The 56313-nt window shown below is 66.8% G+C and carries 54 protein-coding genes, 1 other RNA gene and 1 pseudogene (2 of these 56 cut by a window edge); 32 read left to right on the forward strand and 24 right to left on the reverse strand.

The window, feature by feature from the left end; genetic code table 11:
* On the reverse strand, positions 1-469 hold the 5' portion of the coding sequence (locus tag BCO18175_RS05295; RefSeq protein ID WP_174914756.1) for a PhoH family protein. The gene continues 1334 nt to the left of window position 1, outside the view; only the first 469 of its 1803 coding nucleotides appear in the window; it begins with the start codon at positions 467-469; its stop codon lies beyond the left edge, outside the window.
* Between BCO18175_RS05295 and BCO18175_RS40470 the strand changes: the two are divergent.
* Positions 365-609: pseudogene (locus tag BCO18175_RS40470) on the forward strand (hypothetical protein); the annotation flags it as partial. The gene BCO18175_RS05295 and the pseudogene BCO18175_RS40470 sit on opposite strands and share 105 nt — an antisense overlap.
* 192 nt (positions 610-801) lie before the next feature.
* Here BCO18175_RS40470 and BCO18175_RS05300 read toward each other — a convergent pair.
* The 9 genes from BCO18175_RS05300 to BCO18175_RS05340 form a co-directional block, all read right to left on the reverse strand.
* Positions 802-1263 carry a peroxiredoxin gene (locus tag BCO18175_RS05300; RefSeq protein ID WP_034207483.1) on the reverse strand — a complete coding sequence of 154 codons (462 nt, stop codon included), beginning with the start codon at positions 1261-1263 and terminating at the stop codon, positions 802-804.
* A gap of 108 nt (positions 1264-1371) precedes the next feature.
* A complete protein-coding gene (locus BCO18175_RS05305; protein ID WP_174914758.1) occupies positions 1372-2268 on the reverse strand; it encodes a polysaccharide deacetylase family protein in 897 nt (298 codons plus the stop codon).
* A 13-nt stretch (positions 2269-2281) separates the two neighbouring features.
* Positions 2282-3337, reverse strand: coding sequence for a bifunctional UDP-4-keto-pentose/UDP-xylose synthase (locus tag BCO18175_RS05310; RefSeq protein ID WP_006482864.1), 1056 nt, complete (start codon positions 3335-3337; stop codon positions 2282-2284).
* On the reverse strand, positions 3334-4281 hold the full coding sequence (locus tag BCO18175_RS05315) for a formyltransferase (RefSeq protein ID WP_174979804.1): 948 nt from the start codon (positions 4279-4281) through the stop codon (positions 3334-3336). The genes BCO18175_RS05310 and BCO18175_RS05315 overlap by 4 nt, the downstream gene beginning before the upstream one ends.
* Positions 4278-5300, reverse strand: coding sequence for a glycosyltransferase (locus tag BCO18175_RS05320; RefSeq protein WP_174914764.1), 1023 nt, complete (start codon positions 5298-5300; stop codon positions 4278-4280). Before BCO18175_RS05320 ends, BCO18175_RS05315 begins: the two co-directional genes overlap by 4 nt.
* Before the next feature lie 6 nt (positions 5301-5306).
* Positions 5307-6458 (reverse strand): DegT/DnrJ/EryC1/StrS family aminotransferase, encoded by a 1152-nt coding sequence (locus BCO18175_RS05325; protein ID WP_174979805.1) that lies wholly within the window; start codon positions 6456-6458, stop codon positions 5307-5309.
* Between the two features lie 130 nt (positions 6459-6588).
* Positions 6589-6960, reverse strand: a complete 372-nt coding sequence (locus BCO18175_RS05330; protein ID WP_011352303.1) for an EamA family transporter — start codon at positions 6958-6960, stop codon at positions 6589-6591.
* Positions 6961-6973: 13 nt separating this feature from the next.
* A complete protein-coding gene (locus BCO18175_RS05335; protein ID WP_174979806.1) occupies positions 6974-8650 on the reverse strand; it encodes a glycosyltransferase family 39 protein in 1677 nt (558 codons plus the stop codon).
* A gap of 124 nt (positions 8651-8774) precedes the next feature.
* Entirely contained in the window at positions 8775-9149 is a 375-nt protein-coding gene (locus tag BCO18175_RS05340; protein ID WP_041492864.1) for an Mth938-like domain-containing protein, read from the reverse strand.
* Positions 9150-9464: 315 nt separating this feature from the next.
* On the opposite strand from BCO18175_RS05340, the gene BCO18175_RS05345 reads away from it, so the two are divergent.
* The 6 genes from BCO18175_RS05345 to BCO18175_RS05370 all read left to right on the forward strand — a co-directional run bounded on the left by BCO18175_RS05345 (position 9465) and on the right by BCO18175_RS05370 (position 15803).
* Positions 9465-10703 carry a pyridoxal phosphate-dependent aminotransferase gene (locus BCO18175_RS05345; RefSeq protein ID WP_046545879.1) on the forward strand — a complete coding sequence of 413 codons (1239 nt, stop codon included), beginning with the start codon at positions 9465-9467 and terminating at the stop codon, positions 10701-10703.
* A 53-nt stretch (positions 10704-10756) separates the two neighbouring features.
* Positions 10757-12085 (forward strand): homoserine dehydrogenase, encoded by a 1329-nt coding sequence (locus BCO18175_RS05350; protein ID WP_122945582.1) that lies wholly within the window; start codon positions 10757-10759, stop codon positions 12083-12085.
* A 12-nt stretch (positions 12086-12097) separates the two neighbouring features.
* Positions 12098-13549, forward strand: coding sequence for a threonine synthase (gene thrC / locus BCO18175_RS05355; RefSeq protein ID WP_174967472.1), 1452 nt, complete (start codon positions 12098-12100; stop codon positions 13547-13549).
* Positions 13550-13791: 242 nt separating this feature from the next.
* The gene (locus tag BCO18175_RS05360; RefSeq protein WP_174979807.1) at positions 13792-15039 is read left to right on the forward strand and encodes a molybdopterin molybdotransferase MoeA; all 1248 of its coding nucleotides are present in this window, start codon (positions 13792-13794) and stop codon (positions 15037-15039) included.
* A gap of 19 nt (positions 15040-15058) precedes the next feature.
* Complete coding sequence (gene moaD, locus BCO18175_RS05365; protein WP_089425581.1) at positions 15059-15316, forward strand: molybdopterin converting factor subunit 1; 258 nt, start codon at positions 15059-15061, stop codon at positions 15314-15316.
* A gap of 10 nt (positions 15317-15326) precedes the next feature.
* On the forward strand, positions 15327-15803 hold the full coding sequence (locus tag BCO18175_RS05370) for a molybdenum cofactor biosynthesis protein MoaE (protein ID WP_043188206.1): 477 nt from the start codon (positions 15327-15329) through the stop codon (positions 15801-15803).
* 66 nt (positions 15804-15869) lie between these two features.
* Here the strand turns inward: BCO18175_RS05370 and BCO18175_RS05375 are convergent, their stop codons facing one another.
* The gene (locus tag BCO18175_RS05375) at positions 15870-16430 is read right to left on the reverse strand and encodes a group III truncated hemoglobin (RefSeq protein WP_174979808.1); all 561 of its coding nucleotides are present in this window, start codon (positions 16428-16430) and stop codon (positions 15870-15872) included.
* 253 nt (positions 16431-16683) lie between these two features.
* Here BCO18175_RS05375 and BCO18175_RS05380 point away from each other — a divergent pair, with 253 nt between their 5' ends.
* Both BCO18175_RS05380 and clpB read left to right on the forward strand, forming a co-directional pair.
* Positions 16684-17199 (forward strand): Rrf2 family transcriptional regulator, encoded by a 516-nt coding sequence (locus tag BCO18175_RS05380; RefSeq protein ID WP_174979809.1) that lies wholly within the window; start codon positions 16684-16686, stop codon positions 17197-17199.
* Positions 17200-17356: 157 nt separating this feature from the next.
* Positions 17357-19954 (forward strand): ATP-dependent chaperone ClpB, encoded by a 2598-nt coding sequence (gene clpB / locus BCO18175_RS05385; RefSeq protein ID WP_174979810.1) that lies wholly within the window; start codon positions 17357-17359, stop codon positions 19952-19954.
* A gap of 103 nt (positions 19955-20057) precedes the next feature.
* Here clpB and BCO18175_RS05390 read toward each other — a convergent pair whose 3' ends face one another.
* Together BCO18175_RS05390 and BCO18175_RS05395 are read right to left on the reverse strand one after the other, a co-directional pair.
* Positions 20058-20495, reverse strand: coding sequence for a YidB family protein (locus BCO18175_RS05390; protein WP_089484088.1), 438 nt, complete (start codon positions 20493-20495; stop codon positions 20058-20060).
* Positions 20496-20583: 88 nt separating this feature from the next.
* Positions 20584-21189 carry a ComEA family DNA-binding protein gene (locus tag BCO18175_RS05395; RefSeq protein ID WP_174979811.1) on the reverse strand — a complete coding sequence of 202 codons (606 nt, stop codon included), beginning with the start codon at positions 21187-21189 and terminating at the stop codon, positions 20584-20586.
* Positions 21190-21475: 286 nt separating this feature from the next.
* Between BCO18175_RS05395 and BCO18175_RS05400 the strand changes: the two genes are divergently transcribed.
* Positions 21476-21937 carry a MerR family transcriptional regulator gene (locus BCO18175_RS05400; RefSeq protein ID WP_174967480.1) on the forward strand — a complete coding sequence of 154 codons (462 nt, stop codon included), beginning with the start codon at positions 21476-21478 and terminating at the stop codon, positions 21935-21937.
* Complete coding sequence (locus BCO18175_RS05405) at positions 21921-22355, forward strand: carboxymuconolactone decarboxylase family protein (RefSeq protein ID WP_071334593.1); 435 nt, start codon at positions 21921-21923, stop codon at positions 22353-22355. The genes BCO18175_RS05400 and BCO18175_RS05405 overlap by 17 nt, the downstream gene beginning before the upstream one ends.
* Positions 22356-22374: 19 nt before the next feature.
* Here the strand turns inward: BCO18175_RS05405 and BCO18175_RS05410 are convergent, their stop codons facing one another.
* The gene (locus BCO18175_RS05410; RefSeq protein ID WP_174979812.1) at positions 22375-24291 is read right to left on the reverse strand and encodes a sigma-54-dependent Fis family transcriptional regulator; all 1917 of its coding nucleotides are present in this window, start codon (positions 24289-24291) and stop codon (positions 22375-22377) included.
* 536 nt (positions 24292-24827) lie between these two features.
* On the opposite strand from BCO18175_RS05410, the gene BCO18175_RS05415 reads away from it, so the two are divergent.
* From BCO18175_RS05415 to lipA, 6 genes are all read left to right on the forward strand, one after another.
* The gene (locus tag BCO18175_RS05415; RefSeq protein WP_174979813.1) at positions 24828-25886 is read left to right on the forward strand and encodes an ATP-NAD kinase family protein; all 1059 of its coding nucleotides are present in this window, start codon (positions 24828-24830) and stop codon (positions 25884-25886) included.
* Positions 25887-25945: 59 nt separating this feature from the next.
* Positions 25946-26722, forward strand: a complete 777-nt coding sequence (locus BCO18175_RS05420) for an SDR family NAD(P)-dependent oxidoreductase (protein ID WP_174914797.1) — start codon at positions 25946-25948, stop codon at positions 26720-26722.
* 77 nt (positions 26723-26799) lie between these two features.
* Positions 26800-27783, forward strand: coding sequence for a thiamine pyrophosphate-dependent dehydrogenase E1 component subunit alpha (locus BCO18175_RS05425; RefSeq protein ID WP_174979814.1), 984 nt, complete (start codon positions 26800-26802; stop codon positions 27781-27783).
* Positions 27784-27837: 54 nt separating this feature from the next.
* Positions 27838-28842 carry an alpha-ketoacid dehydrogenase subunit beta gene (locus BCO18175_RS05430; protein ID WP_174979815.1) on the forward strand — a complete coding sequence of 335 codons (1005 nt, stop codon included), beginning with the start codon at positions 27838-27840 and terminating at the stop codon, positions 28840-28842.
* A 4-nt stretch (positions 28843-28846) separates the two neighbouring features.
* Positions 28847-29962, forward strand: coding sequence for an acetoin dehydrogenase dihydrolipoyllysine-residue acetyltransferase subunit (locus BCO18175_RS05435; protein WP_174979816.1), 1116 nt, complete (start codon positions 28847-28849; stop codon positions 29960-29962).
* 2 nt (positions 29963-29964) lie between these two features.
* On the forward strand, positions 29965-30930 hold the full coding sequence (gene lipA, locus BCO18175_RS05440) for a lipoyl synthase (protein ID WP_174979817.1): 966 nt from the start codon (positions 29965-29967) through the stop codon (positions 30928-30930).
* Positions 30931-30941: 11 nt separating this feature from the next.
* Here the strand turns inward: lipA and BCO18175_RS05445 are convergent, their stop codons facing one another.
* The 8 genes from BCO18175_RS05445 to trxA all read right to left on the reverse strand — a co-directional run bounded on the left by BCO18175_RS05445 (position 30942) and on the right by trxA (position 39539).
* Positions 30942-32297, reverse strand: a complete 1356-nt coding sequence (locus BCO18175_RS05445; protein WP_174979818.1) for an MATE family efflux transporter — start codon at positions 32295-32297, stop codon at positions 30942-30944.
* A 2-nt stretch (positions 32298-32299) separates the two neighbouring features.
* Entirely contained in the window at positions 32300-34132 is a 1833-nt protein-coding gene (locus BCO18175_RS05450) for an ArnT family glycosyltransferase (protein WP_174979819.1), read from the reverse strand.
* 144 nt (positions 34133-34276) lie between these two features.
* Positions 34277-34537: a type B 50S ribosomal protein L31 gene (locus BCO18175_RS05455; protein ID WP_006753671.1), complete on the reverse strand. Its 261-nt coding sequence runs from the start codon at positions 34535-34537 to the stop codon at positions 34277-34279.
* A 157-nt stretch (positions 34538-34694) separates the two neighbouring features.
* Positions 34695-35528, reverse strand: a complete 834-nt coding sequence (locus tag BCO18175_RS05460; protein WP_174979820.1) for a zinc-dependent peptidase — start codon at positions 35526-35528, stop codon at positions 34695-34697.
* 38 nt (positions 35529-35566) lie between these two features.
* On the reverse strand, positions 35567-37123 hold the full coding sequence (locus tag BCO18175_RS05465) for an MFS transporter (RefSeq protein ID WP_174979821.1): 1557 nt from the start codon (positions 37121-37123) through the stop codon (positions 35567-35569).
* Positions 37120-37620: a MerR family transcriptional regulator gene (locus BCO18175_RS05470; RefSeq protein WP_174979822.1), complete on the reverse strand. Its 501-nt coding sequence runs from the start codon at positions 37618-37620 to the stop codon at positions 37120-37122. The genes BCO18175_RS05465 and BCO18175_RS05470 overlap by 4 nt, the downstream gene beginning before the upstream one ends.
* 136 nt (positions 37621-37756) lie before the next feature.
* A complete protein-coding gene (gene rho, locus BCO18175_RS05475; protein WP_006478662.1) occupies positions 37757-39019 on the reverse strand; it encodes a transcription termination factor Rho in 1263 nt (420 codons plus the stop codon).
* A gap of 193 nt (positions 39020-39212) precedes the next feature.
* Positions 39213-39539: a thioredoxin TrxA gene (trxA, locus tag BCO18175_RS05480; protein WP_006402348.1), complete on the reverse strand. Its 327-nt coding sequence runs from the start codon at positions 39537-39539 to the stop codon at positions 39213-39215.
* Positions 39540-39944: 405 nt separating this feature from the next.
* Between trxA and ffs the strand changes: the two genes are divergently transcribed.
* From ffs to BCO18175_RS05530, 10 genes are all read left to right on the forward strand, one after another.
* Positions 39945-40043: signal recognition particle sRNA small type (gene ffs, locus BCO18175_RS05485), an RNA gene on the forward strand.
* Positions 40044-40170: 127 nt separating this feature from the next.
* Positions 40171-42531: a DNA polymerase III subunit gamma/tau gene (locus BCO18175_RS05490; RefSeq protein WP_174979823.1), complete on the forward strand. Its 2361-nt coding sequence runs from the start codon at positions 40171-40173 to the stop codon at positions 42529-42531.
* A gap of 92 nt (positions 42532-42623) precedes the next feature.
* Positions 42624-42950, forward strand: a complete 327-nt coding sequence (locus tag BCO18175_RS05495; RefSeq protein ID WP_006482124.1) for a YbaB/EbfC family nucleoid-associated protein — start codon at positions 42624-42626, stop codon at positions 42948-42950.
* A 31-nt stretch (positions 42951-42981) separates the two neighbouring features.
* Positions 42982-43578, forward strand: a complete 597-nt coding sequence (gene recR, locus BCO18175_RS05500) for a recombination mediator RecR (protein WP_006478665.1) — start codon at positions 42982-42984, stop codon at positions 43576-43578.
* 48 nt (positions 43579-43626) lie between these two features.
* Positions 43627-44832, forward strand: a complete 1206-nt coding sequence (locus tag BCO18175_RS05505; protein ID WP_174979824.1) for a CaiB/BaiF CoA transferase family protein — start codon at positions 43627-43629, stop codon at positions 44830-44832.
* Positions 44833-45054: 222 nt separating this feature from the next.
* Positions 45055-45816, forward strand: coding sequence for a 5'/3'-nucleotidase SurE (gene surE, locus BCO18175_RS05510; RefSeq protein WP_174967492.1), 762 nt, complete (start codon positions 45055-45057; stop codon positions 45814-45816).
* Positions 45813-46745 (forward strand): protein-L-isoaspartate(D-aspartate) O-methyltransferase, encoded by a 933-nt coding sequence (locus tag BCO18175_RS05515; RefSeq protein WP_174979825.1) that lies wholly within the window; start codon positions 45813-45815, stop codon positions 46743-46745. Before surE ends, BCO18175_RS05515 begins: the two co-directional genes overlap by 4 nt.
* Before the next feature lie 5 nt (positions 46746-46750).
* On the forward strand, positions 46751-47635 hold the full coding sequence (locus tag BCO18175_RS05520; RefSeq protein ID WP_174979826.1) for a peptidoglycan DD-metalloendopeptidase family protein: 885 nt from the start codon (positions 46751-46753) through the stop codon (positions 47633-47635).
* A gap of 11 nt (positions 47636-47646) precedes the next feature.
* Positions 47647-48735: an RNA polymerase sigma factor RpoS gene (rpoS, locus tag BCO18175_RS05525; protein ID WP_174979827.1), complete on the forward strand. Its 1089-nt coding sequence runs from the start codon at positions 47647-47649 to the stop codon at positions 48733-48735.
* 3 nt (positions 48736-48738) lie between these two features.
* Positions 48739-49515, forward strand: coding sequence for a 3'-5' exonuclease (locus BCO18175_RS05530; RefSeq protein ID WP_174914827.1), 777 nt, complete (start codon positions 48739-48741; stop codon positions 49513-49515).
* Between the two features lie 30 nt (positions 49516-49545).
* Here BCO18175_RS05530 and BCO18175_RS05535 read toward each other — a convergent pair whose 3' ends face one another.
* Positions 49546-50400 (reverse strand): endonuclease/exonuclease/phosphatase family protein, encoded by an 855-nt coding sequence (locus BCO18175_RS05535; RefSeq protein WP_174979828.1) that lies wholly within the window; start codon positions 50398-50400, stop codon positions 49546-49548.
* A gap of 221 nt (positions 50401-50621) precedes the next feature.
* Here BCO18175_RS05535 and rlmD point away from each other — a divergent pair, with 221 nt between their 5' ends.
* The gene (gene rlmD / locus BCO18175_RS05540; RefSeq protein WP_174979829.1) at positions 50622-52019 is read left to right on the forward strand and encodes a 23S rRNA (uracil(1939)-C(5))-methyltransferase RlmD; all 1398 of its coding nucleotides are present in this window, start codon (positions 50622-50624) and stop codon (positions 52017-52019) included.
* A gap of 63 nt (positions 52020-52082) precedes the next feature.
* Here the strand turns inward: rlmD and BCO18175_RS05545 are convergent, their stop codons facing one another.
* Positions 52083-52781 carry a Bax inhibitor-1/YccA family protein gene (locus BCO18175_RS05545; protein WP_006761414.1) on the reverse strand — a complete coding sequence of 233 codons (699 nt, stop codon included), beginning with the start codon at positions 52779-52781 and terminating at the stop codon, positions 52083-52085.
* A 249-nt stretch (positions 52782-53030) separates the two neighbouring features.
* On the opposite strand from BCO18175_RS05545, the gene ndk reads away from it, so the two are divergent.
* The 4 genes from ndk to ispG all read left to right on the forward strand — a co-directional run.
* Positions 53031-53456: a nucleoside-diphosphate kinase gene (gene ndk, locus BCO18175_RS05550; protein ID WP_047900843.1), complete on the forward strand. Its 426-nt coding sequence runs from the start codon at positions 53031-53033 to the stop codon at positions 53454-53456.
* 55 nt (positions 53457-53511) lie between these two features.
* Positions 53512-54651 (forward strand): 23S rRNA (adenine(2503)-C(2))-methyltransferase RlmN, encoded by a 1140-nt coding sequence (gene rlmN / locus BCO18175_RS05555; RefSeq protein WP_174967496.1) that lies wholly within the window; start codon positions 53512-53514, stop codon positions 54649-54651.
* Between the two features lie 164 nt (positions 54652-54815).
* Positions 54816-55841 carry a helix-turn-helix domain-containing protein gene (locus tag BCO18175_RS05560; protein WP_174979830.1) on the forward strand — a complete coding sequence of 342 codons (1026 nt, stop codon included), beginning with the start codon at positions 54816-54818 and terminating at the stop codon, positions 55839-55841.
* A 112-nt stretch (positions 55842-55953) separates the two neighbouring features.
* Positions 55954-56313 carry the beginning of a flavodoxin-dependent (E)-4-hydroxy-3-methylbut-2-enyl-diphosphate synthase gene (gene ispG / locus BCO18175_RS05565; RefSeq protein WP_122946696.1) on the forward strand. Its footprint extends 945 nt past the window's final position, so 360 of the gene's 1305 nt are visible here — the first part of the coding sequence; the start codon lies at positions 55954-55956; its stop codon lies beyond the right edge, outside the window.

Raw genomic sequence — 56313 nt, forward strand, 5'->3', positions numbered from 1 at the left:
AGAGGCTGCTCGGATCGTGCATCAGCACGTTGGTGTCGAGCACGAACAGTTTCTGCAGTTCGGCTTCGGCGGGCTTGCGGCTGCGCGACTTCGTCGCGGCGCCGGTATCGCGCGCGGGTGCGGCGGCCGGTTTGTCGGCAGCCGGTTTGTCGTTGCGCGCGACGACCGGTGCCGCGGGTTCGGCGGCCGCCGGCAGCGGTTGCAGCAGTGCAGCCGTCTGTTTCGTCTTGCGGCCGCGTGCGGGTGGGCTTGCGGCATCTTGCGTCGAAGACGCGACGGCGCGCAGCGGCGCGGCCGTGTTCGCGGCTTCGGTCATCGGTTGGGCCACGCTCGCCGGACCAAAGTCACCGGCTGTGGATGCGTCCCCTTCGGCGGATTTCTTCGCGGCTTTCGCGGGCCGCGCTTTCGCCTTGTATTCGTCGGGCGGCAGCAGGCTGCCGAGCTTGCTGGGGGGAGTAGGCAAAGGCATGGTGTCCCTCGGGAGGAATCGTGTCGCATGGCGTGCGCCGCTGATCGCATCCTGCGTGACGTAGACGCATGCAGTTTGCGCGCGGTGGCGCACAGGAAGTTCGTCTAGCCGGTTCGCCTAAGTGTCGATCAGCTCCTTGACGCGGTGAGGGCCGGACCGAGGGCCGGCGCGCAATCCATAAAAAAAGCCGCTGCCTCGTCGATAGAGGCATGCGGCTCGGCTGATACCGTCGTAATGCGCGTCAGGTGCCGGCAAGCATCGCAACGAGCACCGGCGCAGCTACGAGAAATATGGGGCGAACTGGCATTCATTGCGGCCCAATATAACGCGCCTCAAAGCGCTTGTACAGCCTTTAGCACGTCGTCCACGTGACCCGGTACCTTGATGCCGCGCCATGCCTGGCGAAGCACGCCGTCGGCGTCGATCAGGAACGTCGAGCGCTCGATTCCGCGCACTTCCTTGCCATACATTTTCTTCATCTTGATGACATCGAACAGCGCGCACAGCGCTTCGTCGGCATCGGAAATCAGCGGGAACGGCAGTTCGAGCTTTGCCTTGAAATTGTCATGCGAGCGCAGGCTGTCGCGTGACACGCCGATGACTTCCGCACCGGCTTTCTTGAACTTCGGATAGAGATCGCGGAACTGCAGCCCTTCGGTCGTGCAGCCCGGCGTGTTGTCCTTCGGATAGAAGTACAGCACGAGTTTCTTGCCCTTCAGGTCGGACAGCGAAATGTCGCCGCCCGTGGCCGGTGCGGTGAAATCGGGAACTTGACGGTCAACTTCGACGGACACGTGTTTCTCCTGTTGTTATGGAAAGGCGCCGCTGCGGCGGCGCGGTTCGGCGGGGCGTCGCGGCAGCGTGCCGCAAGGGCGGAGCGGGCGACGCCGGCGCGCGCGAACTCAGTCGGGCTGGACGATTAGTTCGCCGGAGCGGCCGGGAATTTCGCCCCACGTGACAGGGTACGATGGCAGCGAGTCGCGGTCCAGCGTCGCGTGGTAGTCACCCATCGTCGCGAATGTGTGACCTTGCGCGCGCCAGCCGGCGAGCAGTTGCTCGAACACGGGCGCAAGCTTCTGGCCTTCCAGTTCCGCATGCAGCGTGAACACCTGATCGTGCGGATTGGTTTCGGTGAACTTGAGGATGTGCGCGGCGACGTTGTGCGTGTCGACGCCGTCGATGCCGAGCACTTCGTCGAGCGTCGGCAACGTGGTGGGCATCTGCACGTGCGACAGCGTGCGGCCGTTGACGACGGGCAGGTACGGCGAATGGCCGCGGCCGTCGGATGCGTAGCGCATCCCCCATGCGTCGATCTGCTCGAATGCGGAGTCGTTCATCTGCCAGCCGGCCGCGCCGTGCGTGACGGGCGGCGCGCCGAAGATCTCGATGAAGCGCGCGTGACTCTTCTGCATTTCACGCGCGGTCCAGTCGCGATCGCGCACGCGGACGTTGTCCTGCCAGTAAACGTGATCCCACGTGTGGATCCCGCATTCGAAGCCGGCCTCGTGAATCGCGCGCATGTCGGCGATCGCGCGGCGGCCGATGTCGGGGCCCGGCAGCAGCACGCCGTACATCAGCTGCTTCACGCCGTAGTGCTCGACCACCGACGTGCGCGACACTTTCTTCAGGAAGCCGGGGCGGAACACGCGCCGCAGCGCCCAGCCCGTGTGATCGGGCCCGAGGCTGAAGAGGAAGGTCGCGCGCGCACTGAAGCGGTCGAAGATGCGCGCGAGGTTCGGCACGCCTTCGCGCGTGCCGCGCAGCGTGTCGACGTCGATCTTGAGGACGATGCGAGCCAAGCGAACGTCCCGATCAGCCTTGCTGTTCGACGAGCGCGCGCGCGTCGGCGACGTGGCCGCGATACGCTTCGAAGATGTTGCGCAGCGCGTCGTCGAACGTCGCTTGCGGCGCCCAGCCGAGTTCCTGCATCGTGTTGTCGATCTTCGGCACGCGGTTCTGCACGTCCTGGTAGCCGTTGCCGTAGTAGGCGCCGGACGTCGTTTCGACGAGCTTCACCTGCTTGGCCGAATCGGCGTACTCGGGGAATTCCGCCGCGAGTTCGAGCATCTTGTGCGCGAGTTCGCGAACCGAGAAGTTGTTCTTCGGATTCCCGATGTTGTAGATCTTGCCCGACGCGACGCCGTCCTTGTTCTCGATGATCTTCATCAGCGCGCTGATGCCGTCGCCGATGTCGGTGAACGCACGCTTCTGCGAGCCGCCGTCGACGAGGCTGATGTTCTCGCCGCGCACGATGTGGCCGAGGAACTGCGTGACCACGCGCGAGCTGCCTTCCTTCGGCGTGTAGATCGAGTCGAGGCCCGGGCCGATCCAGTTGAACGGGCGGAACAGCGTGAAGTTCAGGCCTTCCATCCCGTAGCCCCAGATCACGCGGTCCATCAGCTGCTTCGAGCACGCGTAGATCCAGCGCGGCTTGTTGATCGGGCCGTAGGTGAGGGCCGATGCATCCGGGTCGAACTGCTCGTCCGAGCACATGCCGTAGACCTCGGAGGTCGACGGGAACACGAGGTGCTTGCCGTACTTGACGGCCGAACGCACGATCGGCAGGTTCGCCTCGAAGTCGAGTTCGAACACGCGCAGCGGCTGCTGGACGTAGGTGGCGGGCGTCGCGATCGCGACGAGCGGCAGGATCACGTCGCACTTCTTCACGTGATACTCGACCCACTCCTTGTTGATCGTGATGTCGCCTTCGAAGAAATGCATCCGCTCGTGGTTGACGAGGTCGCCAAGCCGGTCGGTCTGCATGTCCATGCCGAACACTTCCCAATCGGTGGTTTCAAGAATGCGCTTCGACAGGTGATGGCCGATGAAGCCGTTCACACCCAGGATCAGGACTTTTTTTGCTTTCATGAATGACGGGAAGAATGAATGAACTGCGCGAATTCCGTGGGCGTCACGACGGTTTCGCTGCCGTCCCGCTGCTGCCACAGCTCGAGAATGGATAGGGCGCGGCTGTCGCCGCAGACGCCGAATAGCACATTATCGCTTACGTGCAGGCCGGGCGGCAAATCTGCCGCGGCGGCCGCTGCCGCGCTGCCGGGTGCCGCGAGGCGCGCGCGCGCGATCACGAAACGCGTGCCGTCGACGTCCGTGAACGCGCCCGGATACGGGGGCGCGACCGCGCGCACCAGGTTGTAGACCTGCGCGGCCGGCTTCGACCAGTCGACGCGGCCGTCCTCGGGCTTGCGCCCGCCGTAGTAGCTGCCGGTCGCGAGGTCGTTCGGCAGGTGCGGCGCCTCGCCCGCGAGCAGCGCGGGCAGCACCCGCCAGAGCGTCTGCTCGGCGGCCACCGTGACCTTGTCGAACACCTGCGTGGCGGTGTCGTCGGGCAGGATCGGCACCGCGGTCTGGCCGATGATCGCGCCCGCGTCGGGCTTCGCGGCCATCTCGTGCAGCGTCGCGCCGGTTTCGGTTTCGCCGTTCAGCACCGCCCAGTTGGTCGGTACCCGACCCCGGTATTTCGGCAGCAGCGAACCGTGCATGTTGTACGCGCCCTTCGGCGCGATCGCGAGCAGGTCCACCGGCAGCATGTGGCGGTAGTAGAACGAGAAGATGAAGTCCGGCTGCGCGTCGGATACCGCGCGGCGCAGCGCCGGATCGGCGGGATCGGCCGGCGTGAGCACCGGAATGCCGTGCTCGGCCGCGACGGATGCGACGCTGCCGAACCAGATGTTCTCGTTCGGGTTGTCCTCGTGCGTGACGACGAGCGCGACGTCGACGCCGCGTGCGAGCAGCACCTGCAGGCACCGCACGCCGACGTTGTGATACGCGAAGACGACTGCGCGCGGTTTCATTGCGCGGCTCCCGAGCGGTTCGCGCCGGCCGGCACCGCCGGTACGCCGTCGTGCTGCTCGAGCACGGCCTGGATCAGGTAGCGCGGCCGTGCACGCACCTGCTGGTAGATGCGGCCGACGTATTCGCCGAGCAGGCCGAGCGCGAAGATGATCACGCCGAGCAGGAAGAACGTGATGGCGAACAGCGTGAACACGCCTTGCACTTCCGCGCCGACGATGAAGCGTCGCACGAGCAGCAGCACGAACAGCGCGGCGGAGCCGAGCGACAGGATCACGCCGATGAACGACAGCCACTGCAGCGGCACGACCGAGAAGCCCGTCACGAGGTCGAAGTTCAGCCGGATCAGGCTGTACAGCGAGTACTTCGACTCGCCGGCGAAGCGCTCTTCGTGCGCAACCTCGATCTCGGTCGGCTTCTGCGCGAACGTGTATGCGAGTGCGGGGATGAACGTGTTGACTTCGCCGCACACGTTGATCGTGTCGATGATGCGGCGGCTGTACGCGCGCAGCATGCAGCCCTGGTCGGTCATCTTGATGCGGGTGATGCGCTCGCGCAGGCGGTTCATCATCTGCGACGCCTTGCGCCGCCACAGGCTGTCCTGGCGCTGCTTGCGGATCGAGCCGACGTAATCGTAGCCCTCGCGCATCTTTGCGATCAGCTTGCCGATTTCCTCGGGCGGGTTCTGCAGGTCGGCGTCGAGCGTGATGACGATCTCGCCGCGCGATTGCGCGAAGCCGGCGAGGATCGCCATGTGCTGGCCGTAGTTGCCGTTGAGCAGCACGATGCGCGTCGTGTCGGGACGTACGTGGAACTGATCGGCGAGCATCGCGGCCGAGCGGTCGCGGCTGCCGTCGTTGATCAGGATCACTTCGTATGACGTGTCGAGTGCGTCGAGCGCCGGATACAGCCGCGCGAACAGCGCGGCGAGGCCGTCTTCCTCGTTGTACACGGGGATGATGATCGATACTTCCGGCTGCCCGGCGACCGGATGCCCGGCGCGTGCTTCAAGGTGACTCATGTACGCTTATTTTCCGTATTGTTCGCAAATCTGGTTGATGGCGTCGACCACGCGACGCACGTCGTCTTCCGTCATCTGCGTGAAGAGCGGCAGCGTGACGGTCGACGCGCCGTACCGTTCGGCGTGGGGGAACATGCCCTCCTTGAAGCCGCGCGCACGGTACAGCGTGAAAAGATGGATCGCCGGGTAGTGGATGCCCGTGCCGATGCCGCGTTCCTTCATCTGCGCCATGAACTCGGCGCGCGAGATCGTCAGCCGCTCGAGCGGCAGCGTGATCAGGAACATGTGCCAGTTGCCGTTCTCGAATTCGGCGATCGGCAGGCCGACGCCGAGTTTCACGGCTGCGCTGCCGTCGAACGCGGCGAAGTAGGCGCGCGCAAGCGCGCGGCGCTGCGCGGTGAAGCGTTCGAGGTGCGGCAGCTGGCCGAGGCCGACGCGCGCGGCGACGTCGGTCAGGTTGTACTTGCCGCCGAGCACGTCGCAGTCCATCCCGTCGAAGCCCGTGCGCGTGATGCCCTGCAGCCGGTACTTCTGCGCGAGCGCCGCTTCTTCCTCGTTGTTCAGCACGAGTGCGCCGCCTTCGATCGTCGTCAGGTTCTTGTTTGCGTGGAAGCTGAACGACACGATGTCGCCGATCGCGCCGATGCGCTTGCCGTTCCACGTCGAGCCGAATGCTTGCGCCGCATCCTCGATCACGCGCAGCTTGTGTGCGCGCGCGATCGCGTACAGGCGGTCCATGTCGACCGGCAGGCCGGACAGGAACACCGGGATGATCGCCTTCGTGCGCGGCGTGATCGCCTGCTCGAGCTTGTCGAGGTCGATGTTGCGCGTGACGGGATCGATGTCGGCGAACACGGGCGTCGCGCCGGTCTCGAGGATCACGTTGCTGGTCGAGACCCACGACGCCGGCGTCGTGATCACCTCGTCGCCGGCACCGACGCCCGCGATGCGCAGGCCGATCTCGAGCGTGCAGGTGCCCGAGTTGAACGCACGGACCGGACGGCCGCCACAGTACTCGGACAGCGCCGCTTCGAATTTCTGGCTCTGCGGGCCGGTGGTGATCCAGCCCGAGCGCAGCACGTCGACGACGCCCTGGATGGTTTCCTCATCGATCTCGGGGCGGGTGAACGGCAGAAACGGAGCAGTAGTCTGGCTCATGTACGCTTTGGCCTGTAATGGCGTGTAATAAAAGGGTCGGGCGATCCCGGCCGAAACCGGCATTAAACACCGGTTGGCGGAATCGCACCGTGATTTTTTGTAGGCGGACGCTTAACGCGGCGGGGCGTGCTCAGCTTCGCGCGAGCACCAGCACGCCGATCAGGATGATGCCGATGCCGACGAGCCGCTGGACCGACAGCACTTCACCGAACAGGTACCAGGCCGCGAACGCGTTGACGACGTAGCCGAGCGACAGCATCGGATACGCGATCGACACGTCGACCCGCGACAGCCCGACGATCCAGACCACGACGCTCAGTACGTAGCAGCCGAGGCCGCCGATGATCGGCAATTGGGTCGCGATCTTCAGGCCGACCGGGATGATGTTCGCACGGCTGAATTCGAAGTGCCCAACAGCGTTGACGCCGGCTTTCAGCAGAAGTTGCGCACAGGCGTTGAGCATCACGCCGGTGATGATGCAGACGAACGAAACGGGATTCATGCGGTGGGCGTCCTTACGATTGCGGTTTCTCGACGATCACGCGGCGGCTGTCGCGCGCAATCACGCGCATCGGCACGCCTTGCTTGACCAGGGTGTCGTACTGGCCGGGCGGCATGATCGCGAGCGCATGGGTTTCCTGCTTCCAGCGCGTGATCCACTCGTCGACGGTCGGAATCCACTTGTTCGGCTCCATCGAGATCCCGAATGCGAGCTCGTCCTGGCGCTGGACCATGATCGTCGTGTGGCCCATATAGAACGGGAACGTGTGATCGAGCATCTCGATCGAGTAGAACGGCGTGTCGGCCGGCAGTTTCGCCAGTTCGGCGCGCACCGCCGGCGCGAGCAGCGCGCCCGAGCTGTAGCGGCCGAACTCGTCGTGCCCGGTGCCGCCGATCGTGCCGAACGCGAGCCAGGCGGCGCCGAATGCGGCAAGCGCGGCAGCCACGCCCGCGCGGCGGTTCAGCCACGCGGCCGCGAGCGTCAGCGCGCCTGCGACCGCGAGGCCTGCGTACAGCCACATCTGGAACGCGCGGTACTGCGCGTTCGGCGTGCGGGCATCGCCCTGGTACGCGAGGAAGATGATCCCGAACGCCGCGACGACGACGAACACGAGGTAGCCGAGCAGGTGGCGGCGGAACCGGTCGGCGCTCATCAGCGGCAGGTACGCGCCGATGATCAGCGCGAGCGCCGGCGCGACCGGCAGCACGTACGAGATCAGCTTCGAATGCGACGCGCTGAAGAACAGGAAGATGAATGCGCTCCAGATCAGCAGCACGAGCATCGGCGAGAAGCCGTTCGGCTGGCGCGGCATCCGCAGCGCATGGCGGATGCTCTGCCACGCGACCGACAGCCACGGCAGGAAGCCGACCAGCAGCACGGGCACGAAGTAGTAAAGCGGGCCCGGGCGGTTCTGTTCCGGGGTCAGGTACCGGCGGAACTGCTGGACGATGAAGAAGAAGTTGAAGAACTCGGGGTTGCGCTGCTGGACGAGCACGAACCACGGCGTGACGATCGCGAAGAAGATCACGAGGCCGCTCACCAGGTACAGGCGCTTCCACAGCGCCCAGTCGCGCGCGATCAGCGTGTAGAGCACGAGCACGGCGCCGGGCAGGATCAGGCCGACGAGGCCCTTCGACAGCACCGCGAACGCCATTGCGGCCCAGCACGCCCACATCCAGCCGCGTGCCGCGGCCGGGCGCAGCCCGGGCCGCTGCGCGAGCAGCAGCGAGCACAGCGACAGCGACATCCAGAACGCGAGCCCCATGTCGAGCGCGTTGAAGTGGCCCATCAGGTTCCAGTACGGCGACGACGCGAGCACGACGGCGGCGAGGAAGCCCGACAGCGGGTTGAACAGGCGCGCGCCGGTGTAGCCGACCAGCAGGATGCCTGCGAAGCTCGCGATGGCCGTGTAGAGGCGCGCCTGCCATTCGCCGATGCCGAACCACGCGAACGTGAGCGCGTTCAGCCAGGTTTGCAGCGGCGGCTTCTCGAAGTACTTGTAGCCGTTGTAGCGCGGCGTGATCCAGTCGCCGGTGACGAACATCTCGCGCGCCATTTCCGCGTAGCGGCCTTCGTCGCTCGGGATCAGGTGGCGCAGCCCGAGCGGCGCGAACCAGACGATCGCGAGTGCGACGACGAGGAGGACGAGCGTGATGCGATTGAGCGGTAGCCTCGACGGCGTATCGTTCATGGATTTTCAGCCTGTTGGTTATTGTGACGGGCCGCCGGCGGGTTGCGCCGGGGGCGGGCGGCCTGGCCGGGCCGATCCGGGGGATCGACCCGCTGCGCCGGCCCGAGTTTTACCGCATCGGGGATTAACGTTCAATTAAGAGCGCGGCGGCGACTTTGCGGCCTTCGGCCATCAGGATGTTGTAGGTGCGGCAGGCGGCCTGGAAATCCATCGTCTCGACGCCGATCCGCTTGGCCGTCAGCGCCGCGACGAGCCGCGGGTGCGGGAAGCGCAACCGCGCGCCGCTGCCGAAGATCACGAGTTCTGGGGTCGGGTCGAGCAGCATCGCGAAATGCTCGGGCGCGAGCGCGTCGAACGACGACACGGGCCACGCCTGGACCGGCGCGCCGGGCAGTACGATGACGCTCGTTTCGTGGCGTTCGAGATTGACGTCGACATAATCGGGGCCGTAGCCGGTGACGGTGTTGAGCGCGCCGCTCGCGTCCTGGTGCAGTTTCAAATCGGTATTCCGCGGTTCCGTAGGGGAATGTGTTGCAGGGCCACACGGGCCCGGATGGCCGGTTTCGCTTGCCTGAGCACGCGGGACGCCTGACGGCGCGGGCCCGGCGCGGCTATGGTGCATTGCGAAAGTCGGCCAAAATCCGCTAAATTATAACTTTTTGGTCGCCCCCGGGCGCCACTTGCGTCGCGCGTCGCCACAAGCCGCGCCCGACCGCCCGCTTTTTCCCAGTCTAGACAGCGCGCACAGACCGGCCGCTTTCCAGTTTTGATCCCGTCCCCCCGGCCGCAAGGCCAACCCAGGAACCGTGTCGTCGTGAAACCGATTCAGAAGTCGAACAAGCTGCTCAACGTCTGCTACGACATCCGTGGCCCGGTGCTCGAGCACGCGAAGCGCCTCGAGGAAGAAGGCCACCGCATCATCAAGCTGAACATCGGCAACCTCGCGCCGTTCGGTTTCGACGCGCCGGACGAGATCATCCAGGACATGATCCGCAACCTGCCGACGTCGTCCGGGTATTCGGATTCGAAGGGCGTGTTCTCGGCGCGCAAGGCCGTGATGCACTACACGCAGGAAAAGGGCGTCGTGGGCGTCGGCCTCGACGACATCTACATCGGCAACGGCGCGTCCGAGCTGATCGTGATGGCGACCCAGGCGCTGCTGAACGACGGCGACGAAGTGCTGCTGCCCGCGCCCGACTATCCGCTGTGGACGGCGGCGGTCAGCCTGTCGGGCGGCACGCCGGTGCATTACATCTGCGACGAGCAGAACGCGTGGATGCCCGATCTCGACGATATCCGCCGTAAGATCACGCCGAACACGAAGGCGATCGTCGTGATCAACCCGAACAACCCGACGGGCGCGCTTTATTCAGACGAATTGCTGCTCGAACTGCTCGAGATCGCGCGCCAGCACGGACTGATCGTGTTCGCCGACGAGGTGTACGACAAGATCGTCTACGACGGCCTCGAGCACACGGCGCTGGGTTCGCTGTCGGAGGACGTGATCACCGTCACGTTCAACAGCCTGTCGAAGAGCTATCGCTCGTGCGGCTACCGTGCGGGCTGGATGGCCGTGTCGGGCCTCGGCGGCGACAACCGCCGGCACGCGAAGGATTACCTCGAGGGGCTCGGCATCCTGTCGTCGATGCGCCTGTGCGCGAACGTGCCCGGGCAGTTCGCGATCCAGACGGCGCTCGGCGGCTACCAGAGCATCAACGAGCTGATCGTGCCGAGCGGGCGCCTGTACAAGCAGCGCGAGCTCGCGTACGACATGCTCACGTCGATCCCGGGCGTGACCTGCGTGAAGCCGCAGGCCGCGCTGTACATGTTCCCGCGCCTCGACCCCAAGCTTTATCCGATCCAGAACGACCAGCAGTTCATTCTCGACCTGCTGCTCGAGGAGCGCGTATTGCTCGTACAGGGCACGGGCTTCAACTGGACGACGCCGGACCACTTCCGCGTGGTCTTCCTGCCGAACCTCGACGACCTGACCGATTCGATCAACCGGATCGCACGCTTCCTCGACGGCTACCGCAAGCGCCATTCGGCCTGAGCGGCACGGCCACACGGAACTCACTACTTCTTACTCATTCGATCACACGCAGCATGGAACCGATCAAAGTTGGCCTGTTGGGCTTCGGCACGGTGGGCAGCGGCACCTTCACGGTGCTGGGCCGCAACCAGGAAGAAATCAAGCGACGCGCGGGGCGCGGCATCGAGGTGACGCGCATTGCGGTGCGCAACCCGGCCAAGGCGCTGGCTGCGCTCGGCGGCGACGCCGGCGCCGCGCAGATCACCGACGATTTCAACGCAGTCGTCGATGATCCGTCGATCTCGATCATCGCCGAGATGATCGGCGGCACGGGCGTCGCACGCGAGCTCGTGCTGCGCGCGATCGCGAACGGCAAGCACGTCGTGACCGCCAACAAGGCGCTGCTCGCGGTGCACGGCACCGAGATCTTCGAGGCCGCGCGTGCGAAGGGCGTGATGGTCGCGTTCGAGGCGGCCGTCGCCGGCGGCATCCCGATCATCAAGGCGCTGCGCGAAGGCCTGACCGCAAACCGCATCCAGTACATCGCGGGCATCATCAACGGCACGACCAACTACATCCTGTCGGAAATGCGCGATCGCGGGCTCGACTTCGCGACCGCGCTGAAGGCCGCGCAGGAGCTTGGCTACGCGGAAGCCGATCCGACCTTCGACATCGAAGGCGTCGACGCCGCGCACAAGGCGACGATCATGAGCGCGATCGCATTCGGCGTGCCGGTGCAGTTCGACCGTGCGTACGTCGAGGGCATCAGCAAGCTCGACGCGACCGACATCCGCTATGCGGAAGAGCTCGGCTACCGGATCAAGCTGCTCGGCATCACGCGCCGCGCCGAAAACGGCATCGAGCTGCGCGTGCACCCGACGCTGATCCCGGAGAAGCGCCTGCTCGCGAACGTCGAGGGCGCGATGAACGCGGTCGTCGTGCACGGCGACGCGGTCGGCACGACGCTGTACTACGGCAAGGGCGCGGGCGCGGAGCCGACCGCATCGGCCGTGGTCGCGGATCTCGTCGACGTCACGCGCCTGCACACGGCGGACCCCGAGCATCGCGTGCCGCATCTCGCGTTCCAGCCGGACAGCCTCTCGAACACGCCGATCCTGCCGATCGAAGAAGTGACGAGCGGCTACTACCTGCGCCTGCGCGTTGCCGATCAAACCGGCGTGCTGGCCGACATCACGCGCATCCTCGCCGCATCGGGCATCTCGATCGACGCGCTGCTGCAGAAGGAATCGGAGCAGGTCGACGACGCGAACGGCGAAACCGACATCATCCTGATCACGCACGTCACGGTCGAGAAGAACGTGAATGCGGCGATCGCGCAGATCGAGAGCCTCGCGACGGTGGTATCGAAGGTGACGAAGCTGCGCATGGAAGCGCTGAACTGAGCTGAGGACGACATGAACTACATCTCCACGCGCGGCGCCGGCATCGGCGAGCGCCACACGTTCTCCGACATCCTGCTCGGCGGTCTCGCGAAGGACGGCGGGCTCTACCTGCCGGCCGAGTATCCGAAGGTGTCCGCCGACGAGCTCGCACGCTGGCGCACGCTGTCGTACGCGGATCTCGCGTTCGAGATCCTGTCGAAGTTCTGCGACGACGTACCGGCCGACGACCTGCGCGCGATCACGCGCCGCACGTACACGGCCGACGTGTACAGCAACACGCGCCATGGCGAGAACGCGTCCGACATCACGCCGCTGAAGACGCTCGGCACCGAGAACGGCGCGCCGATCTCGCTGCTCGAACTGTCGAACGGCCCGACGCTCGCGTTCAAGGACATGGCGATGCAGCTGCTCGGCAACCTGTTCGAGTACACGCTCGCGAAGCACGGGCAGACGCTCAACATTCTCGGTGCGACGTCCGGCGACACCGGCAGCGCGGCCGAATACGCGATGCGCGGCAAGGCCGGCGTGCGCGTGTTCATGCTGTCGCCGCACAAGAAGATGAGCGCGTTCCAGACGGCCCAGATGTTCAGCCTGCAGGATCCGAACATCTTCAACCTCGCGGTCGAAGGCGTGTTCGACGACTGCCAGGACATCGTGAAGGCCGTTTCGAACGATCACGCGTTCAAGGCGCAGCAGAAGATCGGCACGGTCAACTCGATCAACTGGGCGCGCGTCGTCGCGCAGGTCGTGTACTACTTCAAGGGTTACTTCGCGGCGACCCGATCCAATGACGAGCGCGTGTCGTTCACGGTGCCGTCGGGCAACTTCGGCAACGTCTGCGCAGGCCACATCGCGCGGATGATGGGGCTGCCGATCGCGAAGCTCGTGGTCGCGACCAACGAGAACGACGTGCTCGACGAGTTCTTCCGCACGGGCGCGTATCGCGTGCGCAGCGCCGAGAACACCTATCACACGAGCAGCCCGAGCATGGACATCTCGAAGGCGTCGAATTTCGAGCGCTTCGTGTTCGACTTGCTCGGCCGCGATCCGGCGCGCGTGATGCAGCTGTTCCGCGACGTAGAGGAGAAGGGTGGCTTCGATCTCGCGGCGAGCGGCGATTTCGCGCGCGTCGCCGAGTTCGGTTTCGTGTCGGGCCGCAGCAGCCACACGGACCGCATCGCGACGATCCGCGACGTGTTCTCGCGCTACGACACGATGATCGATACGCACACGGCCGACGGTGTGAAGGTCGCGCGCGAGCATCTCGACGCGGGCGTGCCGATGGTCGTGCTCGAGACGGCGCAGCCGATCAAGTTCGGCGAGACGATTCGCGAGGCACTCGATCGCGAAGCCGAACGTCCGGCCGCATTCGACGGGCTCGAGGCGCTGCCGCAGCGTTTCGAGGTCGTGAACGCCGACGCACAGCAGGTGAAGGACTTCATCGCCGCCCATACGGGAGCATGACGCACGGCCGGGCCGCGGGCCCGGCTGCGCTGGACGGCCGGAATGCCGATTCGTCGAACGGATCGGGGTTCCGGCCGTTTTGTTTGGCGGTGCCGCTCGGTTACCGTCGCACCGCGCCCGAAACAAGTGCCAGACCCGCACGTTCGCGCGAATCACAGTTTCCGCATGTCCGCCATATCGCGCGCCCGCGCGACGGCGTCGCTACAATGACGTATTGAATCCAACGATCCCCGATTCCATCGATGTCGAACCCGAATCCCGCGGCGCCGCGCGCGCCGATGCTGTCGACCGCCGAGGCACTCGCCGCGTTGCTCGATGCCGCGAAGCCGTTGCCCGGCGCCGAAACCGTCGCCACGCTCGACGCGCTCGGCCGCGTGCTGGCGGCCGACGTGAGCTCGCCGCTCGACGTGCCGCCGATGCATACGAGCGCGATGGACGGCTATGCGGTGCGCGTCGCCGACCTGCTGCATGGCGACCGGCGCTTGCCGGTGTCGCAGCGCATTCCGGCCGGTCATCCGGCCGCGCCGCTCGCTGCCGGCACGGCTGCGCGGATCTTTACCGGTGCGACGGTGCCGCCCGGCGCCGACGCCGTCGTGATGCAGGAGCAGGCGTCGGCCGACGGCGACGCGGTCGAGATCCTGCACACGCCGAAGGCCGGTGAATGGATCACCGCGCAGGGCGCGGATATCCGGCAAGGGTCAGTGATCCTGCCGGCCGGCACGCGGCTCACGCCGCAGGCGCTCGGCCTGGCCGCGTCGGTCGGCTGCGCGCAATTGGCGGTCGCGCGGCGGATTCGCGTCGCGGTGTTCTTCACCGGCGACGAACTGACGATGCCCGGCGAGCCGCTGAAGCCCGGCGCGATCTACAACTCGAACCGCTTCACGCTGCGCGGGCTGCTGGAGCGGCTCGGCTGCCATGTGACCGACTACGGGATCGTGCCCGATTCGCTCGCCGCGACCCGCGACACGCTGCGTGCGGCCGCACGCGATCACGACGTGATCCTGACGAGCGGCGGCGTGTCGGTCGGCGACGAGGATCACGTGAAACCGGCCGTCGAGGCCGAAGGGCGGCTCGCGTTGTGGCAGATCGCGATGAAGCCCGGCAAGCCGCTCGCTTACGGCGCGGTGCGCCGCGGTGACGATCGCCCCGATGCGCACTTCATCGGGTTGCCCGGCAACCCGGTATCGAGCTTCGTCACGTTCCTGCTGTTCGTGCGGCCGTTCCTGCTGCGCTTGTCCGGCGTGCGCGACGTCGCGCCGCGCGCGCTGTCGCTGCGCGCCGACTTTTCGCAAGGCAAGGGCGACCGGCGCAACGAATTCCTGCGTGCGCGCGTCAACGCGGCCGGCGGTCTCGACCTGTTCCCGAACCAGAGCTCGGCGGTGCTGACGTCGACGGTGTGGGGCGACGGCCTGATCGACAACCCGCCGCAGCATGCGATCAGCGCCGGCGAGACCGTGCGTTTCATTCCGTTTTCCGAACTGCTGTCGTAACGCGACGGCTTCCCGAACCATGAAGATTCAACTGAAATTTTTTGCAAGCGTACGCGAGGCACTGGGCGTCGCCGACGAGCAGGCCGACGTGCCGGATAGCGTCACGACCGTCGGCGACGTGCGCGCGTGGCTGCGCGTGCGCGGCGGTGCGTGGGCCGAGACGCTCTCCGAAGGGCGCGCACTGCGCATGGCGTGCAACCACGAGATGACCGATCCCGATACGCGGCTCACCGAAGGCTGCGAAGTCGCGTTCTTTCCGCCGGTGACGGGCGGTTGAGGCGCGGGCGATGGCAACGGTACGAATCCAGACCGACGACTTCGACCTGAACGCCGAAGTCGCGGCATTGCGCGCGCGCAACCCGAAGATCGGCGCGGTCGCGTGCTTCGTCGGCACGGTGCGCGACCTGAACGAAGGCGATTCGGTTGCCGCGATGGAGCTCGAGCACTATCCGGGGATGACCGAGAAGGCGCTCGAGAAGATCGCCGCCGAGGCCGGCCGGCGCTGGCCGGGCATCGACGTCGCAATCGTGCATCGCGTCGGCAGGCTCCTGCCGCTCGACCAGATCGTGATGGTCGCAACGGTTGCGTCGCACCGCGGCGACGCGTTCGCGTCGTGCGAGTTCGTGATGGACTACCTGAAGACCGAAGCGCCGTTCTGGAAGAAGGAAACGACGCCGGATGGCGAGCGCTGGGTCGACGCGCGCAGTACCGACGATGCCGCGCTCGCGCGCTGGGGCATCGAATCGGGCAATACGCGGCGCTGAGCACGGCGTCGGGGTGATGCGGCGAAGTGCCGCATGCGCGCAAGCGTCGCGCGTGACCGCTGCCCGTTACGCGTCCGGATCGCTGCTGCGCCCGATGATCTTCGTCGGAAACGGCTCGCCGCGGGCACGCGACGGCAACGCGTGCGGATCGTCGCCCGCGTCGCGACGGCGCGGCGCGATTGCGTCGAGCAGCGCCTGCTGCTCGGGCGGAATCTGATAGTCCCAGCCGAAGCGGCTCAACTGGAGGCTCTGCGCGATCCGCAGCGCCGGCTCCATGAAGCGGATCGCCGCGGGCGGCGTGTAGCGCGCCTCGACGGTCTTCAGGAACAGCGACAGCCAGCGGCTGAAATGAGCCGGCTCGACTCCGTCGAGCGGCTGGTGCGCCTGCTGCACGTTGCCGCGATAGCCCTTGGTGCCGAGCACGAGGCTCGACCAGAACGTGACCATCTTCGGCAGGTGGTCGTCCCAGCGGCCTTCCAGCTTCGCGTCGAACACGGGCCCGAGCAATGGATCGGCGCGCACGCGGTCGTAGAACGCGTAGACGAGATCACGGATGTTCTCTTCGGTCGGCTCGGTGTCGCGAGGGCGGGCCAGTGCGGTATCGGGCGAGGCGGGCAGGACGGTCATGGCAAAAAAGGGCAGGCGGAAATAGGCAACGACGGGGCGGCGGCGCGGGCATCGAGCAGGACGCCGGCCGGATTTTGTCGCAAAATAGCGTCCAACAACCCCTGAAAAACGTGTAAGTGTCACGCATCTTATTGCGCGCGCGCCATCCCGGCAACCCGGGGCCGCGGAACAGAGCCGTCAACCGGCCCCGCGCGCATCCCGATCGGCTCGGCTCACGTAATCGGGGCACGATCGATTTTTTTCGTATTCGCTCATGAGACTCACCGACTACACCGACTATTCGCTGCGCGTGATGCTGTACCTTGCCGTGCGCGGCGAGGGGCTCGCGACGATCCAGGAGATCTCGGATGCCTACGGCATTTCGAAGAACCATCTGATGAAAGTCGTGCAGCAGCTCGGCGAGCTGGGATGGGTCGACACGGTCCGCGGCCGCAATGGCGGACTGCGGCTGTTTCCCGAGTCGCTGCAACTGACCGTCGGCCAGGTCGTACGTGCGACCGAGAGCGATTTCGCGCTGGTCGGCTGCTTTGCGGCCGAGGGCGAGTCGCGCGGCTGCGTGATCGAGCCGCAGTGCCGACTGAAGGGTGTGCTGGCGGCCGCGCGCGATGCGTTCTTCGCCGAACTCGACCGCCACACGCTCGGCGAGCTGGTCGAACACGCTGCGCCGCTCGTGGCGTTGCTCGGCATCCGTCCGGTCGCGCTCGTGCGTGCCGCACCGTCAACGAACGACGCGCCTGAAACCGTCGAGCCGCCGTCGACGGCCGGCTGATACGCGCCCGCCGCGCTTCTCGATCCGGCAGTGGCCCGTCCCGGGGCCGCTTCGAGGCTATCCCGCATTTTTTGCGCTGAATCAACCCGAATTTCGCTTGAAAGCCGCATAACCATCCTCATCTTGGTGTTAATCGAAAATTGGAGGTCTCGACTAAATGAGAATCGACAAGCTCACCACCAAGTTCCAGGAAGCACTCTCGGACGCGCAAAGCCTCGCGGCAGGCCGCGACAATCAATACATCGAACCCGTTCACGTTCTCGCGGCGCTGGTCGCGCAGCAGGACGGGTCCGCCCGCTCGCTGATGTCGCGCGCGGGTGTTCACATTCAGGCGCTGCAAGGCGCGCTGAACGAGGCCATTTCGCGTCTGCCGCAAGTGACGGGCACGGGCGGCGACATCCAGATCGGCCGTGAACTGGCCGGGCTGCTGAACCAGGCCGACAAGGAAGCGCAGAAGCTCAACGACACGTTCATCGCGAGCGAGATGTTCCTGCTCGCCGTGTCCGACGACAAGGGCGACGCCGGCAAGCTCGCGCGCCAGCACGGCCTCACGCGCAAGGCGCTGGAAGCCGCGATCGCCGCGGTGCGCGGCGGCTCGCAGGTGCACAGCCAGGACGCGGAAAGCCAGCGCGAGGCACTGAAGAAATACACGGTCGACCTGACCGAGCGCGCCCGTGCGGGCAAGCTCGATCCGGTGATCGGCCGCGACGACGAAATCCGCCGTTCGATCCAGATCCTGCAGCGCCGCACCAAGAACAACCCGGTGCTGATCGGCGAGCCGGGCGTCGGCAAGACGGCGATCGTCGAAGGGCTCGCGCAGCGGATCGTCAACGGCGAAGTGCCCGAGACGCTGAAGGGCAAGCGCGTGCTGTCGCTCGACATGGCCGCGCTGCTCGCGGGCGCGAAGTATCGCGGTGAATTCGAGGAACGCCTGAAGGCGGTGCTCAACGACATCGCGAAGGACGAAGGCCAGACGATCGTCTTCATCGACGAAATCCACACGATGGTCGGCGCGGGCAAGGCCGAGGGTGCGATGGATGCGGGCAACATGCTGAAGCCGGCGCTCTCGCGCGGCGAGCTGCACTGCATCGGCGCGACCACGCTCGACGAATACCGCAAGTACATCGAGAAGGATGCCGCGCTCGAGCGCCGCTTCCAGAAGGTGCTCGTCGACGAGCCGAGCGTCGAGGCGACGATCGCGATCCTGCGTGGGCTGCAGGAGAAGTACGAACTGCACCACGGCGTCGACATTACCGACCCGGCGATCGTCGCCGCGGCCGAGCTGTCGCACCGCTACATCACCGACCGCTTCCTGCCGGACAAGGCCATCGACCTGATCGACGAAGCCGCTTCGAAGATCAAGATGGAAATCGATTCGAAGCCCGAAGAGATGGACAAGCTCGACCGTCGTCTGATCCAGCTGAAGATCGAGCGCGAAGCCGTGAAGAAGGAGCAGGACGAAGCGTCGCAGAAGCGCCTGCAACTGATCGAGGAAGAGATCGAGCGTCTCGGCCGCGAATATGCGGACCTCGAGGAGATCTGGACTGCCGAGAAGGCCGCGGTGCAGGGCAGCGCGCAGCTCAAGGAAGAGATCGAGAAGGTGCGTGCGGACATCGCGCGGCTGCAGCGTGACGGCAAGCTGGAGAAGGTTGCCGAGCTGCAGTACGGCAAGCTGCCGCAGCTCGAGGCGCAGCTGAAGCAGGTCACGCAGGCCGAAGAGCAGGAGCAGCACAACCCGACGCGTCCGCGCCTGCTGCGCACGCAGGTCGGCGCGGAGGAAATCGCGGAAGTCGTGTCGCGTTCGACCGGGATTCCGGTGTCGCGGATGATGCAGGGCGAACGCGAGAAGCTGCTGCACATCGAGGAAAAGCTGCATGAGCGCGTGGTCGGCCAGCACGAGGCGATCAGCGCGGTGGCCGACGCGATCCGCCGTTCGCGCGCGGGTCTCGCCGATCCGAACCGTCCGTACGGCTCGTTCCTGTTCCTCGGCCCGACCGGGGTCGGCAAGACCGAGCTGTGCAAGGCGCTGGCGTCGTTCCTGTTCGATTCGGAAGAACACCTGATCCGCATCGACATGAGCGAGTTCATGGAGAAGCACAGCGTCGCGCGGCTGATCGGCGCGCCGCCGGGCTATGTCGGCTACGAGGAAGGCGGCTACCTGACGGAAGCCGTGCGCCGCAAGCCGTACAGCGTGATCCTGCTCGACGAGATCGAGAAGGCGCATCCGGACGTGTTCAACGTGCTGCTGCAGGTGCTCGACGACGGCCGCATGACGGACGGGCAGGGGCGCACGGTCGACTTCAAGAACACGGTGATCGTGATGACGTCGAACCTCGGCTCGCAGGTGATCCAGGCGATGACGGGTGCGCCGCAGGAAGAGATCAAGGACGCCGTGTGGCTCGAGGTGAAGCAGCATTTCCGCCCCGAGTTCCTGAACCGGATCGACGACGTCGTCGTGTTCCATGCGCTCGACCGCAGCAACATCGAGTCGATCGCGAAGATCCAGCTCGCACGCCTGCACGACCGGCTCGCGAAGCTCGACATGGCGCTCGACGTGTCGGAAGCGGCGCTCGAACAGATCGGCAAGGTCGGCTACGATCCGCTGTTCGGTGCGCGTCCGCTGAAGCGCGCGATCCAGCAGGAGATCGAGAACCCGGTCGCGAAGCTCATCCTCGCGGGCCGCTTCGGTCCGAAGGACGTGATTCCGGTCGACATCCACGACGGCAAGTTCGTGTTCGACCGCGTCGTGCACTGATCTCCTGCCATCGGCTGCCGCCCGGTTCGCGCCGGGCGCGCAAAAACAAACACCCCGCCTCGGCGGGGTGTTTGTTTATGGAGCGTCGCAACGACGCAGCGCGTCAGCCCTGCTTGTTGCCGCCGAACATGCCGGCGATCTGCGACAGCGAGCCGAGCACGTTCGACGGGTCGACCTGTGCCTGGCCATCGGCCGGCACTGCACCGTCCGGCGTCGCGTGGTTGACGACGTGCGGCAGCACCTGCGCGAGGACGGTCGACGCCATCGACGGATCGACACCGAACTTGCTTGCCAGCGCGCCGATCGCGTCCGAGCCGAGCACGTTCTGCAGCGCGTCCGGCGAGATCGGCTGGTTCTGGCCGGTGCCGACCCACGAGCCGATGATGTCGCCGGCGCCGCCTGCCTTGAACTTCTCGATCAAGCCGTTCAGGCCGCCCGGCTGGTTGTTGATGAATTCGAGCGCAGTCGTGATCAGCGCGCTTTGCGAGTTGCCGCCAGCCTGGCCGCCGAGCAGACCGCCAACGATGTCGAGGAGACCCATGATTCTTCACCTTTACCGATAAGGGCGCCACGCAGTGGGCGCCCGTTGAACGAATACCGCGCGCACGCCGTCGCGCGCGCGGCGCACATCAGGCGCCCGACGCCGCGGCGGCGGAGGCTACCTTGTCCTTCTTGCTTTTCTTCTTCGAACCCTTCGTCGCTTTTGCCGACGATGCTGCGGCCGGTGCGCTTGCGCCCGCATCGGCGGATGCCGCCGCTGCCGCCGCCGCTTTTTCCTTCTTCGTCATGCGCTTGGCCTTGGCCGGCTTCGCCGTCGCATCCGGCGCGCTTGCCGCCGGTGCCGGTGCGGTGGCCGTCGTGCCGGCCGTCGCGGTCGTGGACGCCGTGCCTGCCGACGTCGTTGCCGACGTGGTGGCCGAGGTCGTCGCGGCCGGCTTCGACAGCTTCACGCCCTTCGGCGGCGTCGACGAGCCGCCGACCGTCAGGCCGTTTTCCTCGAGATGCCCGACCGACTTCGTGCCGAGGCCCTTGACACGGTTCGCGAGATCGTCCGCGTCCTTGAACGGGCCGTTCTTGGTGCGTTCGTCGATGATCGCCTTCGACTTCACGGGCCCGAGACCCTTCACGGATTCGAGCGCGGCCTGGTCAGCCGTGTTGACTTCGACGGCCGCGGCAAGGCCTGCGGCGAGCGACAGCGATAGCGCGACGAACAGCATCAGCAGCTTTTTCAGCATGGCAAAGGCTCCCTGGTTCTGACGGATGAATGGCTGTTGCAGCGGACGGCGGCGCGAAACCCGGCCGGGCGTCGCCGTTAAGCATAGGACAAATGCGTGCCCTTTTTAAGACAGGCTGACCGAATCTTGCTGAAGGCTTGCGGCGCTGTAAAGACCGAAACCTGCGCCGGGCGGCGGTTTTGACCATTCTTTACGGTGTCGCCGGGGTGTCGCTGAAGATCGCCGCACTGGCTGTTCGACAGGGCTTGACTTAGAGTGAACTCTAACTCCTAACCTTGTTCCTGCCATGTCGAAAACCGTATCCCAACCTTCCTCCACCGGCCCGCTGACGATCGGCCAGGTCGCCGAAATGACCGGCCTGTCGACGCATACGCTGCGGTACTACGAGCAGGCCGGCCTGCTGCGCGCGATTTCGCGCACGGCGGCCGGGCACCGGCTCTATGCGCCGGCCGACCTTGACTGGCTGGCCTTCGTGATGCGCCTGAAGGCGACCGGCATGCCGATCGCGCAGATGCAGGAATTCGCGGCGCTGCGCGCGCAAGGCGAGTCGACCTTCGGTGCGCGGCGCGGCCTGCTCGTCGCACATCACGACGCGGTGCGCGCGCATATCGCGGAGCTGCAGGCGAGCCTCGACGTGATCAGCGACAAGATCGTGAACTATGAGGCACAGGAGCGGGATATGGCACGACGGGCAAGACCTTCTCACTCTCTATCGGAACAGGACGGACACAATGGAACGACTCGTTGAAGACCGCTACACGCGCGGCTGGAACAAACTGAAGGAAATCGACGGCGAAGTGGGTGAGCGCGTGATCGCGGCCCTCGCGCCGATCGCACCGGATTTCGGGCGGCTCCTGGTCGAGTTCAGCTTCGGCGACATCTACAGCCGGCCGCAGCTCGACCTGAAAGCGCGAGAAATCGCGACGATCGCGGCACTGGCCGCGCTCGGCAACGCGCAGCCGCAGTTGAAGGTGCATATCGAGGCCGCGCTGAACGTCGGCTGCACACGCGACGAGATCGTCGAGGTGTTCATGCAGATGGCCGTGTACGCGGGTATGCCGGCCGCGCTCAACGCGCTGTTCGCCGCGCACGAAGTGTTCACGCGGCGCGATGAAGCGGCCGGCAACGCGGCAGACGCGAACGAAGCGGCCGGGCAGCCCGCATGACGAAGCGCGCGCCGACGCGTCACGCGCGGTGCGGCGCGACGATCCGGTGCTTCGCGATGCGCCGGTACAGCGTCGCGCGCGAGATGCCGAGCGCCTGCGCGGCCGCGTCGGGCCGCCAGCGGTGCGCGGTGAGCGCCGCGACGATGCGGCCGCGTTCGTCGTCGGGTAGCGTGCCGAGTACTACGCCGCCGAGCTGCGCGGCGATATCGGCCGGCAGGTCATGTCGCGTCACGCGAGCGGCGTCGCACACCGCACACGCATAGCGCAGCACGTTGCGCAATTGCCGCACGTTACCGGGCCACGGGTACGCGGCGAGCTGTTCGGCGAGCGTCGCATCGAGCGTCAGCACGTGGCCGGTGGCCTGCGCCTCCTCGGCGAATACGGCGGCGATCACGTCGCGCACGTCGGCACGCTCGCGCAGCGGCGGCAGTTCGAACGTCGCGCCGCTCAACCGGTAGTAGAGGTCCTCGCGGAACGTGCCATCGGCCACCATGCGTGGGAGATCGCGGTGCGTCGCACAGATCACGTCGAGATCGACGCGTACGGGCGTATCGCTGCCGAGCGGCACGACCTCGCCATCGGCGAGCACGCGCAACAGGCGCGTCTGCAGCGCGAGCGGCATGTCGCCGATTTCGTCGAGGAACAGCGTGCCGCCGTCAGCAAGTGCGATCTTGCCGCGCGCGCCGTGCTTGCGTGCGCCGGTGAACGCGCCGGCCGCATAGCCGAACAGTTCGCTCTCGATCAGCGCTTCCGGCAGCGCGCCGCAGTTGACCGCGACGAACGGCCGCGCGCGTCGCGCGCCGGCGTCGTGGATCGCGCGCGCGAACACTTCCTTCCCCGCACCGGTTTCGCCGAGCACGAGAATCGGCAGCCGCTTGCTCGCGACACGCAGTGCGAGTTCGGCCTGCTGCGCGATATGCGCGTCGTTGCTGTGCAGGAACGGCGTCAACGCGCCGACGTGGCGTTGCGCGGTGCTCGGGCGGCGCGAGGCCGTGGCGGGTTCGCGACCGGCGCGCCGTAGCGGCGCACGCAGCCGCGCATAGAGCGGCGCGCCGGTCGCGCGCAGCCGCAGCGCGACGATCGCGTCGAGCCGCGCGGCATCGCGCAGCGGCATCTCGGTCGCATCGAAGATCTCGTCGATATGGCGCGGTTCGCGCAGCGCCGGCAGCGCGTCGCGCGCCTGCCGGTTCGCGGCGACGATGTTGCCGCATTCGTCGAACGCGATCAGCCACTCGGGTTGCGCTTCGACGTAGTGACGATTCGGATGCCCGAACAGGATCCAGTGCTGCGCGGTGCTGTGCACGAAGTAGCCGTCCTCGATCAGCGCCGCGCTCTGCCGCACGAGCTGATAGACGAGACGCTGGCTGTCGCGGCCGTCGGGCGAATGAACGGCCGATGCGTCGAGCACGCCGATCAGCTCGCCGCCCGGCGAGAAGATCGGTGCCGCGCTGCAGGTGAGCGTCGTGAACGCCGCACGAAAGTGATCGGTCTTGTGCACGGTGATCGGCGCGAGATCGGTCAGCACGTTCGCGACACCGCACGTGCCTTCCTCGCTTTCCGACCAGCACGAACCGATGTGCAGCCCCGCATGGCGGAAGTCGTTGCGACGCTCGCGGTCGATCCGGTAGTCGATCGTCACGCCGTGCGCGTCGGTCAGCATCACGCAGTAATCGGCGACGCGGATCATGTCGTGCAGCCGCGTCAGGCACTGGCCCGACGCGCGCAGGAAGGCCTCCTCCTTGTCGCGTACTTCGCGCAGCTCGGCTGCGGTCAGCACGCGCGGGCCGATCGACGAAGCGGGGTCGAGACAGTAGCGCTCCAGGGAACGTTGCCACGACGACACGAGGCGCGTGGAGTCGGCCGGCGCGGGCAGGCGTCCTGCGAGCGCGCCGAGCACACGGTCGGCGTGCTGGGCCTGGGGGACGGCATAGGGCATGGTCGGCTCCGGTTCCGTACGGCGGGGAATGCGATGTTCTTGTAGCACATCCCGTTCGACGGATCACATTGCATCGCAGCACGCAGCGGGCGTGAGACGTTCGTCTCACCGGTATCGCGGGCCGTCTCGTGACGTTGAGACGCGTTCATGGGCAACCTGCGGAGACCGTCCGGCATGACGCGGCATGCGCGGCGCCGCGATACCGCGGGGTTTGCGGGCGGAGCGGCACGCTTGCGCCGGCGTCCCGAGGGCCATTTCGTCGCATCGGCGATGTGAGACGCACGGGCCGAATTGCCGTGCGCTCCGTCCTTCCAGTCGCGAATCGGGGGCACCTGCATACCCGCCGCGTCAGCATTCACAAGGGTTTCACGTTCATCGCACGCACGATGGCACGCCGCTTGCAGAGATCACGGGCAAGTCGGCGCGGTCGCGTCGACGACGACGATCCGCCGCCCGGAGATGGCAGCGGACGAGACAGGCAGGGCCGTGGCGCACGTCGATGCGCCCGGGCCGGCCAACTGGATGGAGACGAACCCGTGACGACGCCCGTTACCGTCGGCGTGATCGCGAACCCCGCATCGGGGCGCGACATCCGCCGCCTCACGACGCATGCCTCCGTATCTCCGACGGCGGAGAAGGCGAACATGATCGTGCGCCTGCTGGCCGGCCTCGGCGCGATGGGCGTCGAGCGCGTGCTGACGCTGCGCGACCGGACGGGCATCGCGACGCTGCTGCTGCGCGCGATCGACACGCATCGTGCGGTCGCGCCGCACGAGCGCTGGCCCGAGGTCGAATTCGCCGACCTGCCGATCACCGACACCGTCGCCGACACACAGGCCGGCGCGGCGTACCTGCACCGGATGGAAGTCGCGCTGATCGTCGTGCTCGGCGGCGACGGCACCCATCGCGCCGTGGCCGCGCACTGTGGCGCGACGCCGCTCGTCGCGCTGTCCACCGGTACCAACAACGCGTTTCCCGAACATCGCGAAGCAACGGTCGCCGGCGTCGCGGCAGGGCTTGCCGCGACCGGCGCGGTGCCGGCCGAAGTCGCGTTCACGCGCAACAAGCGGCTCGTCGTGCGCTGCGTGGCGGGCGCGCAGCCGGGGCGCGAGGAGATCGCGCTCGTCGACGTGTGCGCCGCGCGGCAGCGCTTCATCGGCGCCCGCGCGATCTCGGGGTCCGACGACATCGATTCGCTCTACCTGACGTTTGCGGAACCGGACGGAATCGGCCTGTCCGCGCTCGGCGGCGCGTGGGCGCCGCTCGAACGCAGCGCGCCGCACGGGCTCGCGATGCGTTTCGCGGGCGAAGGCAAGACGGCCGGCACGCCGCTCGTCGCACCGATCGCGCCGGGCCGCGTCGATCGTGTCGTGATGCGCAGTTGCGAGCGGCTCGAGCCGGGCGCGTGGCAGGCGATTCCGTTCGAGCGCGGCACGCTTGCGTTCGACGGCGAGCGCGAGATCGAGGTCGCGCGCGGCGATCGCTACGAGATTTCGCTCGACTGGCGCGGGCCGCTGACGGTCGACGTCGGGCGCACGCTGCGCTACGCGTCGTCACGGCAGCTGCTGCGCGACGCCGGCGAGTGGCGCTATTGAGACGCCGTTTTACCGAGTGACATTTCGACATCCATAACGATCGACAAGGAGACATCGCCATGACAACCCCACTCGAAGGACAGGTCGCCATCGTCACGGGCGGCGCGCGCGGCATCGGCCGCGGCATTGCACTGACGCTCGCCGGCGCGGGCGCCGACATTCTGCTCGCCGACCTGCTCGACGACGCACTCGATGCCACCGCGCGAGAAGTACGCGCACTCGGCCGCCGGGCGGCGGTCGCGAAGGTCGACGTCACGCAGGCCGCGCAGGTCGACGCGATGGTCGCGCAGGCGCTTGCCGAACTCGGCCGGCTCGACATCCTCGTGAACTGCGCGGGCGTGATCAGCATTCATCCGGTCGGCGAGCTGACCGAGCGCGACTGGGATTTCGTGATGGACGTGAACGCGAAGGGCACGTTCCTCGGCTGTCGCGCGGCGCTCGCGCCGCTGAAGGCGCAGGGCCGCGGCCGGATCATCAACGTCGCGTCGATCGCGGGCAAGGAGGGCTTTCCGAATCTCGCGCATTACAGCGCGTCGAAATTCGCGGTTGTCGGCTTCACGAATGCGCTTGCGAAGGAGGTCGCGCGCGACGGCGTGACCGTCAACGCGATCTGCCCCGGCATCGTGCGTACCTACATGTGGGACCGGCTGTCCGACGAATGGAAGACCGACGGCGAATCGGTCGAGGAGTCGTGGCAGCGGCACCAGTTGACGCTGATTCCGCAGGGCCGCGCGCAGACGCCGGAAGACATGGGCCGGCTCGCGCTGTTCTTCGCGACGATGGACAACGTGACGGGCCAGGCCGTGAACGTCGACGGCGGCTTCACGTTCCACTGACGGCCGCGGGCCGTGCAATCCGTCGCCGCGTCTCGGACGCGGCGGCATTCGCAGTCAGACCTACCCAGGAGACACACATGACCGTTTCGACCCAGCTCAGCAGGGACAAGCTGCTGGACGCCTACCGGCTGATGCGCACGATCCGCGAATTCGAGGAGCGTCTGCACGTCGAATTCGCGACCGGCGAGATCCCCGGTTTCGTTCACCTGTACGCGGGCGAGGAGGCGTCCGCGGTTGGCACGATCCTGCACCTCGGCCTCGACGACTACGTCGCGACCACGCACCGCGGCCATGGCCATTGCATCGCGAAGGGCGTCGACGTGCACGGGATGATGGCCGAGATCTACGGCAAGAAGACGGGCGTCTGCCACGGCAAGGGCGGCTCGATGCACATCGCCGACCTGGCGATGGGCATGCTCGGCGCCAACGGGATCGTCGGCGCGGGCGGGCCGCTCGTCTGCGGCGCGGCGCTCGCGGCGAAGCACCGGAAGACGGGCGGCGTCGGCGTGTGCTTCTTCGGCGACGGCGCATCGAACCAGGGTGTGATCTTCGAATCGATGAACCTCGCGTCGGTATGGCGGCTGCCCGCGATCTTCGTCGCCGAAAACAACGGCTACGCGGAAGCGACGTCGTCGAGCTGGTCGGTCGCGACCGACAACATCGCCGATCGTGCGAACGGGTTCGGGATGCCGGGCGTGATCGTCGACGGCTTCGACTTCTTCGCGGTGCACGAAGCGCTCGGCGAGGCCGTCGAGCGCGCGCGCAACGGCGGCGGCCCGACGCTCGTCGAGGTGAAGTTCACGCGCTATTTCGGCCACTTCGAAGGCGATGCGCAAACCTATCGCGCACCCGGCGAGGTGCAGAAGCTGCGCGACGAGAAGGACTGCCTGAAGCATTTCGAAACGCGCGTCGTGCGGGCCGAGGCGCTGACGACCGCCGATCTGCGCGCGGTCGATGCACAGGTCAAATCGCTGATCGACGATGCGGTTGCGCAGGCCAAGGCCGCGCCGGTACCTGATGCGGCCGATCTGCTGACCGACGTCTACGTGTCGTATCCGTGAGCGCGGCCTGATACCGCAGCCGGCACGGCGAACCGAACATTCCAGGAGACAGACATGGCAAGGAAGATCACTTATTCGCAGGCGATCAACGAGGCGCTCGCGCAGGAAATGGCGCGCGACGACAGCGTGATCGTGATGGGCGAGGACAACGCGGGCGGCGCGGGCGCGCCGGGCGAGGACGACGCATGGGGCGGCGTGCTCGGCGTGACGAAGGGGCTGTTCCACAAGTTTCCGGGCCGCGTGCTCGATACGCCGCTGTCGGAGGGCGGCTACATCGGCGCGGCGGTTGGCGCTGCCGCGTGCGGGATGCGGCCTGTCGCGGAACTGATGTTCATCGATTTCATGGGCGTGTGCTTCGACCAGATCTTCAACCAGGCCGCCAAGTTCCGCTACATGTTCGGCGGCAAGGCCGTGACGCCGGTCGTGATCCGCGCGATGTACGGCGCCGGCTTGCGCGCAGCCGCGCAGCATTCGCAGATGCTCACGTCGCTGTTCACGCACATTCCGGGGCTGAAGGTCGTGTGCCCGTCGACGCCGTACGACGCGAAGGGGCTGCTGATCCAGGCGATCCGCGACAACGATCCCGTGATCTTTCTCGAACACAAGCTGCTCTATACCCGCGAAGGCGATGTGCCGGAGGAATCCTATGCGATCCCGTTCGGCGAAGCGAACGTGATGCGCGAAGGCCACGACGTGACGATCGTCACGTACGGCCGGATGGTGCACCTCGCGATGGACGCGGCCGCGAAGCTCGCGAAGGACGGCATCCAGGTCGACGTGATCGACCTGCGCACGACGTCGCCGCTCGACGAGGAAACGATCCTCGAAAGCGCGGAGCGCACCGGGCGCGTGGTGGTCGTCGACGAAGCGAACCCGCGCTGCTCGATCGCGACCGACATCGCCGCGCTCGTCGCGCAGCGCGCGTTCCATGCGCTGAAGGCGCCGATCGAGCTCGTGACCGCACCGCATACGCCCACGCCGTTCGCGAGCGTGCTGGAAGACCTGTATATCCCGTCCGCCGATGCGATTGCGAAGGCGGTCCTGAAGACGAGGAGCTGACACGATGTCGATTCACATGATCACGATGCCCAAGTGGGGGCTGTCGATGGAGCAGGGGCAGGTCAACGGCTGGCTGAAGGCGCTCGGTGAACGCGTGACGAAGGGCGACGAAGTGCTCGACGTCGAGACCGACAAGATCTCGTCGGGCGTCGAATGCGCGTTTGACGGCACGCTGCGCCGGCAGGTCGCGCAGGAAGGCGAGACGCTGCCGGTCGGCGCGCTGCTCGGCGTCGTCGCGGCCGCCGACGCGAGCGATGCCGACATCGATGCGGCGATCGCCGAGTTCCAGCGCGATTTCGTGCCGAGCGCGGCCGCCGACGAAGCCGCGGGCCCGCAGCCCGAAAAAGCGCAGATCGGCGGCCGGACGGTGCGCTTCCTGAAGCTCGGCGAAGGCAACGGCACGCCCGCCGTGCTGATCCACGGCTTCGGCGGCGACCTCAACAACTGGCTGTTCAATCACGCGGATCTCGCCGCGCACCGGCCGGTGTGGGCGCTCGACCTGCCCGGTCATGGCGAGTCGGGCAAGGCGGTCGAGACGGGCAGCCTCGACGAACTGGCCGACGCGGTGCTCGCGCTGCTCGATGCGCAGGGCATCGACCAGGCCCACCTGATCGGCCATTCGATGGGCGGCGCGGTCGCGATGGCGGCGGCCGAGCGCGCGCCGCAACGCGTCGCGTCGCTGACGCTGATCGCGAGCGCGGGGCTCGGCACCGACATCAACCGCGCCTACATCGACGGTTTCGTCGCCGGCAACAGCCGCAACACGCTGAAGCCGCACCTCGGCGCGCTCTTTGCGGACAACGCGCTGGTCACGCGGCAGCTCGTCGAGGATCTCGTCAAGTACAAGCGGCTCGAAGGGGTGCAGGGCGCACTCGAGAAGATCGCGAATGCCGCGTTCGACGGCGCCGCACAGCGGCGCGTGTTCCGCGACCGGCTCGCGACGCTTGCGCCGCGCACGCTCGTGATCTGGGGCGAGCACGACCAGGTGATCCCGGCGCGGCACGCGCAGGGTTTGCCTGAAGGCGTGCGTGCCGAGGTGATCGCCGGCAGCGGGCACATGGTGCAGATGGAGGCGGCTGCCGACGTGAACCGCCTGATCGTCGCGTTTCTCGGAGGCTGACGATGGCCGCCGCGCTCGAACGACCCAGCCTCACGGCGCTCGGCCAGCCCGGCGCGAGAAGCCGCGACAAGCTCGCGCGCATTCCGGTGCGCGTCGAGCCCGCAGCCGGTGCGGCGTTGCCGAAGCCGCCGTGGCTGCGCGCGCGGCCGATGATGAGCGCGGCGGTCGCCGACATGGCGGCCGTGCTGCGCGACCATCGGCTGCATTCCGTCTGCGAGGAGGCGATGTGCCCGAACATCGGCGAATGCTTCGCGCAGCGCACCGCGACCTTCATGATCATGGGCGGCCTGTGCACGCGGCGCTGCCCGTTCTGCGACGTCGCGCACGGCCGTCCCGAGCCGCTCGATCCCGACGAGCCCGCGCGGCTGGCCGATGCGGCCGCGGCGCTCGGGCTGCGCTACGTCGTGATCACGTCGGTCGACCGCGACGACCTGCGCGACGGCGGCGCCGCGCATTTCGCCGCGTGCATCGCGGCGGTGCGCGCGAGCGTGCCGGGCATCGGCGTCGAAGTGCTGACACCGGACTTCCGCGGCCGCGTGGCCCGCGCGCTCGATGCGCTGTCGACGGCCTGGCCCGACGTGTTCAATCACAATATCGAGACGGTACCGTCGCTGTATCGCGCGGCGCGGCCGGGCGCCGACTATCGCGGTTCGCTCGAATTGCTCGCGCAGGCGAAGCGGGCGCGGCCGGGACTGGTGACGAAATCGGGGTTGATGCTCGGGCTCGGCGAGTGCGACGACGAAGTGCGCGACACGCTGCGCGACCTGCGTGCGCATGACGTCGACGTGCTGACGCTCGGCCAGTATCTCGCACCGTCCGCGCACCATCTGCCGGTGCGACGCTACGTGAGCCCGGACGCATTCGCCGCGTGGCGCGACGAGGCGCCATTGCTGGGTTTCAGGGAAGTCGTCGCCGGCCCGCTCGTGCGGTCGTCGTATCACGCAGCCGAGGTGCTGGAGGAAACGTAGCGGGTGGCGCGTCAGGCGGACGCCGACGCATGCGCACGACTGACGCGGCGCAGGTACAGCACGAGCCCGGCGCCCGCGAGCATCAGGCTGATCGTGTTCGCGAACCAGAAGCCGCGCGCGCCGGTCAGCGACGCGGGCGCGATGCCGCCCACGTCGAAACCGAGCGCGTAGCCGCCGCTGAGCCCGACGCCCCACAGCGCGACCGCATAGATCACGGTCGGCACGACCGCGACCTTGTAGGCGCGCAGCACGAACGCCGACGTGACCTGCAGTGCATCGAAGACGTGGTAGCACGCGACGATCGCGACGAGCGGCATCGCGGCCGCGGCGACGGCCGGGTTCGGCGTATAGCCGCCGATGATCAGCGGTCGCAGCACGAACACGAGCAGGCCGTAGGTCGCGGCAATGCCGCACGCGAAGATCACGCTGTGCCGGCCGAGCAGCCGGGCTTCGTCGGGCCGTCCGGCGCCGAGCGCGCGCGCGACCAGCGTCGACGCCGCCACGCCGATCGACAACGGCGTCATGTACAGCACCGCGCCGATGTTGCCGGCGATCTGGTGGCCGGCGAGCGTCGTCGTGCCGAACTGCGCGATGAACAGCGCCATGCACGTGTACGACGTGACCTCGATGAGGTACGACAGGCCCATCGGTACACCGAGTTTCAGGATCGCCTTCTGGCGTTCCCAGACCGGCCAGCAGAAGCGCGAGAAGATCGCGAGCGGCGCGAACACGTCGAGCTTCGCGAGCAGCGTGTAGCCGATCAGCGCGAGCGCCCAGTTGATCAGCGTGCTCGCGAGCCCGCAGCCGGGGCCGCCGAGGGCCGGCACGCCGAACCCGCCGAAGATGAACCACACGTTGAGCGGAAACTTGAGCAGCAGCGCGCCGATCTGCAGGATCATCGCGAGGCGCGGCTTGCCGGCCGCATTGGTCAGCGCGTTGTAGATGCGGAAGACGAGGCTGGCGGGCAGCCCGTACGACAGGATTCGCAGGTAGTCGACGGTGCGGTCGTGCAGCGCGGCGGGCGTGTGCGCGACGCGCAGCAGCGGTTCGGGAAAGTGCAGCAGGAGGAAGCCGGGCACCGCGAGCAGCAGTGCGAGCCACAGCGCCTGGCGCACTTCCTCGCCGATCTCGGCATAGCGCCGCGCGCCGTACAGTTGCCCGGTGATCGGCTGCAGCGCGGACAGGATGCCCGTCAGGCCGATATAGATCGATATGTAGATCGACGAGCCGAGCCCGAGCGCGGCCAGGTCGACGGCCGAGTAGCGCCCGACCATCGCGGTGTCGATCACGCCGAACGCGATGATCGCGAGCTGGCCGACGAGCACCGGCCACGCGAGACCGACGATCCGGCGGATGTCGCCGAACATCGTCAATCGGCCGGCTGGCGGCGCGGCGGACGCCGCTTGACGGGCGTCTTCGGCCGTTCGATGCGCTCGTACAGGCGGAAGCGCTCGTCGCGGTCGGCGGCACGTCGGCCTTCCCACACGAGACGCCACACGTATTGCGACATCGAGCTCGGCTCGCCGAAGTCCGCGCGGTCCTGGCGCAGGATCACGTCGCAGTCGCCGGAGAAGTCGAAGCGCATGTTGCCGAAATACGCGAAGGTCGCGATCTGCGCGTCACCGAGCCGCACGGGCGAGATGCACTCGTAGTCGGAGGGCAGGTGTACGGCGATCTGCTGGGCGACATCGCGGTAGGTCCGGCCGTAGTTGACGATCGGCAGCCACAGCGTCATCAGCAGCACCCACATCAGCGTGGTGCCCGCGCCCGACAGCACGACGCTGCGCCACAGCACCTTCGGCTGCCGCGAGATGCGCCAGCGCACGAGGAAGCACCAGCACACGGTGGCGATCACCGCGCAGATGAACGACAGGATCTTGAAGTGCGGCTCATAACCGGGCACGAGGCGCGCCAGGTTGCGCGCGAGCGGATGCGGGAAGCCCGTGAGCGACGCGAGCCACACAAGCCACACGAAGGTGCCGAGGATCGTGAAGCTCAGCACCGCGAACCAGTCGATCGCGTTGATCGCGCCGCGCTTGAGGGTCGGCAGCGCGAACGTCGCGAGCACCGCGAGCGGCGGCAGCAGCAGCATGTACATGCGGTTCGACTGCTGGCTCTGCAGGATCACGAGCGCGACGAGCGGCACGGCGACCGACAGCGGAATCGCGATGTGCGCCCGGCGGCGCATGCCGGCCCAGCTCCACCATGCCCAGATCGCGAGCGGCCACGCGGGCCACGTGAACAGCGGCAGGTTCTTTGCCGCATAGCCGAGCACCGCGGTCGGCGGGCCCGAAAAACGCATCAGGCTGCCGTGGATCCACTGGTTGAAGAACCATGCGGCGTCGTCGGGCGCCGCGACGAACGCGGCCAGCGGCCACAGCGCGAAGATCGCGGCCGCGAGCGGCACGCCGACGAGCGGCAGGCGCAGGTTGCGCATCTCCGGCGTGACGAGCCACAGCACGGCGGTGCCGGCGAGCAGGGCGACGACCAGCACCGGGTTGCCGGACAGGGCGACGAGGCCGATCGCGACACCCCACCACAGCGCGCCCTGCATCGGCTTGTCGATGCCGCGCACGATCCCGTAGACGAGCATCGCGATCCACGCGAACTGCGCGAGCTGCGGCGTCGTTTCGTGCCCGCGCTCCGCGAGGCCGAAGCAGGCGACGAGAACCAGCAGTGCGCCGTCGGCGAGCGTGCGGCCGTAGTCGCGCGGCTCGGGCTCGCCGCCGAATGCGTATTTGAACGGCTGGACTTCGGCACGGCGGCCGAGCAGGTAGGCCGCGTACCAGACGAATGCGCATGCGACGCAGAACAGCACGCCGGTATCGACGCGCGATGCGTTGCTCGCGTCGACCCACGGGCCGAGGCCGCGGATCGACAGTGCGCCGAGCCAGTAGCCGAGCGGCCCGTCGGTCGTGATGAACTTGCCGACCAGGTTCGGCAGCAGCCAGTCGTGCCAGCCGCCCTTGGCCATCGTCCACATCACGCCAAAGCCCGCCGCGTCCTCGTTCTTCCACGGGTCGCGACCGAACAGGCCGAACGCGGCGTAGACGAAGCAGAGGGTGAGCAGCAGCCAGCGCGGCAGCGCGCGCGTGGCGGAGGCGGTGAGACGGACGACAGGCTTCATGCAGATGAGCGATTTGTTATGGGCGGGTGGCCGGCGCGGTTGCGCGCGGTGGAGCCGGTTTCGAGCATCCGGCATTGTAGACGCGCCCGCTGTTGCGCGTCAGGTCGATGCCCGGGCGCCGGCTGGCACCTGCCGGGCGAGCAGAGACAAAAAAGGGCAGCCTGGGCTGCCCTTTTGTGCGACACCGGTGCGTTGCAACCACCGGATGCAATGCGAAGCTTACTTCGCCTTGCCGCTGGCGCGTACGCCGAACTTGTTCTTGAACTTCTCGACACGGCCTGCCGTGTCCATGATCTTTTGCTGACCCGTGTAGAACGAGTGCGATTCCGACGACACTTCGATCTTGGCGAGCGGGTAGGTCTTGCCGTCGAGTTCGATGTTTTCGCGCGTCTGGATCGTCGAGCGCGTGATGAACTTGAAGCCGTTCGACATGTCTTGGAAGACGACTTCGCGGTAGTTCGGGTGGATGCCTTCTTTCATGGTCTTTCCTTGGTGAGAGCGGTAGCCAACCCGCCGCTTGCCGTGCCGGAGCGCGCATATTGCGCAAACCAGACGACGCCAAGCCCGGCGCGAGCCACTTGCCTAAGGTCGAAAAACGGCGATTATGCCAGAAAATCAGATGGTTGACGAATAATTTTCACGGTGTGTCGAGCGCGCCGGTGCCGGCCGGATCCTGCCGGTAGTAGCGCGCGAGCAGCCGGTACAGCTCCGGAAATTCGGACTCGAACGCTTTCGGCCGGACGAACAGCGCTTCGCTGCATACCGCGAAGAATTCCGACGGGTGGTCGGCCGCATAGGGATCGATCAGCGAGTCCCGCTCGAAGCGCGCCCACGCGCGGTCCGGCACGGCGTCGACGCGCGCGCAGAACTGGTCGTACGCGTGCTCGAACACGTCGGCCCAGGCCTGCGCATCGAGGTGCGGCGCGTGCCAGCGGCGAAAAAGGGGCGGATAGCCGTCGGCCGCGCCGTTGACCATGTCGATCTTGTGCGCGAACTCGTGGATCACGACGTTGTACGCGTCGCGGCCGTCCGTCATCTGCGCATCTTCCCAGGACAGGATCACGGGGCCGCCTTCCCAGGCCTCGCCGCTCGCATCCTGCTCGACTTCGTGGACGACGCCGTCCTCGTCCTGCACTGTCTTGCGGATCACGAATTCGCCCGGATACACGACGACGCCGACCCAGCCGTCGTACAGCGACAGGTCGAGATTCAGCACGGGCAGGCACGCCTGCACGGCGATCGCGACGACCATCGCGTCGGTCAGCTCGAGCCCGTGCGCGGTCGAGAACGATTTCTTCGCGATGAACAGGCTCGTCAGTTCGCGTAGCCGGCCGAGCGCATCGGGTGACAGCGCCGCGAGGAACGGCAGGCGCTCGACGGTGTCCTGCCACAGCGCGTCGGGGATCGGGTGGCTGCGCAGCGCGCGGTCGCGGCGGCGGTCGTCGAACCAGCGGGTCAGTTTCGAGAGCATGAAGGCGGCTCGCGGAAATCCAAAGCCTGTCTTTTAACTCAATCGATCTCTTTTTGCCATGCCGCGAAGAGGCCGCCGACGAGCGCGACGCCCGCCAGGAAGTAAAAGCCGTCGAGCGACGCGAGGAATGACGCCTGTTGCGCGACCATCCGCGCGATCGACGCGATCGCGAGGCCGTGCGCTTCGTTCGGCGCGTGGCCGGCGGCGGCATAGCTGCGCGTCAGCGCGTCGACGGTCTGCTGGAACAGCGGGTCGAATACGTTCGCGCGCTCGACGAGCCGCGTCTGGTGCACGGCCACGCGGTGCTGTTCGACGATGATCACCGATGACGTCGCGAACGAGATCGTCAGTTGCCGCACGATGTTCTTCAGCCGATAGCCGTGCGTATATTCGTCGATCGCGAAGATCCGGAACGTCAGGTTGGCCACCGGCAGCACGATGAAGAGCAGCAGCAGCCCGCGCAGCAGCAGCGGGACGATCAGCGCGGCTTCGCCGACCTGCGGCGTCATTCGCGTCATCCACAGCGCGGCCGTGATGGCGATCGCGAACCCAGGCACGACGAACCACTTCTTGTGCGTGACGAACTTCGCGTAACGCAGGTACGCGAACAGCGCGGTGGCTGAAATCAGCGACATCGTGCCCACCAGCCGCCCGGCGTTCTCGACCGGATAGCCGAGCCCGCCTTCGAGAAACCGCGACGTCAGGTAGCTGAAGCCCGTCGACTCGTAGTAATAGAACATGTAGAGCAGCAGCCCGACCCGGAACGTCCGTTCGCGGAACGCGTGCAGGCGCACGAGCGGCGTCGGATGGTTCCACTGGTGATACGCGAACCACGCAAGCGCGCCGATTCCCGCGATCGTCAGCAGGATCAGCAGCGGCGAGCCGCTATAGAGCTGGTAATGCACCTGCTGCAGCACGATCTGCAGCGCGCCTTGCGCGAGCGCGAACACGACATACGGCCAGAAGTGCCCGGAGCCGCGTTCGTCGTCGGGTGTCCGGCCCGAATCGGGCAGCGTGAGCAATGCGAGGATCGCGAACGCGATGCCGGCCGGCGCCGTGCACGCGAACAGCGCGCGCCACGTCGAATGCGCGACGAGCAGGCCGCCGACGATCGGTGCGAGCGCGCTGCCGAGCAGGATCATGATCAGGAACGCGCGTGTCGCGGGCGGCCGTTCCTGCGGCTTGAAACTGATCTGGATCAGGATCCGGCACGCGCCCATCATCGGGCCGATGAAATATCCCTGGAAGCCGCGCGCGAATGCGAGTTCGAGCGACGTGTCGGCGAGCGCGGCCGCGATTGCGCCGAACGAGAACATCAGCATGCAGCCGGCGACGTAGCGGCGATGGCCGAGCCGGTCGACCCACCATTGCTGCTGCAGGATGCCGAGCACGGCCGTGACCGCGTAGGCGCTCGACGACCACACGAGTTCGTCGGGCGATGCGTTGATGCCGCCCGCGATGTAGCTCGCGAAGAACGAGAAGACGGCGTTGTCGAAATAGTCGATGCCGGTGACGAGTGCGAGCGCCCACGGGAACAGGTCCGCGCGCAGGTTCGCGCGGCTCCACAGCGGCGAGCGACCGGGCATCGCACTCATTCGCGTGTCTTGCGCGTGCGCCGCGTGCCGGCTTCGGCCTGCCGCTGCGCGATCAGCGCATCGGCGTTTTCGCCGGCAAGACGCCGATCGACGTAGTCGATGTCGTGCTGCAGCTCCTTGCGCAGCGCGATGGCTTCTTTCAGTTCGCGCTGGACGGCCGCGATCCGCTGGTCGAGCGTATCGATCTGTTCGGTGAGACCGGTGCGGATGTCGCGCAGCGACGCGTCGGAATAGCGGCGCCGGCCGTCGCCCGTTTCTTCCAGCGGGCGCTTCAGCATCTCGGTGATGCCGTGCAGCGAGAAGCCGAGCGCGCGCAGCCGCAGGATGCGCGCGAAGCGTTCGAGGTCGGCTTCGTCGTAGAGGCGGTAGCGGCCTTCGCTGCGCGATGGCGTGACGAGGCCGCGCTCTTCGTAATACTTCAGCGTGCGCGGCGTGACGCCGAGCCGCGACGCGGCATCGCTCACGGTCAGCAGCGGGGTGGAGGCGTCGTTCGGCATCGGGAGGCGGGGGATTCGGTGTGGGCGATGACGCGATTATAGATCAACCTGTACGTTCACGTTCAGGTTGGCACCGAAAAACGGCCGCCGGGCAGGATGCGCGGGCGGCCGTCTTTTTGGTGCGGGGCGGGGGTGATCAGCCGCCGCGGCGCATCAGGTCGAAGAACTCGGAGTTGCTCTTCGTCTGGCGGATCTTGTCGAGCAGGAATTCCATCGCTTCGACTTCGTCCATGTCGTGGATGAACTTGCGCAGCACCCAGATCTTCTGAAGGATCTCGGGCTTGATCAGCATTTCTTCGCGACGCGTGCCCGACTTGTTCAGGTTGATCGACGGATACACGCGCTTTTCCGCGAGGCGGCGCTCGAGGTGCACTTCCATGTTGCCGGTGCCCTTGAACTCTTCGTAGATCACGTCGTCCATGCGGCTGCCGGTTTCGATCAGTGCGGTGCCGATGATCGTCAGCGAGCCGCCTTCCTCGATGTTGCGCGCCGCGCCGAAGAAGCGCTTCGGACGTTGCAGTGCGTTCGCGTCGACACCACCCGTCAGCACCTTGCCCGATGCCGGGATCACGGTGTTGTACGCGCGTGCGAGACGCGTGATCGAGTCGAGCAGAATCACGACATCGTGCTTCATTTCGACGAGGCGCTTGGCCTTCTCGATCACCATTTCGGCGACCTGGACGTGGCGCGTGGCCGGTTCGTCGAACGTCGAGGCGATCACTTCGCCGGCGACCGAACGCTGCATTTCGGTCACTTCTTCAGGGCGCTCGTCGATCAGCAGCACGAACAGGATCACGTCCGGGTGGTTCTGCTTGATCGCGTGTGCGATGTGCTGGAGCATCACGGTCTTGCCCGACTTCGGCGACGCGACGAGCAGGCCGCGCTGGCCCTTGCCGATCGGCGCGATCATGTCGATGATGCGGCCCGTGACGTTTTCCTCGCCGCGCATTTCGCGTTCGAGCGACAGCGGCTTGTTCGGGTGCAGCGGCGTGAGGTTCTCGAACATGATCTTGTGTTTCGAGGCCTCGGGCGGCTGCCCGTTGACTTTGTCGACCTTCACCAGCGCGAAGTAGCGCTCGCCGTCCTTCGGCGTGCGGACTTCACCTTCGATGGTGTCGCCGGTGTGCAGGTTGAAGCGGCGGATCTGCGACGGGCTGATATAGATGTCGTCGGTGCTCGCGAGGTACGACATTTCCGGCGAGCGCAGGAAGCCGAAGCCGTCCGGCAGCACTTCGAGCGTACCGTCGCCGAAGATCGTCTCTCCCGTCTTGGCGCGCTTTTTAAGAATGGCAAACATCAACTCCTGCTTGCGCAGGCGGTTCGCGTTTTCGATCTCCAGGCCATTGGCCATTTCGATCAGTTCGGAGACGTGCAGAGACTTGAGCTCGGATAAATGCATACGGAGAACCCGCCAGGGAGGAGACGACGAAAGAAATAAAGGGAGGAGGGCGAGCGGAAGCGCTCAGAGACTTAAATGCGTCTTGTAGACGTTTTTTAATTCTAGCATAGGCCGATTCGCGCTTGAGCGAGCGATCGGCGGCTTGTCGGCAGACGTGTTGCCGGTTGACAACACGTCCGCGGAACTGCCTGTATTACAGGTGGCTGTCCAGGAATGCGGTGAGCTGCGACTTCGACAGCGCGCCGACCTTCTGCGCGGCGGCCGCGCCGTTCTTGAACAGGATCAGCGTCGGGATGCCGCGCACGCCGAATTTCGCGGGCGTTGCCTGGTTGTCGTCGACGTTGATCTTCGCGATCTGCAGCTTGTCGCCGTAATCCTTCGCGACTTCGTCGAGAATCGGGGCGATCATCTTGCACGGGCCGCACCATTCGGCCCAGAAATCGACGAGCACGGGCTTGTCGGACTTGACGACGTCCTGTTCGAACGATGCGTCGCTGATGTGTTTGATCTGTTCGCTCATTGGGTCAATACCTCTTACGGTTCGGGGACTGCCTGCTTGCGCGTTGCGGCGTACCGGCTGCCGTTGGCTGCCGGCCGCTGCGGCAGGTCACTCCGCTCTCCGGAAAGGAGGGGTGTAAGCGCTGCATGCCGCGGCTCGCGGGTCGTTCGGGCGTCATATTAGCCTAAATTGCTATCTGCTGCGGGCGGCGATAGTAGCCGCTACGCGAGTAGGGGTACGACGCGACGTTCGACCGTTGTGTCCAGCAGGTGGAGGCCGGCCCGCAAATTACAAGGGGTGGGTGCGCATGCATTTCGATTCGGGGGCACTGCGTGCCGTGCGATGCGCGCCGGTTTGTCTGGTCATATTCGCATTGGTGCGAACAAACGGTCGCATTCATTCGGAAGCGGTGATAGAATATGCCGTGACGGGCCTCCTCGCATGGTGGGGCGGTGAACCTGGTCAGGTCGGGAACGAAGCAGCCACAATCGTTTTCCGCCAGTGCCGAGGGTTGGGCTCGTCACCTTCCTTCTCGCCCCGTTCGCCGGGCGTTTTTTATTTCTGCACCACACTCCGTTTTGCCTGCGCGTTGCCAGTCTTCCGCACCGTTTCGCGTGTCGGCGCGACGCAGCGTTACTGATACAATTTCCCGATGACCTATCAAGTTCTCGCACGCAAGTGGCGTCCGAAGGATTTCGCTTCGCTCGTCGGCCAGGAGCACGTCGTCAGGGCGCTCACGCACGCGCTCGACGGCGGGCGTCTCCATCACGCCTATCTGTTCACCGGAACCCGCGGTGTCGGCAAGACGACGCTGTCGCGGATCTTCGCCAAGGCACTCAATTGTGAAACCGGCGTCACGTCGCAGCCGTGCGGCGTGTGCCGCGCCTGTCGCGAGATCGACGAAGGGCGTTTCGTCGATTACGTCGAGATGGATGCCGCAAGCAACCGCGGCGTCGATGAAATGGCCGCGTTGCTCGAGCGCGCGGTGTACGCGCCCGTCGATGCGCGCTTCAAGGTCTACATGATCGACGAAGTGCACATGCTGACGAATCACGCGTTCAACGCGATGCTGAAGACGCTCGAAGAGCCGCCGCCGCACGTCAAGTTCATCCTCGCGACGACCGATCCGCAGAAAATTCCCGTCACCGTGCTGTCGCGCTGCCTGCAGTTCAACCTGAAGCAGATGCCGGCCGGGCACATCGTGTCGCATCTCGAACGGATTCTCGGCGAAGAGCAGATCACGTTCGAGTCGCAAGCATTGCGCCTGCTCGCGCGTGCCGCGCAGGGCAGCATGCGCGACGCGCTGTCGCTCACCGACCAGGCGATCGCCTATTCGGCGAACGAGGTGACCGAGTCGGCCGTGTCGGGCATGCTCGGCGCGCTCGACCAGACTTACATGGTGCGTCTGCTCGACGCGCTTGCCGCCGGCAGCGGCCCGGAAATCCTCGCGATTGCCGACGAGATGTCGCTGCGCAGCCTGTCGTTCTCGACCGCGCTCCAGGATCTCGCGAGCCTGCTGCACCGGATCGCGTGGGCGCAGTTCGCGCCGGGCTCGGTGCTCGACGAATGGCCCGAAGCGGGCGACCTGCGCCGCTTCGCCGACACGCTGAGCCCCGAGCAGGTCCAGCTGTTCTATCAGATCGCGACGGTCGGTCGCGCCGAGCTCGGCCTGGCACCGGACGAGTACGCCGGTTTCACGATGACGTTGCTGCGGATGCTCGCGTTCGAGCCGGCGGTTGCCGCCGGCAGTGCGCCGGGCGGCCAGCCGTCCGTGCCGCGTGCGGTGCCGGGCCCGCGCGTGGCGGCGGCATCGGCTGCCGCGGCGAAGCCGGTATCGGCCGCACCTGCCGAAGCAGCGCGGCCGCAGGCTGCCGCGCCGGCTGCGCCCGCCGCGCCGGTCGTGCGTGCAGCGCCGGTGCAGTCCGGCGACGAAACAGACCGGCCGGCCGTGAAGCCGGCTGCCGTTCAGGCAGCCGCACCGGCTCCGGTTGACGCGCCAGTCATCGAAACGCCGCAGCCGCAGACGGTCGCAGCATCGCAAGCAGCGCCGGCCGACGATAACCCGGCACCCGTCCGCAATGAACCCGAGCCGCCGGCTGCCGTTGCGCAGCGAAGCGACGAGCCGGCTGCGCCGGCCGAGCCGGAGCCGCGCGCCGCGCCGTCCGAGCCCGCTGCGCGTCCGGCCGCGCGTTCCGGAGGAGCCGCCGCCGCGCTCGACGTGCTGCGCAATGCAGGGATGCGTGTGTCGTCCGACCGCGGGCGTGCAGGTGCCGCGGCTAAACCGGCAGCCCAGCCGGCCGCCGAGAAGCCGGCCGCACCGCGTCCTGCTTCCGTCCAGGTGCCGACGCCGCGCGCCGCGGCCCGTGCGCCGCAGGCGGCCGATTCGCGCCAGGCCTCGCCGCCTTGGGAGGACATTCCGCCGGACGACTACGTCCCGCTCAGCGCCGACGAGATGTTCGGCGGCCCGCCCGACGATGGCTTCGTGCCGGTGTTCGACAGCGGCCCCGACGATGTGCGCGTGACGCCTAGGCCGGCGGATACCCGTCCGTCCGCACCGGTCGACACGCGTCCGTTGCCGCCTGCGATCGCACTCGATCCGGTCGGCTTCGACGGCGAATGGCCGGCGCTGGCCGCGCGGCTGCCGCTCAAGGGTGTCGCGTACCAGCTCGCGTTCAACAGCGAACTGACGGCCGTCGATGCGACGACGTTGAAACTTTCCGTGCCGGTGCCGCAATATGCGGACGCCGCGCAGGTGGCGAAGCTGAAGGCCGCGCTGGCCGATGCGCTCGGCAAGCCGGTCGAGGTGGCCGTCGAAGTCGGGCCCGCACGGCGTACCGCGGCGGCGCTCGACGCGGCCGCGCGTGCGGCACGCCAGCGCGAGGCCGAGCAGGAGATTCACGGCGATCCGTTCGTCCAGCAGCTCGTGCGCGACTTCGGTGCGCGCATCGTCGAGGGTTCGGTGCGTCCGCTCGCCGATGCGGCGCCGGACGGCCCGCCGCCGACGCTGCATTGAACTGACCGCCCCGCGACAGGCACAATCACGCCCACACATTGGCCGGCACGCGCCGCGTGCCGGTTTTCACACGATCAAGAAGGAGTATTCCCATGTTGAAAGGCAACCTCGCCGGACTGATGAAGCAAGCGCAGCAAATGCAGGAAAACATGAAGAAGATGCAGGAGCAGCTTGCGCTCATCGAAGTCGAAGGGCAGTCGGGTGCCGGCCTCGTCAAGGTGACGATGACGTGCCGCAACGAAGTGCGTCGCGTGTCGATCGACCCGAGCCTGCTCGCGGACGACAAGGACATGCTCGAGGATCTCGTCGCGGCCGCGTTCAACGACGCCGTGCGCAAGGCCGAAGCGACGTCGCAGGAAAAGATGAGCGGCATGACGTCGGGCCTGCCGCTGCCCCCGGGCTTCAAGCTGCCGTTCTGAGCGCAGCGTCCGTGCCACTTTTTGCCGCCGTATGAAACAGCCGTCCGCCCTGTCCGCTCTCGTCGAAGCGTTGCGCGTGCTGCCCGGCGTCGGGCCGAAATCCGCGCAGCGCATGGCGGTCCACCTGATGCAGCACGACCGCGAGGGCGCGGAGCGGCTCGGCCGGTCGCTGCTGTTCGCGACCGAGCACCTGCAGCACTGCGAGAAGTGCAACACGTTCACCGAAGCGCAGATCTGCGAGGTCTGCAGCGACGAAGAGCGTGATCCGACGCTGCTGTGCGTCGTCGAGACGCCTGCCGACCAGATCATGCTCGAGCAGACGATGACTTACCGCGGGCTGTATTTCGTGTTGATGGGGCGGCTGAGTCCGCTCGACGGGATCGGCCCGAAGGAAATCCATTTCGACCGCCTCGTGCGACGCGCGTCCGACGGCGTCGTCAAGGAAGTCGTGCTCGCGACCAACTTCACCAACGAAGGCGAAGCCACCGCGCACTACCTCGGCCAGACGCTGAAGGCGCGCGGGCTCGCGGTCACGCGCCTCGCGCGCGGCGTGCCGGTGGGCGGCGAGCTCGAATACGTCGACGCGGGCACTATCGCCCGCGCGATGCTCGACCGCCGCACGATGTAAGCCGGGCGCCGCCGGCCGGCGGCGCCGTTCCTCATGTCAGGGAGACACATGAGCACCAGCCAGGGCCCGCTCGCGGGCGTCAAAGTGCTCGAATTCGGAACGCTGATCGCGGGGCCGTTCGCGTCGCGGCTGTTCGCCGAATTCGGCGCGGAAGTGATCAAGATCGAGGATCCGAACGGCGGCGACCCGCTGCGCAAGTGGCGCAAGCTCCATCCGGAGCAGGGCGGCACATCGCTGTGGTGGTCCGTCCAGGCGCGCAACAAGAAATCGGTCACGCTCAACCTGAAGGCCGACGCCGGCAAGGCGATCGCGCGGCAACTCGCGCGCGAGGCCGACATCGTGATCGAGAACTTCCGCCCGGGCCTGCTCGAAAAGCTCGGGCTCGGCTACGACGTGCTGTCGGCCGACAATCCGGGCCTCGTGATGGTGCGCCTGTCCGGCTACGGGCAGACGGGCCCGTACCGCGACCGTCCCGGCTTCGGCGCGATCGCCGAATCGATGGGCGGGCTGCGTCACATTACCGGCTATCCCGAGCTGCCGCCGCCGCGCATCGGCATCTCGATCGGCGATTCGATCGCTGCGCTGCACGGCGTGATCGGCGCACTGATGGCACTGCATCACCGCAAGGTCAACGGCGGTGCGGGGCAGGTGGTCGACGTTGCACTGTATGAAGCCGTCTTCAACATGATGGAAAGCGTGGTGCCCGAATACGGCGTGTACGGGATGGTGCGCGAGCGCACCGGCGCGTCGCTGCCGGGCATCGTGCCGTCGAATACGTATGCGTGCCGCGACGGCAGCATCGTGATCGGCGGCAACAGCGATCCGATCTTCAAGCGGCTGATGAAGGCGATCGAGCGCGACGACCTCGCCGACGATCCCGCGCTTGCGCAAAACGACGGGCGCGTGCCGCGCACGCAGGAGATCGACGACGCGATTGCCGCGTGGCTCGCGCCGCGCACGATCGATGAAGCGCTCGTCGTGCTCAACGCGGCCGACGTGCCGGCCGGGCGCATCTACAGCGCCGCCGACATGTTCACCGATCCGCAGTTCGTCGCGCGGCAGATGATCCAGCGCTTCAAGCTGGCCGACGGCACCGACATTCCGTTGCCGAACGTCACGCCGAAGCTGTCGGACACGCCGGGCGAAACGCGCTGGCTCGGGCCCGAGCTCGGCGAGCATACGGACGAGGTGCTGCGCGGCCTCGGCTACGACGCGCAGGCGATTGCCGCACTGCGCGACGCGGGCGCGATTTGAGCAACCTCGGGCCTGTCGCTTTGCGCCAGGCTCCCGGAGCGGAGCATGCCCCAAGGGGGCGCCGTTGGCGGGGGAAAACCCGGGGCTGCCCGGCCTTTTCCTGAGCATGCACAACGCCGCCGCGCAACGCGGCGGTGCAGCGTGTACGGGTGCCCGCAACCGTCCGTCCGCAGTCGCCGGACTGTCGCTCTCGCGCCATCTTTCCTCGGTTACAATCGCCGGATGCGAATCCTACTCAGCAACGACGACGGCTATCTCGCCCCCGGTCTCGCCGCGCTCAGCGACGCGCTGCAGCCGCTGGCCGAGCTCACGGTGATCGCGCCCGAGCAGAACTGCAGCGGCGCGTCGAATTCCCTCACGTTGTCGCGGCCGCTGTCGGTGCAGCGCGCGGCGAGTACGGGTTTCTTCTATGTGAACGGCACGCCGACCGATTCGGTGCACGTCGCGTTGACGGGGATGGCCGACGCCAGGCCGGATCTCGTCGTTTCCGGGATCAACAACGGCCAGAACATGGGCGAAGACACGCTCTATTCGGGGACAGTTGCGGCCGCCACCGAAGGCATCATGTTCGGCGTGCCGGCCATTGCGTTCTCGCTGGCCGACAAGGGCTGGGCCCATCTGGCCGACGCCGCGCGCGTCGCCGCGGAAATCGTCGAGCACTACCTCGCGCATCCGCTGCCGGGCCAGCCGCTGCTGAACGTCAATATTCCGAACCTGCCTTACGGCGAACTGAAAGGCTGGAAGGTCACGCGCCTCGGCAAGCGTCATCCGTCGCAGCCGGTGATTCGCCAGACCGACCCGCGCGGTGAACCGATCTACTGGATCGGCGCGGCGGGCGACGCGCTGGACGCCAGCGAGGGCACCGATTTTCACGCGGTGGCAAACGGTTTCGTGTCGATCACGCCGCTGCAGCTGGACCTCACGCATACGCAGATGCTGCCCGCGACGCGCGAATGGGCGCGCGCCGGAGGGCGGGCTTCATGAGCGGCGAGCGCGCGAAGCGGTTCCCGCTCGCGCTCGAAGATCTCAAGCGAGCGCCACGCAAGTCGGAAGGTCGGGCCGGCGAACGCCATGCGGCGGTCGCGGTATCGAAGGCCGCCGACAAGCCCGCGGCCGTGCTGAAGCCGGTTGCGGTGAAGCCTGCTGCGGCGCGAACGGTGTTGCCCGGTTCCGCTGCCGCGAAGCCCGCGACCGCACCGAAGCCAACCGCGCTGAAGCCCGCATTGCCGAAGCCGGCTGCGCCGAGCGTCGCGCCGGCCGGCGCGTTCGCGCTCACGTCGGAACGTGTGCGTGAACGGATGGTCGAACGGCTGCGCGCGAACGGCGTGACCGACGCGCGCGTGCTGGAAGCGATGGCCGCGGTGCCGCGTCACATGTTCGTGGATCCGGGGCTCGCGACGCAGGCCTACGAGGATTCCGCGTTGCCGATCGGCCACCAGCAGACCATTTCAAAGCCGTCGGTCGTCGCGCGCATGATCGAGCTCGCGATGGCCGGCCGCACGCTCGAGCGCGTACTCGAGATCGGCACGGGCTGCGGCTATCAGGCCGCCGTGCTGAGCCACGTGGCACGCGACGTGTATTCGATTGAACGCATCAAGCCGCTCTACGAGCGCGCGAAGCTGAACCTGCGGCCGCTGCGCGTGCCGAACATCCGTCTGCACTACGGCGACGGGCGTGTCGGCCTGCCGTCCGCGGCTCCGTTCGACGCGATCGTGATCGCGGCGGCGGGGCTTGACGTGCCGCAGGCGCTGCTCGAGCAGCTCGCGATCGGCGGGCGGCTCGTCGCGCCGGTCGGCGCGCAGAGCGGGCAGCACCAGGTGCTGACGCTCGTCGAGCGCGTCGCGCACGCGCAATGGCGAGAGTCACGGCTTGATCGCGTTTTCTTTGTCCCTTTAAAATCCGGAGTAATTTGAAACCGATGAGTATGTTGCGCGCGATGCAAAACAACCGTTCCAGGGAACCGCTCACGCTCGCCCAGCGCGCGATCTGCGTAGCTGCGTTCTCCACGCTACTGGCCGCCTGTGCGACGCGGCTCGACAACGCGCCCGTCGTCGATCGCTCCGGTTCGCTCGGCACGACCGGCACCGCGCAGCCCGCGGCGCCGCTGCCTCCGGCACCGCCGGGTTACTACCGGGTGAAGCCGGGCGACACGCTGTACCGGATCGCACTCGAAAACGGGCAGAACTATCGCGACATCGCCGCGTGGAACAACCTGGCAAACCCGAATCAGATTGAAGTCGACCAGCTGCTGCGCGTTTCGCCGCAGGCCGGTGCCGCCGTTGCGGGCACGCAGGTCGCCGCGCCGATCGCGGGTGCTGCCGTTGCTACCGCGCCGCTCAGCAGTGGCCCGGCAACGCCGGCCGCCGGTACGTCGTCGGTTACGACGCCGCCTGCCGCGGCAGCCGCATCGAGCGATACGGCAGCCGTGCCGAGCGGCCCCGTGACGTTCGCGTGGCCCGCGCGCGGTCCCGTGCTGAACGGTTTCGACGACGCGAAGAACAAGGGCGTCAATATCGGCGGCACGGCCGGCGAGACCGTGAAGGCGGCGGCCGACGGCCGCGTCGTCTACTCCGGCAATGGTCTGCGCGGCTACGGCAACCTCATTATCATCAAGCACGATGCAACTTACCTCACGGCGTATGCACACAATCGCGCTTTGATGGTAAAAGAGGGGGACGCGGTAACGAAGGGGCAGAAGATCGCCGAGATGGGGAACAGCGATTCCGACCGCGTGATGCTGCATTTCGAGGTTCGCCGGCAGGGTAAACCTGTCGATCCGCTGAAGTATTTGCCGCCTCAATAACCGAGACGACCATGCCGAAATCGAAGCGCCACGAGCCGCAAGCCGAGTCTGAGAAGATCAGTCGTGCCACGCAAGCGTCGGTGGGGCGAGCTGGTGCTTCGACGGATGACGAAGACGACGTCGCGGACAACGAGCGTGACCTCGAGGCACGCGACGCCGACGCGGACGGTGGCGACGACGAGCGCGAAGGCCGCTCGGAGGCGGCGCCCGACGTCGACGATTTCCGCTCGATGCTGCAGGCCGAGCTCACGGCCGACACGATCCAGCATTACCTGAACCGCATCAGCGTGAAGCCGCTGCTCACCGTCGAGGAGGAGCAGCGTTATTCGCGTCTGGCCAAGGCCGGCGAATTCGAGGCGCGGCAGGTGATGATCGAGCGCAACCTGCGCCTCGTCGTCAGCATCGCGAAGGGGTATCTGAACCGTGGCGTGCCGCTGCTCGACCTGATCGAGGAAGGCAACCTCGGCCTGATGCACGCAATCGAGAAATTCGACCCGACGCGCGGCTTTCGTTTCTCGACCTACGCGACGTGGTGGATCCGGCAGAGCATCGAGCGGGCAATCATGAACCAGGCACGCACGGTGCGCCTGCCCGTACACGTGATCCGCGAACTGAACCAGGTGCTGCGCGCGAAGCGCCACCTCGAAAAGAATTCGATGTCGACGGGCGAGGCGGCCGAGCGCCGCGAAGCCAGCATCGACGACATCGCCTATCTCACCGGCAAGACCGCCGAGGAAGTCACCGACATCCTCGCGCTCAACGAGCACACGGCGTCACTCGACGCGCCGCTCGACCTCGATCCCGCGAGCAGCCTGCTCGACCTGCTGCCCGACGACCAGAGCCAGTCACCCGACGCCGAGGTGCAGCACCGCGAGCTCGAGACGCTGACGCGCGCATGGCTGTCACGGCTGTCCGACAAGCACCGGCACGTGATCGAGCGCCGCTTCGGCCTGAACCACATCGAACCGGCGACGCTCGAGGAGCTGGCCGACGAGATGGGGCTCACGCGCGAGCGCGTGCGCCAGATCCAGCAGGAAGCGCTGGTGCGCCTCAAGCGGTTTTTCGCCTCCAACGGCGTGCGCAAGGACGCCGTTCTGTAACTGATGACTCCGATTCTTGTTTTTGACATCGAGACGATCCCCGATGTCGACGGCATTCGCCGTCTGGAAGACCTGCCCGCGACGCTCGACGATGCCGCGGTGGCCGAACATGCGTTCGCCGCCCGCCGCGAGAAGACGGGTGGCGATTTCCTGCCGCACCACCTGCAGCGCATCGCGGCGATCTCGTGCGTGTTCCGCGACAACAACGGTTTTCGCGTGCGCTCGCTCGGTACGCCGCAGGACAACGAAGCGACGCTGATCCAGTCGTTCTATCGCGTGATCGAGAAATACACGCCGCAGCTCGTGTCGTGGAACGGCGGCGGCTTCGATCTGCCGGTGCTCCATTACCGCGCGCTCGTGCACGGCATTCCCGCGTCTCGCTACTGGGATCTCGGCGAGGACGACCGCGATTTCAAGTGGAACAACTACATTTCGCGCTACCACTCGCGGCATACCGACCTGATGGATGTGCTCGCGATGTATCAGGCGCGCGCGAACGCGCCGCTCGACGCGCTCGCGAAGATGTGCGGCTTTCCGGGCAAGCTCGGGATGGACGGCAGCCAGGTGTGGCCGGCGTTCCAGGCCGGGCAGATCGAGGAAATCCGCAACTATTGCGAAACCGACGTCGTCAATACCTACCTGCTGTATTGCCGGTTCCAGTTGATGCGCGGCGGCCTGACGCCGAGCGAGTATGCGGACGAGATCCTGCTCGTGAAGAATTCGCTTGCGCAGGAGCCAGCGTCGCACTGGGCCGAATACCTGGCCGGCTTCGACGCGTAACGCGGGCCGGTTGCGCCGTAGCAGGTGCAATCAGGAAAGTTCGAGCAGCACCGGCTGGTGATCCGACGCGCGCACGTCGCCGTCGATGTTGCAGCGCACGATGCGCGGCAGCAGCGTATCGGTCACGAACACGAAGTCGCACGCGAGCGGCCCCTCCGACCATTGCACCGTATCGTAGACGCCCGCCGTCGGCGGTGGCGTGCGGCCTGGGTGCCGAGCGACCCAGGCGTCGACGAAGCGCGGCGCGTCTGCGACCGGCTCCAGGAATCGGCAATAGGCCTCGCTGCCGAACGCGCTGTTGAAATCCCCGCAGACGATCGCATCGCACGGCTGGCCGGTCGCGCTGAACGGTCCCTCGGCGGATTCGGCGGGCGCCGGTCGTGCCGCGTGTGCGCAGGCCTCGCGGTGCCGGTCACGCAGCGCGTCGACCTGAGCGAGCCGCTGGCGCGCCGAATAATATTCCAGATGCGTGGTGACCACCCGCAGTGGCCCGAAGGGCGCCTGCAACTCGACGTCCAGCGCGACGCGCGGCATCGACGGCACGCCGGCGTCGGCCGGCCACGGCAGCAACTGGCGGAGCACGCGCCCGACCGGTAGCCGGGTCGCGATCGCGTTGCCGAACTGGCGGCGCGGTGCGCCCGGTTCGATGGCCGGCAGGTCGGCGCCGATCGCTTCGACGATCATATAGCCGGGCAGCAGCGCCGCGAGTTCGGCGAACTGGTCGGCGCCGGGTCGGCCGGGCAGTGCACCGAAGCCGCGCGTGACCTCCTGAAGGCACAGCACGTCGAAGTCGCCGAGCGCGCGGATCGCCGTGACCGTGCGCGAAAGATCGACGACGCCGTCCGCGTCCCGACCCCATTGGATGTTCCAGTCGATCAGTCGCATGGTCAAATCTCCTGCCGGGCCAATTTCGGGTCGAGGACAGCTTCCGATCGGCTCGTCGGCCCACGCCCGGCCGTGGCGCTCCCAGGCCGCCTGCCTGGCCGTTCCGGCACGATGCCGTACCGTCTATGCTCAAGTATCGACGCTTGCGTCATGCAAAGCGGGCGATGCGGGCCTTCGTCGTCTACAATCTCGCCTTCTTCAACGTTTGTCAGGAAAAGCTGGTGTCCGAAGCCGTCCCCACTTCTGCGCGCAAATCTAGAAATGCGCCCGTCGCGCCCGGAATCGCCCCGGTTCTCGAGATCGAATCGCTCGACATGGAAGCGCGCGGTGTCGGCCGCACGATCACCGAGGACGGCGAGCCGGGCAAGGTCATCTTCGTCGAGGGTGCGCTGCCGGGCGAACGCGTGACCTATTCGAGCTTCCGCCGCAAGCCGAGCTACGAGCAGGCGACGGTTGTCGACATTCTGCGCCCGAGCGTGATGCGCACGAAGCCGAAATGCGCGTTCTTCGGCACCTGCGGCGGCTGTTCGATGCAGCATCTCGACATGCGCGCACAGGTGGCGGTCAAGCAGCGCGTGCTCGAAGACAACCTGTGGCACCTGGCGAAGCTGCGCGCGGAAACGATGTTCGCGCCGATCCACGGCCCGTCGTGGGGCTATCGCTACCGCGCACGCCTGACCGTGCGCAACGTTGCGAAGAAGGGTGGCGTGCTGGTCGGGTTCCACGAGAAGAAGAGCAGCTACGTTGCCGACATGACGAGCTGCGAAGTGCTGCCGCCGCATGTGTCGGCGATGCTCGTGCCGCTGCGCCGGCTCGTCGAGGGGCTGTCGATCCGCGATCGGATGCCGCAGATCGAGCTCGCGGTCGGCTCGGAAGTCACGGCGCTCGTGCTGCGCGTGCTGGAGCCGATCAACGCGGACGACGAGGCGTTGCTGCGCTCGTTCGCGGACGAGCACAAGGTGCAGTTCTGGCTGCAGCCGAAGGGCCCCGATACGGTGACGCCGTTCTATCCGCTCGACGTGTCGCTCGACTACACGCTGCCGGAATTCGGCATCCGCATGCCGTTCAAGCCGACCGACTTCACGCAGGTCAACCATCAGATCAACCGCGTGCTGGTGGGCCGCGCGCTGCGCCTGCTCGCGCCGTCGCGCGACGACCGCGTGCTCGATCTGTTCTGCGGGATCGGCAACTTCACGCTGCCGCTTGCGCGGCTGTCGCGCGAGGTGATGGGCATCGAGGGCAGCGACACGCTGACGACGCGCGCGCTGGCGAACGCGCGCGAGAACGGTGTTGACGGCCACACGACGTTCGCGTGCCGGAACCTGTTCGAAGTGACGGGCGACGACATCCGTGCGCTCGGTGCATTCGACAAGTTCCTGGTCGATCCGCCGCGCGAAGGCGCGCTCGCGGTGTCGAAGGCGCTGGCCGAGATCGCGCAGAGCGGTGAAGGCCCGCTGCCGAAGCGCATCGTCTACGTGTCGTGCAACCCGTCGACGCTGGCGCGCGACGCGGGCCTGCTCGTGCACGAGGCCGGCTACCGCCTGAAGGGCGCCGGTGTCGTGAACATGTTCCCGAATACGTCGCACGTCGAATCGATCGCGCTGTTCGAGCGCGACTGAGCCAGGCGGCGGACGTAAAAAAACCGGCCCGCGGGCCGGTTTTTTCATGATGCGTGGTGAACGTCAGTTGCGGTTGCCGCCGAAGATGCCGAGCAGCGCGAGCAGGTTCGTGAACACGTTGTACAGGTCGAGGTAGATCGCGAGCGTGGCCGAGATGTAGTTCGTCTCGCCGCCGTTCACGACGCGCTGGACGTCGAACAGCATGTAGGCGGAGAAGATCGCGATCGCGAGTACCGACACGGTGAGCATCAGCGCCGGGAGTTGCAGGAAGATGTTCGCGACCGATGCGAGCAGGATCACGATCACGCCCATGAACAGCCACTTGCCGAGCCCCGAGAAGTCGCGCTTGCTGACGGTGGCGATCGTCGCCATCGCGGCGAAGATGATGCCGGTGCCGCCGAACGCGAGCATGATCAGCGACGGGCCGTTCGAGAAGCCGAGGATGAAGCTCAGCAGCCGCGACAGCATCAGGCCCATGAAGAACGTGAAGCCGAGCAGCACGAACACGCCGGCCGCGCTGTTTTTCGTCCGCTCGATCGCGAACATGAAGCCGAACGCGATCGCGAAGAACGCGAGCAGGCTCATCATCGGGCTCGTGGCCGCGAACAGCGAGAAGCCCGTCGCGACGCCGACCCAGGCGCCCAGCACGGTCGGCACCATCGACAGCGCGAGCAGCCAGTACGTGTTCCGCAGCACGCGGTTGCGAACTTCGGCGGTGCTGACGGAACCGCCGCGGCCGAAATTGTACGGATAGTCGTTCATGGTTTCTCCTAACATTGAACGCATGTGCGTCCGGGGCCGGTTCGGCGCGCGCGGTGTGCGGCGCAGCAAACCGGAGCAGCTATGGCTAAGATACGTTCCGTGCCGGGAGGTTTCAATGGCCAGGCGGCACAAAACATTTGGATTCTGAACCTTTCATGCATGTAAGGGTTCAATCGCAATGATACACGGGATCGTGCTACAATAGCGGATTCATTTGAACCTGTAACTTCTTAATTTTTTGGAGTTTTTATGGCAATCGAGCGCACCCTGTCGATCATCAAGCCGGATGCGGTGGCAAAGAACGTGATCGGCCAGATCTACAGCCGTTTCGAAGGCGCCGGCCTGAAGATCGTCGCATCGCGCATGGCACACCTGTCGCGTGCTGACGCAGAGAAGTTCTACGCGGTTCACGCAGCGCGTCCGTTCTTCAAGGACCTCGTCGATTTCATGATCTCGGGCCCGGTGATGATCCAGGTTCTGGAAGGTGAAGGCGCGATCCTGAAGAACCGCGACCTGATGGGCGCAACGGATCCGAAGAAGGCAGAACAGGGCACGATCCGCGCCGACTTCGCCGACAGCATCGACGCGAACGCCGTGCACGGTTCGGACGCTGCTGAAACGGCAGCGGTCGAAGTCGCGTTCTTCTTCCCGGAAATGAACGTTTACTCGCGCTAAGCCCTGGCTGGCAGCAAGTAGGCAGGATTCAGCGCACGCGGCAAGGCAGCACATCATGACGAGCGAAACTACCGTCAATCTTCTCGACTTCGACGCCGAGGGTCTTGTCGCGTACTGCGGCAGCCTCGGCGAGAAGCCGTTCCGCGCCAAGCAGTTGCAGCGCTGGATCCACCAGTACAACGCTGGCGACTTCGACGGCATGACCGATCTCGCGAAGTCCTTGAGAGAGAAACTCAAGGGCCGCGCGTCGATCGGCATGCCCGAGATCGCCAGCGATCACGTTTCCACCGACGGCACGCGCAAGTGGCTGATCGACGTCGGAAACGGCAATGCGGTCGAAACCGTGTTCATCCCGGAAGAGACGCGCGGCACGCTGTGCGTGTCGTCGCAGGCCGGGTGTGCGGTCAACTGCCGCTTCTGTTCGACGGGCAAGCAGGGCTTTTCCCGCAACCTGTCGACAGCCGAAATCATTGGCCAGCTGCGGATGGCCGAGTTTGCATTGCGAGCGTCACTGGGCCGCGCGCCCGGTCCGAACGGCAAGGCCGAACGGGTCGTCACCAACGTGGTGATGATGGGCATGGGCGAGCCGCTGCTGAATTACAGCGCGGTCGTGCCGGCAATGCGGCTGATGCTCGACGACAACGCGTACGGCCTGTCGCGCCGCCGCGTCACGCTGTCGACGTCCGGCGTGGTGCCGATGATGGACCGCCTCGGTGCCGAGTTGCCGGTCGCGTTGGCCGTTTCGCTGCATGCGCCGAACGATGCGCTGCGCGACGAGCTGGTGCCGCTCAACAAGAAGTATCCGCTGCGCGAGCTGATGGCGGCATGCCAGCGTTATCTGAAGGTCGCGCCGCGCGACTTCATTACTTTCGAATACTGCATGCTGGACGGCGTCAACGACACTGAAGCGCATGCGCGCGAACTGCTGGCCGTCACGCGCGACGTGCCGTGCAAGTTCAATCTGATCCCGTTCAATCCGTTTCCGGAATCGGGCCTCATCCGCTCGAAGACGGAGCAGATCAAGCGTTTTGCACAGGTCCTCATCGACGCGGGTGTCGTCACGACCGTGCGCAAGACGCGCGGCGACGACATCGATGCCGCGTGCGGCCAGCTGGCCGGCGCAGTGAAGGACCGCACGCGCCTTGCGGAACGAACGGGCGCAGCAGGAAAAATCATCGAAGTTCGGGCGATTTGACAGGGACGCCTGGCCGGGGATGCCAGGACCTTCAAGCGGTACAACACGCGAATAGCGATCGGTCGCGGCGCCTCGGCGTTGCGCATGGTATGGACAGTTGCGGGTGCCGGCCGGCGGGAGCCGGCGGCGGCCGCCAGTGAAGAAGAATCGACGCGAGGACAAGGATGAGTGAGCCGCAGCCGTCTAACGGCGCAGAGACGAATGGCGCGAAGCCGGCACCGGCAGGGTTGGAATCGCTTGCGGCGGTCGGCAGCCGGCTGGCGCAGCTTCGGGAGACGAGGGGTTGGACCGTCGATGACGTGTCGGCGCGACTCAAGGTCGCACCGCAGAAGCTCAGGGCGCTCGAGGCTGGCGACATCAGCCATTTGCCCGGCGTGACGTTCGCGCTCGGTGTCGTGCGCAGCTACGCGAAGATGCTCGGCGTCGATCCGGAACCGTTCGCGCAGGCGTTGCGCCGTGAGCGCGGGGTGCCCGAAGTCGACCTGTCGATGCCCGCGTCGTCGGGGACGGATCTGCCGCGCGGCCGTGTGTCGATTCCGCTGGGCGGGTCGTCGCGGCATCACCCGTGGCTGTGGGGCACGGGCATCGTCGTCGTCGCGGTGGTGGCAGTACTGATGTGGCACACTGGCGGCGATTCGTCGAGCCTGCTCGCGCGCTTCAAGAGCGGCGACGCGGAGCATGCGTCGGCCGCGAGCGTGCCGGCGGCGGCATCCTCGTCGTCGGTCGAAGAGGCGGCCGCGAGCGGTGCGTCTACCGTGGTTGCGAATGAGGTTCAGGCCCCGGCTGTTGCATCTGCAGCCCCGGCGCCGGCCGTGGCGTCGGCAGCTCCGGCGCCCGCGCCTGTGGCGCCGGTGGTGGTGGCTGCATCGCAGCCCGTCGTGGCAACGACGGCGGCAAGCGCCGCCGCGCCGGCTCAGCCGGCGAGCGTCGTGGTCGCGGCCGGCCAGTCGATGGTGGAACTGAAGGTCAAGCAGGACAGCTGGTTCAGCGTGCGCGACAAGAGCGGCAAGGAGCTGTTCTCGGGGCTGGTGCACGGCGGCGAGGCGAAGCAGGTCGCCGGCGACGGTCCGTTCAAGGTCACGATCGGCAACAAGGCAGGCCTCGACGCGATCGCGTTCGACGGAAAACCTGTCGATCCGGCAAAATATTCGGCAGCGCGGGGTAATGTGGCGCGGTTCACGTTGCCCTGACGTCAAGCGCCGTGGCGAAGGCCTGTCGTCGATATCGGCAGGCCGTGAGGGCACGGCGCTTTTTCAATTCATGCGCCGCGTCGCGGCGCATTCCGCGTAAATGGATCTATCGATGCAATCCGAAGCTCAATCCCCACGCAGCAGTCAGATTTGTTCAACCGAGCCGGTGTTCGGCGGGCATCAGCCGCGCCGTGTATCGCATGCGGTGGATGTCCGCTGGGGCGGGCAGCTCGTGACGATCGGCGGCGACGCGCCGGTGCGCGTGCAGTCGATGACGAATACCGACACGGCCGACGCGATCGGCACGGCAATCCAGATCAAGGAACTCGCGAATGCGGGCTCCGAACTGGTGCGCATCACGGTCAACACGCCCGAGGCAGCGGCCGCCGTGCCGGCGGTCCGCGAGCAACTCGACCGCATGGGCGTGACCGTGCCGCTCGTCGGCGATTTCCACTACAACGGCCACCTGCTG

This window comes from Burkholderia lata (genome assembly GCF_902499335.1).
Classification (GTDB): domain Bacteria; phylum Pseudomonadota; class Gammaproteobacteria; order Burkholderiales; family Burkholderiaceae; genus Burkholderia; species Burkholderia lata_B.

Bases quoted from the DNA above. Each gene is read 5' to 3' on its own strand.
- BCO18175_RS05310 (WP_006482864.1), bottom strand. From the start codon at position 3,337: ATGAAAGCAAAAAAAGTCCTGATCCTGGGTGTGAACGGCTTCATCGGC.
- BCO18175_RS05315 (WP_174979804.1), bottom strand. From the start codon at position 4,281: ATGAAACCGCGCGCAGTCGTCTTCGCGTATCACAACGTCGGCGTGCGG.
- BCO18175_RS05320 (WP_174914764.1), bottom strand. From the start codon at position 5,300: ATGAGTCACCTTGAAGCACGCGCCGGGCATCCGGTCGCCGGGCAGCCG.
- BCO18175_RS05325 (WP_174979805.1), bottom strand. From the start codon at position 6,458: ATGAGCCAGACTACTGCTCCGTTTCTGCCGTTCACCCGCCCCGAGATC.
- BCO18175_RS05330 (WP_011352303.1), bottom strand. From the start codon at position 6,960: ATGAATCCCGTTTCGTTCGTCTGCATCATCACCGGCGTGATGCTCAAC.
- BCO18175_RS05335 (WP_174979806.1), bottom strand. From the start codon at position 8,650: ATGAACGATACGCCGTCGAGGCTACCGCTCAATCGCATCACGCTCGTC.
- BCO18175_RS05350 (WP_122945582.1), top strand. From the start codon at position 10,757: ATGGAACCGATCAAAGTTGGCCTGTTGGGCTTCGGCACGGTGGGCAGC.
- thrC (WP_174967472.1), top strand. From the start codon at position 12,098: ATGAACTACATCTCCACGCGCGGCGCCGGCATCGGCGAGCGCCACACG.
- BCO18175_RS05360 (WP_174979807.1), top strand. From the start codon at position 13,792: ATGTCGAACCCGAATCCCGCGGCGCCGCGCGCGCCGATGCTGTCGACC.
- moaD (WP_089425581.1), top strand. From the start codon at position 15,059: ATGAAGATTCAACTGAAATTTTTTGCAAGCGTACGCGAGGCACTGGGC.
- BCO18175_RS05370 (WP_043188206.1), top strand. From the start codon at position 15,327: ATGGCAACGGTACGAATCCAGACCGACGACTTCGACCTGAACGCCGAA.
- BCO18175_RS05375 (WP_174979808.1), bottom strand. From the start codon at position 16,430: ATGACCGTCCTGCCCGCCTCGCCCGATACCGCACTGGCCCGCCCTCGC.
- BCO18175_RS05380 (WP_174979809.1), top strand. From the start codon at position 16,684: ATGAGACTCACCGACTACACCGACTATTCGCTGCGCGTGATGCTGTAC.
- clpB (WP_174979810.1), top strand. From the start codon at position 17,357: ATGAGAATCGACAAGCTCACCACCAAGTTCCAGGAAGCACTCTCGGAC.
- BCO18175_RS05390 (WP_089484088.1), bottom strand. From the start codon at position 20,495: ATGGGTCTCCTCGACATCGTTGGCGGTCTGCTCGGCGGCCAGGCTGGC.
- BCO18175_RS05395 (WP_174979811.1), bottom strand. From the start codon at position 21,189: ATGCTGAAAAAGCTGCTGATGCTGTTCGTCGCGCTATCGCTGTCGCTC.
- BCO18175_RS05400 (WP_174967480.1), top strand. From the start codon at position 21,476: ATGTCGAAAACCGTATCCCAACCTTCCTCCACCGGCCCGCTGACGATC.
- BCO18175_RS05405 (WP_071334593.1), top strand. From the start codon at position 21,921: ATGGAACGACTCGTTGAAGACCGCTACACGCGCGGCTGGAACAAACTG.
- BCO18175_RS05410 (WP_174979812.1), bottom strand. From the start codon at position 24,291: ATGCCCTATGCCGTCCCCCAGGCCCAGCACGCCGACCGTGTGCTCGGC.
- BCO18175_RS05420 (WP_174914797.1), top strand. From the start codon at position 25,946: ATGACAACCCCACTCGAAGGACAGGTCGCCATCGTCACGGGCGGCGCG.
- BCO18175_RS05425 (WP_174979814.1), top strand. From the start codon at position 26,800: ATGACCGTTTCGACCCAGCTCAGCAGGGACAAGCTGCTGGACGCCTAC.
- BCO18175_RS05430 (WP_174979815.1), top strand. From the start codon at position 27,838: ATGGCAAGGAAGATCACTTATTCGCAGGCGATCAACGAGGCGCTCGCG.
- BCO18175_RS05435 (WP_174979816.1), top strand. From the start codon at position 28,847: ATGTCGATTCACATGATCACGATGCCCAAGTGGGGGCTGTCGATGGAG.
- lipA (WP_174979817.1), top strand. From the start codon at position 29,965: ATGGCCGCCGCGCTCGAACGACCCAGCCTCACGGCGCTCGGCCAGCCC.
- BCO18175_RS05445 (WP_174979818.1), bottom strand. From the start codon at position 32,297: ATGTTCGGCGACATCCGCCGGATCGTCGGTCTCGCGTGGCCGGTGCTC.
- BCO18175_RS05450 (WP_174979819.1), bottom strand. From the start codon at position 34,132: ATGCCGGATGCTCGAAACCGGCTCCACCGCGCGCAACCGCGCCGGCCA.
- BCO18175_RS05455 (WP_006753671.1), bottom strand. From the start codon at position 34,537: ATGAAAGAAGGCATCCACCCGAACTACCGCGAAGTCGTCTTCCAAGAC.
- BCO18175_RS05460 (WP_174979820.1), bottom strand. From the start codon at position 35,528: ATGCTCTCGAAACTGACCCGCTGGTTCGACGACCGCCGCCGCGACCGC.
- BCO18175_RS05465 (WP_174979821.1), bottom strand. From the start codon at position 37,123: ATGAGTGCGATGCCCGGTCGCTCGCCGCTGTGGAGCCGCGCGAACCTG.
- BCO18175_RS05470 (WP_174979822.1), bottom strand. From the start codon at position 37,620: ATGCCGAACGACGCCTCCACCCCGCTGCTGACCGTGAGCGATGCCGCG.
- rho (WP_006478662.1), bottom strand. From the start codon at position 39,019: ATGCATTTATCCGAGCTCAAGTCTCTGCACGTCTCCGAACTGATCGAA.
- trxA (WP_006402348.1), bottom strand. From the start codon at position 39,539: ATGAGCGAACAGATCAAACACATCAGCGACGCATCGTTCGAACAGGAC.
- BCO18175_RS05490 (WP_174979823.1), top strand. From the start codon at position 40,171: ATGACCTATCAAGTTCTCGCACGCAAGTGGCGTCCGAAGGATTTCGCT.
- BCO18175_RS05495 (WP_006482124.1), top strand. From the start codon at position 42,624: ATGTTGAAAGGCAACCTCGCCGGACTGATGAAGCAAGCGCAGCAAATG.
- recR (WP_006478665.1), top strand. From the start codon at position 42,982: ATGAAACAGCCGTCCGCCCTGTCCGCTCTCGTCGAAGCGTTGCGCGTG.
- BCO18175_RS05505 (WP_174979824.1), top strand. From the start codon at position 43,627: ATGAGCACCAGCCAGGGCCCGCTCGCGGGCGTCAAAGTGCTCGAATTC.
- surE (WP_174967492.1), top strand. From the start codon at position 45,055: ATGCGAATCCTACTCAGCAACGACGACGGCTATCTCGCCCCCGGTCTC.
- BCO18175_RS05515 (WP_174979825.1), top strand. From the start codon at position 45,813: ATGAGCGGCGAGCGCGCGAAGCGGTTCCCGCTCGCGCTCGAAGATCTC.
- BCO18175_RS05520 (WP_174979826.1), top strand. From the start codon at position 46,751: ATGAGTATGTTGCGCGCGATGCAAAACAACCGTTCCAGGGAACCGCTC.
- rpoS (WP_174979827.1), top strand. From the start codon at position 47,647: ATGCCGAAATCGAAGCGCCACGAGCCGCAAGCCGAGTCTGAGAAGATC.
- BCO18175_RS05530 (WP_174914827.1), top strand. From the start codon at position 48,739: ATGACTCCGATTCTTGTTTTTGACATCGAGACGATCCCCGATGTCGAC.
- BCO18175_RS05535 (WP_174979828.1), bottom strand. From the start codon at position 50,400: ATGCGACTGATCGACTGGAACATCCAATGGGGTCGGGACGCGGACGGC.
- BCO18175_RS05545 (WP_006761414.1), bottom strand. From the start codon at position 52,781: ATGAACGACTATCCGTACAATTTCGGCCGCGGCGGTTCCGTCAGCACC.
- ndk (WP_047900843.1), top strand. From the start codon at position 53,031: ATGGCAATCGAGCGCACCCTGTCGATCATCAAGCCGGATGCGGTGGCA.
- rlmN (WP_174967496.1), top strand. From the start codon at position 53,512: ATGACGAGCGAAACTACCGTCAATCTTCTCGACTTCGACGCCGAGGGT.
- BCO18175_RS05560 (WP_174979830.1), top strand. From the start codon at position 54,816: ATGAGTGAGCCGCAGCCGTCTAACGGCGCAGAGACGAATGGCGCGAAG.